The organism is Teichococcus aerofrigidensis (assembly GCF_054073225.1).
This window is the reverse complement of the sequence record NZ_JBSXMU010000009.1, coordinates 1-56541: the sequence shown is the minus strand read 5'-3', so window position 1 is coordinate 56541 and position 56541 is coordinate 1. Positions and strand designations below refer to the sequence as shown.

Here is a 56541-nt window from a genome sequence, read left to right as displayed (position 1 = left end):
GCCCGCGCCGGGCCGCAGGGCACGGCATTGGTCACGTGGTTGCGGAAGGTCACGCCTTCCCGGCAGAGGCGGTCGAGGTTCGGCGTGCGCAGGAACTTCGCGCCCAGGGCCGGCACGAAATCCGCGCGCCACTGGTCGACGACAATCAGCAGGACATTCTTCCGGCGCGCCATTCCCATCCCCATCTGCGACAATGGGCGCGACCGGTTACGCGTGGATGACGACGATGGAATGACGCCCCGATGTCGTTGCCGTGACAAAGGGAGACGACCCCTGCCGGCTTGACGGAAGCACGATTATTCTGGACACATCTCGATATTCCACGATGAGGGGCGGGAGGATAGCTTCATGCCGCATGACGGACACGACCACCACGACCTTCCGCCGGGCATCCCGGAGGATGGCTGGAAGCACAGCGGCGTTCGCGTGATCCCTGGCGACAGCCTGGACCCGAACACCGCCAGCACGCCCGGCATGAACCGCGCCGCGGCCATCAATGCCGCGCGGGTCGGCGCGCAGAAGATCTGGGCTGGCACAGTTCACATCCACGCCAATGCCAAGACAGGCGCGCATCACCACGGGCCGCTGGAAAGCGTGATCTATATCGTGAAGGGCCGCGCCCGCATGCGGTGGGGCGAGCGGCTCGAATTCGTCGCCGAAGGCGGTCCGGGCGACTTCATCTACGTCCCGCCCTATGTGCCGCACCAGGAAATCAACGCCTCCACCGATGAGACGCTGGAATGCGTGCTGGTGCGCAGCGACAACGAGGCGGTGGTGGTGAACCTGGACATCGAGCCGGTGGAGAAGCCGGAGAACGTCCCCTGGGTCGACCCGATCCACAAGGCGCCGGGCTGAACCGGAAGGCACGGGGCAGGGGGCACGGCATCTTCGGGTTGCGCTCCCGCGCCAGGCTCCGAACTATGGGGGGATGTCCATGCGAATCAGCACTCTCACCCTGAACCCCACCATCGACCTGGCCTGCGAGGCGGAGAAGGTCCGCCCCGTGCGCAAGGTCCGCACCTTCGACGAGCGGCAGGACCCGGGCGGCGGCGGCGTCAACGTCGCCCGCGTGGTGCGTGAGCTCGGCGGCGAGACCCTGGCCATGGTTCTGGTCGGCGGTGTCACCGGGCACTTCCTGGAGGAGCTGCTCGAGGAGATCGGCGTGCCGCACCGCAGCATCCCGATCGCCGGCCGCACCCGGATCAGCCAGACGGTGCTGGACCGCAGCCTGGGCGAGGAGTTCCGCTTCGTCCCCGAGGGGCCCGAGGTCGCCGAGGCGGAGTGGCAGGCCGCGCTGGCCGCGCTGGAGGAGCTGCCGGAGGGCGAGTGGCTGGTGGCCAGCGGCAGCCTGCCGCGCGGCGTGCCGGAGGATTTCTATGCCCGGGCCGGCGCCATCGCCCGGCGGCGCGGGCTGCGCATGGTGCTCGACACCTCCGGCGCCGCGCTGCGCGCCGGGGTGGGGCCGGAGATCGAGCTCATCAAGCCGAGCCTCGGCGAATTCGAATCCCTGGTCGGGCGCGAATTGCGGGGCGAGGGAGATCTGGAAGCGGCGGCGCGGGAGATGCTGGGCCGTGGGATCGCGCGGCGCATCGCCGTCACGCTCGGCAAGGATGGCGCACTGCTGGCCTGGGAGGGTGGGCTGCGCCGCCTGGACGCGCTGCCGGTGACGGTACGCGGCGCGGTCGGCGCGGGGGACAGCTTCGTCGCCGCCATGACCCTGGCCCTGGCGCGCGGCGCAGGGGATGAGGATGCCTTCGCCTGGGGCGTCGCAGCGGGTGCCGCCGCCGTATCCAATGCCGGCACCGCGCATCCGACCGAGGCGGATGTGCGGCGCCTGCGGGCGATGGTGCCGGGCCTTCCGCTGCCCGGCTGATCCGGGATCAGGCCCGGAGCTCGGCGCGCAGCCCGTTGCTCCGGCTCAGGACCTGGATGGCCACCTCGCCGGCGGGATGGGCGAAGGTGCCGCCGGCCCGTCCGAAGCCGATGTCGAGATGGCCCTCGCCGAGGCGCAGGTTGCGGAGCGTCAGCCCGTCCAGGAAGCGCGGCAGGGCGGGCTTCTCGAAGCGGATGCAGCCGGCGACGGGATCGAAGCTGAGACCCAGGCAGGTGCCGAGCAGGGCGAGCGGCGTGGTCGCCGCCCAGGCCTGCGGCGAGCAGGCCACCGGATAGAGCGTCGGTCCCTGGCCACGCCGGCGCGGAAAGCCGCAGAACAGTTCCGGCAGCCGGCGCAGGTCCACATAGGTCGCGGCCGCGAAGAGGCCTTCGAAGATGCGGATGGCCGCGGCGGTCTGACCATAGCGGACGAAGCCCTCCGCGATCAGCGCGTTGTCATGCGGCCAGACCGAGCCGTTGTGATAGCTCATCGGATTGTAGCGGGGCTGGCCGGCGGCCAGGGTCCTGATGCCCCAGCCGGAGAAGAAGGCGGGCTCCATCATGGCCTGCGCCACGCGCTCGGCGCGGTGCGGCAGGGCGATGCCGGCGAAGAGCGCGTGCCCGGCATTGGAGGCGCGGACCCGGCAGGGCCGCTTGCGGCCATCGAGCGCCAGCACATAGGTGCCCAGCGCCTCGTCCCAGAAGGCGGTGTCGAAATCACGCTGCAGGCGTGCGGCGCGTTCCTCCAGCGCGGCGGCGCGGGCCGCCGGGCCGCGCGGCCGCGCGATGCCGGCCGCGGCGCGCCAGGCGGCATAGACATAGGCCTGCATCTCGACGAGGGCGATCGGGCCTTCCGCCATCTCGCCACTGGCGTGGAAGATGGAATCGTGGCTGTCCTTCCAGCCCTGGTTCAGCAGCCCGTCCGGCCGCTTGCGCTGGTACTCGACGAAGCCGTCGCCATCGGGGTCGCCGCTCTCCTCGATCCAGCCGAGCGCCGCCTCGATGTTCGGCCAGAGCCGCCGCAGATGCGCGATGTCGCCGGTGCGGTCGAGATAGGCGCCGGCCAGCATGATGAAGAGGGGGGTGGAATCGACGCTGCCATAGTAGCGGCGGAAGGGCACCTCGCCGAGCATGGCCATCTCGCCCTGGCGCGTCTCGTGCAGGATCTTGCCCGGCTCCGCATCGGTCAGCGGATCGGTTTCCGTCGCCTGGTGGGCCGCCAGATAGCCGAGGACGCCGCGCGCCAGGGCGGGATCGTACCAGAGCGTGTGCCAGGCGGCGATCAGCGCGTCGCGGCCGAAGGCGGTGCTGTACCAGGGGATGCCGGCGTAGGGGTACGGACCTTCCGGCTTGTCGGTGGTCAGCATGCTGAGATCGGCCCCGGCGCGGTGCAGCGTCTCGTTGAAGATGTCGTTGCTGGTCTCCACGCGGGTTCGGCGGGCCTGCACCATGCGGAGCGCGCGGCGGGAGTGCCGCAGCGCCTGGCCGAAGGCCGTCTGCGGCGGGCAGGCGGCGGTGGGCCGGTCACAGCCGATCTCGACGAAGAAGGCCCGCCGCTCGCCCGGCAGGAGGTCGAACCGGAAGACCGCGCGATGCGATTCGAGGTGTTCCGGCGTGGGGTCGAAGCGCAGTCGCGTCTCGCGCCGCACGGAATCGAGACCGGTATAGGCCAGCCTGACCTCCGCCGGCCCGGTCTCGGCCGCGTGCCGCGTGCCGTGGCGGAGGCGCTCGGCGCCACGGGCCTCGAAGAGATCGGCGAAGTCGGAATCGAAGTAGAGCTCGATGGTGACGTGGCGCCGGCGGTCGTCGAAGTTCCGCACCGAGATGCGTTCGTGGCAGGTGCTGTCCCAGAGGAAGCGGCTGCGCCGCAGGTGGATGCGGTCATTGGGAAGACCCGCCGCCTCGCCGGATGCCGCCGGCAGGTCGGGGTTGGTGAGATCGCAGGCCAGTGCGGCATTGTCGTCCTGCAGGGCGGCGCTGAGCAGCATCGGCCGCGCCCCGTTCAGCAGGAGGGTGTAGAGGGACAGGTAGCGCGTATCGCCGTGGTAGAAGCCCTGGGCACCGGGTCCGAGATCACCGGCATGGTCGAAGAGCGCGAAGCTGTCGCCATGCTTCAGGGTGATCAGATGGCCTTCCTGCAGCGAGACCGTGGCGCTGACCGGGAAGGCCGAGAGGTCCGGGGGGCCGGCCTCCGTCGCATGCCCGTCCATCAGGACACCGCCGGTGTCAGGAGGGGGGTCGGGCAGCGAAATCGGGAGAGGGTCGCAATCATGGGTGGTGAACCTCCGGCGCGCTGCGCTCTATCCGTCGGAAGAACGGAGCCTTCCGTCAAGGGATAAAGCAGACGCGCCGGCAAAGTCACCGGCCGGCGGTCCGGATCTGCGCCCTGCCGCCGGCCGCCCACCCGAGGGCCGGCTTGGCCTCAGCCGGGCATGAGGCCGGCCTCGCGCGCCATGCCGGCCATGTCGTGGCGGGCCTTCTGCATGTCCTCCAGGGTTCCGAAGGCGTTCATGTAGTGGCCCTGGAACCCCCGGCCCTCCAGCAGGGCGAACATGGCGCCGAAGTCGAAATTGCCCTCTCCTGGCAGCAGGTGCTGCTCATGCCCGTTGCGGAAGCAGTCGGCCAGCCGCACCTCCGCCACGCGCTCCAGCGGAATGGCGGAGACGAAGCCTTCCACACCCTCCGGCATGAGATGCGCGTGATTGGCGGTGAAGGAGAGCGCGAAAGCGGGAGAGTGGATCCGCTCGTAGTAGTAGCGCCATTCCTCGATGCTGTGCGCGAGGTAATGCACCTCGGCATCCTGCGGTTCCTTGTTGAGGTTCTCAAGCAGCAGCAGGGCGCCGCGCTTCTCGGCATGCTCGACCATGCGCTGCAGCCGCTCCAGCCCCGCCTCCATGCGGAGCTTCACGTCCGCGGTGAAGTGATAGCCGGCATGCACGACGATCCAGGCGGCGCCGAGCTTGGGTGCCAGGTCGATATAGGCCCGCATGTAGTCGTCCACCGCCTCCGAGAGGAAGGGGGAGTATTCGGCCACGTTCACGGCCGAAAGGGTGTGCAGGCCAAGCGTGACGCCGCGGGCGGCGGCCTGTTCACGGATGGCGGCGGCACGGGCGTCGTCGAAGCGGTCCACACGATTGGCGCCGGTGTCGAGCTGGATGTCGATGTAGCGGACCTGGTTGCGGGCCGCCCATTCGATGGCGTCCTCCAGCGGCAAGCGGCGGCCGATATCCACGCCGATCCTGTCGAGAAGCGTCACGTCGTTTCCTTCCCATTGTTTCTCGTCGGGGGCATCCCCCGGCGTTGGTGTTTATTGTTTACAGCCTGCATTGCCGGTGACAAGCTTCCCGACGGGAGAGGATGTGCCGGAAAGGCCGACCATGCCGCGACGGGGCCATGTCGCCCGGCGCGCGGCCGGCGGCGCCTGTTCCGAGCATGGAGCAGGGAAGGCGAACGACGCGCATGGACATGCCAATCCAGCAACTGGCCGAAGGCAGGATCCTGAGCCGGAAGGAGGCGGGGATCGGCTGGCTGACCATCAATCAGCCGGAGAAGCGCAACGCCATCTCGCTCGCCATGTGGGACGCGATCGGCGCGGTGGCCGAGGACTTCGCCGCCGACCCGGCCGTGCGGGTGGTGGTCATGCATGGCGCCGGCGGCAAGGCCTTCGCCTCGGGCGCCGATATCAGCGAGTTCGACCGCATCCGCGCCGACGCCGCCGCCCAGGAGGCCTATGGCCGGCGCAGCGGTGACGCGCGGCGGAAGCTGGAGGGGCTGGGCAAGCCCCTCATCGCCATGATCCAGGGCTTCTGCATCGGCGGCGGCTATGCCACGGCGCTGATGGCGGATATCCGCATCGCCTCCGAGGACAGCCGGTTCGGCATTCCCGCCGCCCGGCTCGGCATCGCCTACGGATATGAAAGCCTGGAGCGCCTGGTCGCCCTGGCGGGGCCGGCCGTGGCGAAGGAGATCCTGTTCACCGGCCGCCAGCTCGACGCCGCGGAGGCGCTGGGCTTCGGGCTGGTCAACCGCGTGGTGCCGGTCGCGCAGCTGGAGGCGACGGTCAGCGAGCTGGCCGGCCAGATCGCGCGCAACGCGCCACTGTCCATCCGGGCCTCGCGCGAGGCCATCGAGCAGATCGCCGGCGATCCGGCGCGGCGCGACCCTGGCCGGATCGAGGCGCTGAACCGCGCCTGCTTCGACAGCCAGGACTATGCGGAGGGGCGGCGCGCCTTCCAGGAGAAGCGCGCGCCCCGGTTCAGCGGCCGGTGAGCGTCCCGGCGAGCGTCAAGGCGGGCAGAGACCGGCCGCGGCGGAGAGAGCGGAGGAGAGCAAGATGGTAAGGATCAGCAGGAGGATCCTGTTCGGGCTGGCGGCCGGCGGGGCGATGGCCGGCTTCGGGCGGCGGACGGAAGCCGAGGATCTGCTGCCGCACGAGAAGGAGCTTCACGAGGCGGCGAAGCGCGAGGGTGAGATCACCTGGTACACCGGCCAGATGCAGGCCGAGCCCTCCGAGGCGGTGGGCCGTGCCTTCGCGGCCCGCTATCCCGGCGTGAAGGTCAATGTGGTCCGCAGCAGCTCCCAGGTGACCTTCCAGCGCCTGGCGCAGGACATGCGGGCCGGCGTCTCGCAATGCGATGTCTTCAGCTCCACCGATTACAGCCACGCCTCCTATCTGAAGCGGGAGGGCCGGCTGATGCAGTACCGGCCGCAGAATGCCGCGAAGCTCATCCCCGTGGCGCGCGAGGCCGCCGATCCCGACGGGCTGTTCCAGATCACCTATCTGGGCCTCTACCTCATGGCGCGGAACAACAACGCCGTCACCGAGGCCGACGCGCCGAAGGGCTGGAAGGACCTGCTCGACCCGAAATGGCGGGGCAAGATCGCCGTCGGCCATCCGGGCTACAGCGGCGCCATCACCTCCTGGTGCCTGATGATGCAGAAGATGTACGGCTGGGATTACTTCAAGCAGCTGGAGCGCAACAATCCGCTGATCGGCCGCTCCAGCGGCGACCCGGTGACGGCGCTGAACGCCGGCGAGCGCAGCATCGGCGCGGCCATTCCCTCGGCCACGACGCTGCTGAGCATCTCCCGCGGCAACCCGATCACGCTGATCTACCCGACGGATGGCACGCTGATGGTGCCCTCCCCGACCGGGGCGCTCGCCAAGGCACCGCATCCGAACGCGGCGAAGCTGTTCATGGAATTCGTCACCAGCCCGGCCTACCATCAGGCGACGCGGGAATTCTTCGGGGAGTCGCTCCGCCCCGAGGTGCCGCCGCCGCCGGGCGCGCAACCTCTCGACAAGATCCTGATGATCACGCCGACGCCCGAGGAGGTGGAAAGCGGTGGCCAGGAGGTCAAGGAACTCTGGCGCGACACCTTCGGCGTCTGAGCAGGCTGGACAACCCGGCGCGGAGACGCCGGGGCAAAGCAGGAAACGACAGGAGAGGATCATGACGGAGATCAGCCGCCGCGGCGTGCTGGCCGCTGCCGCCATCCTGGCCGGCAGCCCGGCCCAGGCCGCAACGACGCCGATGTCGCCCGAGGAGAAGGCGCTCTACGAGGCAGCCCGGCGAGAGGGCGAGATCACCTGGTATTCCGGCCAGTTGAGCGCCGAACCCTCGGAAGCGGTCGGGCGCGCCTTCACCGAGCGCTATCCGGGCATCCGCGTGAATGTCGTCCGCAGCGCCTCGCAGGTCGCCTTCCAGCGCCTGTCGCAGGACATGCGGGCCGGCGTCGCGCAATGCGATGTCTTCAGTTCGACCGATTACAGCCACTCGACCTTCCTGAAGCGGGAGGGGCGGCTGCTGGCCTATCGGCCGCGCAACGCGGAAGGGCTGCTGGACTTCGTCCGCAAGGCCGGTGATGCGGAGGACCACTTCCACGTCTTCTACATCGGCGTGCATCTCATCGCCCGCCGGGAAGGGCAGGTGAGCGAGTCCGAGGCGCCGCGCCGGTGGCAGGACCTGCTGGACGCGAAGTGGCGCGACAAGCTGGCCGTCGGGCATCCGGGCTATAGCGGTGCCATCGGCGCCTGGACGGTGATGATGCGCAAGCTCTACGGCTGGGACTACTTCACCAAGCTCGAGCGCAATCGCCCGCAGATCGGCCGCTCCAGCATCGATCCGGTGACCGCGCTGAACGCCGGCGAGCGCAGCATCGGCGTGGCCATCCCCTCCGCCAGCACGCTGCTGAGCATGGCGCGGGGAAATCCGCTGAAGCTGATCTACCCGGAGGACGGGACGGTGGTGGTGCCTTCACCCAGCTCGATCCAGAAGAACGCGCCGCACCCGAACGCCGCCAAGCTCTTCATGGAGTACTGCACAGGGCCGGACTACTTCCGCGTGACTCGGGAATTCTACAACGAATCGCTTCGTGCCGACGTGCCGCCGCCCGACGGCGCCACACCGCTCGACCAGGTGAAGCTGCTGATCCCCGAACCGCAGGAGATCGAGACCGGTGTGCCGGAGGTCAAGGAGCAATGGCGCGATACCTTCGGGATTTGACGCCGTGTCGAACCGGGCGCGCCGAAATGGGAAAGCCTCTGCCGCATGACTGAATTCGCCGCCATCCTGGCCAAGCCGGCCGGGGTCACGGAGCCAAGGCCGGGACTGCTGCGCCGGCTCCGCTACCTTGAGCCCTCGAACCTGATCTGGATCCTGCTGGTCGCCGCCCTGCTCTTCCTCGTGGCGGTGCCGATCGGCAAGCTGCTCGTGGTCAGCTTCGAGGCGCGCACCACGGGCGAGTTCACCTTCGCCAACTACGCCCAGGCCTATGGGCGCGCGCGGTATCTCGAGGCGCTGGTGAACTCGCTCATCCTGGGCGCGTCCTCCGCCTTCCTGTCCGTGATCTTCGCCGTGCCGCTCGCCTGGGCGGTGTCGCGCACCGACATGCCGGGCAAGGGGTTCACCTGGGCCATCGTGATGGGCGCCTTCATCCTGCCGCCCTATCTGGGCGCGGTCGGCTGGATCCTGCTCGCCGGGCCCAATTCCGGCTTCATCAACCAGGCCTGGCAATGGGTGACGGGCTCCAGCTCCACGCTGGTGAACGTCTACAGCTTCCCCGGCCTCGCCGTGGTCATCGCCCTGCATTCCTTCCCGCTGATCTTCATCTTCGTGAAATCGGCGCTGGATCTGATCTCGTCCGAGATGGAGGACGCCGCCAACATCCTCGGCGCGGGCACCTGGGCGGCGACGCGCAAGGTGACGCTGCCGCTGGTCTGGCCCGCGATCCTGGGCGGCATCATCATCGTCTTCCTGGAGACCATCGCGCTCTTCGGCACGCCGGCCATCATCGGCATCCCGGCGCGCATCAACGTCGTCACCACGCAGCTCTGGCAGTTCTTCGAATATCCCGTCCGCGTCGAGGTGGCGGCGGCCTATGCCATGCCGCTGCTGCTCATCACCATCGGCATGATCGTGGTGCAGAAGCTGCTGCTGGCGCGCAAGGGCTTCGTCTCACAGACCGGCAAAGGCGGCGAGCGGCGGCCGATCAAGCTCGGGCGCTGGCGCTGGGCGATGTTCGGCTACTGCGCCTTCATCGGCGCGCTCGCCGTGCTGATGCCGCTCGGCGTGCTGCTGCAGGCCTCCTTCGCCAAGGCCTGGGGTCGCGGCCTCGCCTGGGGCAACTTCACGCTGGACAACTACACCTATCTCCTGTTCCGGCACGAGATGGCGCTGACCTCGATCTGGAACACGCTGCTCTATTCCGCCTCGGCCGCCAGCTTCGCCGTGCTGATCGCGGTGCTGATCGCCTATATCGTCGCCCGGCGGCTGGTGCCCTTCGGCGGCGCGCTCAGCTTCCTGGCCATGGCCCCCTTCGTCATCCCGGGCATCGTCATGGCGATCGGCTTCTACGCCGCCTATGCCGCGCCGCCGGTCGCGCTCTACGGCACGGCGCTGATCATCATCCTGGCCTTCACCTCGCGCTTCCTGCCGATCGCCTTCGCCAATTCCTCGGCCGCGGTGCGCTCGGTGCATCCGGAGATGGAGGAGGCCTCGCGCATCCTGGGTGGCGGCCGGATGCTGACCATCCGCAAGATCACCGCGCCTTTGATCAGCCGCAGCCTGATCGGCGGCTGGCTGATCGTCTTCATCGTCGCCTCGCGCGAGCTGTCCGCCGCTGTCTTCCTGGTCGGGCCGCGCACCCGCACCATGGCCGTGCTGCTGTACGATCTGAGCGAGGCGGGGAATTTCGAGGTGCTCGCGGCCTTCGGCGGCATCCTGCTCGCCATTACCCTGGTGCTGGTCGCCATCGGCATGAAGCTGGTGGGCCGCGACTTCATGCTTCGGAGGAACTGAGATCATGCCCCGCCTCACGCTCAAGGGCCTCGGCAAGGCTTATGGCCAGCTCAAGGTCGTGGACGATGTGAACCTGGCGCTGGAGGAGGGGGAGTTCGTCTCCCTCCTGGGGCCCTCCGGCTGCGGCAAGACCACGACGCTGCGCATGATCGCCGGCTTCGTCGAGCCCACCGCCGGCAGCATCAGCATGAATGGCGAGATCCTCTCGGCGCCCGGCGCGGTGTTGCCGCCGGAGCGGCGCCGCATGTCGATGATCTTCCAGAGCTACGCCATCTGGCCGAACATGACGGTCGCGGAGAATGTCGGCTTCGGCCTGAAGCTGCAGAAGCTGCCGGCGGCCGAGATCAAGGCGCGGATCGGCCGCATCCTGGAAGTGGTGCAGATGTCGCATCTCGCCGACCGCTATCCGGCCGAGCTCTCGGGCGGGCAGCAGCAGCGCGTGGCGCTGGCCCGCGCCATCGTCGTGCAGCCCTCCGTCCTGCTGCTGGACGAGCCGCTCTCCAATCTGGACGCCAATCTGCGCGAGGAGATGCGCTTCGAGATCCGCCGCCTGCATGACGAGTTCCGCATCACCACCGTCTATGTCACGCACGACCAGTCGGAGGCCATGGCGACCGCCGACCGCATCGCGGTGATGAACAGCGGCCGGATCGAACAGGTGGATGCGCCGCATGTCATCTACACCCGGCCGAGCACGCGGTTCGTCGCCGCCTTCATCGGCCGGACCAATCTGCTGGAAGGGCGGATGGCGAATGGCGAGATCGGGCTCGACGGCTTCGCCCTGAAGGCGGCGCAGCTCAACGGCTCGCCCTCTGATGCCGGACGGCCGATCCTGCTCTCGGTCCGGCCGCAGAGCATGGCCCTGCACCGCAGGGAGCCGGTCCCGCAGGACGGCCGGCCCGTCCTGGCGGCCACCGTGGCCCAGCGCACCTATCTCGGCGAGTCGTGGGACTATGTGGTGCGGCCGCGGGAGAGCGGGCTCAGCCTGAGGGTCACGGCGCCGCCGTTGCAGGTGCACGAGATCGGCGAAACGGTCTGGCTCGAGTTCGATCCGCAGCAGATCGCCGTGGTGAACTGAGACGCGCCGGCGGCACCCGGCATCACGCGACGGTGATGCCGGGTGCCGTGGATTTGCCACCCTTTCGGGGCCTTGTCATAAGCGCTGCGATGAGCGCTCTGCCCGGCGACAGGACCCGATAGAATCACGATGGTTTCCCAGCACCCTCCGGTACCGCCGGCGGCCTCCGGCCTGCCTGTGGCCCAGCGGCTGCGCCACTGGCTGCGCCGTAGCCCCCGCCTGGCGCGGCTGCTTCGCCGGATGGCGCGCAACGCCCAACAGACCTTGCCGGGCACCAGCCGGCTCCTCATGCTGGCTGGCCTGCAGCAGCCGGGGCCGGATCTGGCGGAGTATCAGCGCTGGCTGCGGCGGCATGGCACGCTGTCCGCCAGCGAGAGGGCGGCCATGCTCCAGGCCGTCGCCGGCCTGAGCGACCCGCCCTGCATCTCCGTCGTCATGCCGGTCTACAACGCGCCGGAGGCCTTCCTCCGTGCCGCGCTGGAATCGGTCGAGACCCAGCTTTATCCGCATTGGCAGCTCTGCATCGCCGACGATGCCTCGACAGCGCCGCATGTGCAGGCCGTGCTGCAGGCGGCGGCGGCGCGGGATCGCCGCATCCAGGTCGTGCGGCGCCCGCGCAACGGCCATATCAGCGCGGCCACGAACTCGGCCCTGGCCCTGGCCGGGGGCTCGCATGTCGCGCTGATGGATCATGACGATCTCCTGGCGCCCGACGCCCTGTTCCAAGTGGCGCTCGAGATCCGGCGCCATCCTGACGTCACCCTGATTTTCACGGATGAGGACAAGATCGACGGTCAGGGGCGTCGCTACGATCTCTATGCCAAGCCGGGCTGGAGCCCCGAACTCCTGCTGCAACAGAATCTGGTCAGCCATCTGGGCGTCTACCGGCGCGATCTGCTGGAGAGGCTCGGCGGGCTGCGCGAGGGCTTCGAGGGCAGCCAGGACTGGGATCTGGCCCTGCGGAGCGCCGCGCTCGCCGGGCCGGGGCAGATCCGCCATATCCCTCGCCCCCTCTACCACTGGCGCCAGGGGGCGGGCACGGAATCCTTCTCCGAGGGCGCCCTGGAGCGCTGCGCCAGCCGGGGCCGGCAGGCCGTGCAGGCGCATCTCGGCCATCGTGGCGAGGCCGGCGCCCAGGTTGTGCCGCATGCCGATCTGCCCGGCTGGTCGAGGATCCTCCATCCCCTGCCGCAGCCGGTGCCGCGCGTCAGTCTGATCCTGGCGGGGGAGCCCGATCCCGCCCGGTTGGAGGCGTTGCTGGCCGGCACCGACTATCCGGATGTGGAAGTCCTGCCCACCGGCGCGGCTTCCGCGTCCCCGCCGGCCGGCGGGGCCGGGGCCGGGGCGGGGGTCGGTGCGCTGCGGCGCGCGGCCGAGGCGGCATCGGGAGAGGTTCTGCTGCTGCTGGCGCCGGGGCTCATGCCGGCGGAACCGGACTGGCTGCGGGAACTGGTCTCCCTGGCCCTGCGGCCCGGTGTCGGGGCGGCCGGCGCCGCCCTGGCCGGCCCGGATGGCCGGCTGCGCCATGCCGGCTACGTGCTGGGCGCCGGCGGCGCGCTGGTCGGGGAGAATCCGTTGATACGCGGGCTCGGCCTGGGCAATCCCGGCTACGCCGGGCAGTTCCGCCTGGTCCGGGACGTGGTGGCCGTGAGCGGGGAGGCGATGGCGATCCGCCGGGCGCTCTACCTGGAGCGGGGCGAGGCCGACGCCGGCCCGGCGCCCTGGGCCGATCTCGACCTCGGCCTGCGCCTGCGCGAGGCGGGGCTGCGCAACCTCTGGACACCCTATGCCACCCTGATCGGCGCTCCGGACCCGCAGGGCGGGCCGGCCGCCGACCCCGCGCTCCGCGCCGCCGCGGAGGCGATGCTGCGGGCCCGCTGGGGCCGCGCACTGGAGCAGGATCCCTTCTACAGCCCCTTGCTGGACCTGCGGGACGGCCACCGTCTCAGGGCGCCGCCGCCCTGGCGGGAGGAGGGCCCGCATGACTGACGTGGCCGTGCTTCTGGCCACCTACAACGGTGCTGCTCACCTCGAGGCGCAACTGGCCAGCATCGCCGCGCAGCAGCCGGTGGACTGGCGCCTGCTCTGGCGGGACGATGCCTCGCGCGACGCCACGCCGGAGCTGCTGCGATCCTTCGCCGAAGGCGAGGGCGCCGGGCGCGTGACGCGGATCACCGGGCCGCAGGGCAGGGCGGGGGCCGCGGGCAGCTTCATGGCGTTGCTGGCGGCGGCGCCGGAGGCGGGAGCCTATGCCTTCTGCGATCAGGACGATGTCTGGCTGCCCGGCAAGCTCGCGCGCGCCCTGCGGCGGCTGGAGGAGGTTCCGCCCGGCCAGCCGGCCCTCTACTGCGCGCGTCAGCGGCTGGTGGACGCGGCGCTGCGCCCGATCGGCCTCTCCCCGGTTCCGCCCAGGCCGCCGGCATTCCGCAATGCCCTGGTGCAGAACATCGTCACGGGCTGTACCGCCGTGCTGAACCCCGCGGCGCGCCGCCTGATGCGGGCGGCGCCGGCCGTGCCGCCCGGCTCCCTGCATGACTGGTGGAGCTATCTCATGGTCACGGGCGCGGGCGGCACGGTGATCTTCGACCCGGAGCCAGCCCTGCTCTACCGCCAGCATGGCGGCAATGCGGTTGGCAGCCCGGCCTCGGCGGGGCGACGCGCGGTGGCCGCCCTGCAGCGGGGCGCCCGGGCCTTCCTGACGCTGTTCCAGGCGCATCTGGCGGCCCTCGACCGGGCACGGCCCCTGTTGACGCCGGACTCGCGGGCTCTGCTGGATCTGCTGCGCCCCCTGCCGGAGCTGTCCCCACTGGCGCGCTGCCGCCGGCTGCGCCGGGCGGGCCTCTATCGGCAGGGGCGGCTGGAGGATCTGATGCTGCGCCTCTGGTTCCTGCTCGAGGCTCCCGCCGCCCTGGCGCCGGGCCGGGCTTCCGGCTGACGGCGTGGCGGCGGGAGCACCCGCTCAAACCGCCTGCGGCACCGCGGGTTCCGGAGCCTGAAGCAGGACGCGCGGGGCATCCAGGCGGATCGTGCAGATCAGTCCTTCCTCCTGCCAGCGCATCTCCACCCTGCCGCCCAGCTGGTGGGTGATCGCGCCTTCGACCATCTTCAGGCCGAAGCCGCGCCGGGGCGGGGCGGCCGGTGACTTCGGGCCGCTCCGTTCGATCCAGAGCATCTCCAGCTGCGCGTCCTCGATGCGCCAGCCGAGGCTGACACGGCCCTGCGGCGTCGAGAGGGCGCCATGCCGCTGCGCGTTGGTGGCCAGCTCGTGCAGAGCCATGGCCAGCGGCTGGACCGCGATCGGCACGATGGCGTGCGCCTCGCCCTGGATCGTCAACTGGGCGGGATCGAGCTCGGCGAGCAGCGTCTCCCGCGCCACGGACTGAAGATCGCTGCCGAGCCAGCGATCGCGCGCCAGGAGCGTATGCACCCTGGCCAGGACGGACACCCGCCCCCGCACGGTCGCGGCGAAGTCGCCGCTGCTCTCCGCCCGGCTCATGCGCAGCACCGACTGCACGACGGCCAGGACATTGCGCGCGCGGTGGTCCACCTCGCTGCTCAGCATCTTCTCTCGCTCGGCCGCTTCCTGCGTGGCGGTGACGTCCATGACCACGCCGCTCATGCGAAGGGCCGCGCCGTTGGCGGCGCGGTCCACCACCGCGCCCTGGCTGTGCAGCCAGCGGGTCCGGCCGTCCGGCCAGACGACGCGATAGAGCATCTCGTGCATTCCGGGGCCGGCGGGGTCCGCGGCCTCCATCAGCGCCACGCGCTGCTGCGCCACATCCTCGGGATGGACGGTCTCCAGCAGCCGGCTCATCGTGCCCAGGGCGCCGGGCACCCGGCCGAACAGCGCCTCGCGCCCCGGCGAGCCGGTGAGGCTGTCGGAGCCCAGCTCCCATTCCCAGGCCGCGATGCGGGCGGCGGAGAGCGCGCGGCTGAGCCGCCCCTCGCTCTCCGCCAGGGCCTTCTGCCGGCGGTGCAGGTTGATGCTGGCCGCGACCATGGCCGAGGCCACCTCGGCCAGCTCCCGCACATACATCGGCGGCGGCCTCAGGCGGCGCCCCCGCCCCATGTCGCGGGCCATCTGTCTCAGCCCCTCGACCGGCCGGGCGATGCGGCGCGCGAAGAGCCAGGCCATCAGCATCGCCAGGCCGGCGATCCAGGCCACCGCCGGTCCGAGCAGGCGGATGGACGCCAGGAGCGGAGATTCGGTCGGCTGGTACGGCAGGGTGATGTGCACCCGCCAGCCCGTGAGCGGCGAGCGGCGGAAGGCCACCAGGGAATCCTCGCCGGTGAGCGAGGGCACCGGGACGGTGCCGGCGGAACTCCTGAAGAGGGATTGCACCTCCTCGGACAGACGGTAGCCGCGGAACTCGTCATGGTGCTGGCTGCGCGCCATGACGTGGCTGTGCTTATCGAAGATCGTCGCCACCCAGCGGCCTGGAAGCGCCAGCTTGCTCAGGCTGCGGTAGAGCACATCGATGGGGGTGAGAAGGGTCAGGTAGGCTCTGGGCAGGCCGTCCCGGATGACCGGCACGGTGATGGGAAAGGCGTATTCCCCTGCCCGCGTCACCAGCAGATCGCCCACATAGGGGCTGTCCCGGCTTTCCTGGAACTCGGGCAGGGCCTGCGGGGAGGGGGAGCTGTTGAAGATCAGCCCGCCGGCCGGATCGCGCAGGATGATCCGCGCGGGGCCGGTCAGGGTCGCGACCGTCGCCGCCTGCCGGGCGAAGGGGGCGAGGTCGGCCCCCATACCCAGATCATCCAACGAGGGATGCCCGGCCAGGACCTCCAGCAGGCGCAGATGGCCACCCAATGTGGAATCCAGCACCGAGAGGATGTTCTGCACATGGTCCGCGGCCGTGGTCCGCAGGCCGCGCTCCTCGCTGCTGAAATAGGCGTGCAGCAGGACGCCGCAGGCCAGGAGGATAGGGATCAGCAGGCTGCCGCAGAGCAGCAGCAGGTTCACGGTGATGGACAGGCGGCCACGGGGCGGCCAGCGACCCGCGGGCGAGAGAAGCGGCCTCATACGCGTCCTGCGACGACCATCCTCGCCATCACCGCGCGGCAGGGAGGCCGGGATCCATGATCGGTCGCCGGGCGGCCCCTCTCAGGAGCAGGCCGGACCGGGACAATGACGCGCCGGAGCTCCGGCCGGCTGCCACCGGCGCGGGGAGGCCATTGTGGCCATCGGCCAGCACCGGTTCGAAAACTAACGGTTCCATGGATCCATGCAACTACAAGCTGATCTCAGATATTCCCTTAACCAAAGGGTGTATGCAAGCCAGGAACGATTCCATTTCATAATGGAATCAGGCGGCTCGGGCCGCCTGCATCGCGGCCCGCATCCGCGCGATGGCGCCGGGCAGCCCATGGAAGACGGCGGAGCCGATGAGGAAATGGCCGATGCTGACTTCCGAGATCTGCGGCAGGGCCGCGATCCCTCCCACGCTGCACTCGTCCAGGCCATGACCGGCATGGCACAGCAGGCCCTGTGCCGATGCCGCCTCGGCGCCGGCGCGAAGCCGCGCCAGATGCGGCCCTCGCGCCGCCTCCGGCGCATCGGCATAGGTGCCGGTGTGGAGTTCCACGGCCTGCGCGCCCAGGGCGGCGGCGAGGGCGATCTGCTCCGGGTCCGGCTCGACGAAGACCGCGACCTCGATCCCGGCGCCGGCCAGCCTTCCGATGGCCTCCGCCAGCGGCGCCCCGGCGGCGCGCAGGTCGAGCCCGCCCTCGGTGGTCAGCTCGGCGCGCTTCTCCGGCACGATGCAGCAGGCCGCCGGCCGCAATTCGAGCGCGATCCCCACCATCTCGGGCGTCGCCGCCATCTCGAAGTTCAACCGCAGGCCCGGCTCCGCCCGGATGCGCCGCACATCCTCATCGCGGATATGCCGCCGGTCCTCGCGCAGATGCACCGTGATGCCGTCGGCACCGGCGCCGATGCAGCAGCGCGCCGCCTCCACCGGGCAGGGGAAGCGGCCGCCCCGGGCGTTCCTGAGCGTGGCGACATGATCGACATTGACCGACAGGCGCAGGGGATTCACGCGGATCTCTCCTCGGAGGGGCCAAGGGATGAAGTAAGGTGGGCGTGCCGGGCCATCTCCCCGGCCAGGCGCAGGGCGGCGATCAGGCTCGAGGGGCTGGCGCGGCCCTGGCCGGCGATATCCAGCGCCGTGCCATGGTCGGGGCTGGTGCGGATGATGGACAGGCCGAGGGTGACGTTGACCCCGCCCGCCATGTCCAGCGTCTTCACCGGGATCAACGCCTGGTCGTGATACATGCAGAGCGCCACGTCGTAGCCGCGCCGCGCCTGCGGCGTGAACAGGGTATCGGCGGGGAAGGGGCCGCGGGCATCGACCCCCCGCGCGCGCAGCCGCGCGATGGCGGGGGCGACGATCTCGCGGTCCTCATGCCCCATGGTGCCGTCCTCCCCGGCATGCGGGTTGAGGCCGGCGACGGCCAGGCGGGGCGCCGCGATGCCGAAGGACCGCCGCAGCCCGGCGGCGGTCGCGAGGCCGATGCGCTCGATCAGCGCCGGCTCCAGGCTGTCGATGGCGCTGCGTAGTGATTGATGGATGGTGACCGGCACGGTGCGCAGCCCGGCGGCGGCGAGCAGCATCACCGGCGGCCCGTCGCCCGGCGCCAGCTCGGCCAGGAACTCGGTGTGCCCGGGATGGCGGAAGCCGGCGGCGGTCAGGACGGATTTCTGGATCGGATTGGTCACCAGCGCGGCGGCCGCGCCCTGCCGGACCAGCCGCACCGCCGTCTCGATGGCGCCGATGACCATCGGGGCGTTGCGCGGGTCCGGCCGGCCCGGCTCGGGCGGCACGGCGAGCGGCCGGTGCAGCACCGGCAGGGCCTCCGGAAAGCAGGCCGCCGCCTCCGCCGCGGCGCCGATCCGCCGCACGGGCAGGGAAGGTGGCAGGACGGCCGCGTCGCCCACCAGGAAGAAGGCCGGGCCGCCGTCCCGCAGGGCCCGCCAGGCTCCCGCCGCGATCTCGCCGCCGATGCCAGCCGGCTCGCCCATGCTGAGCGCCAAGGGAAGCGGTGTGGGGGGAAGCGGTGCGGTGTCCCCTGGCCGCCGCATTAGCGCAGGCCGGCGAAGGTGTCGCAGGCCGCCAGCTCGCCGCGCTGCAGGCCGGTGCGGAACCAGCGCATCCGCTCCTCGGACGAGCCATGGGTGAAGCTCTCCGGCTGCACCTGGCCCTGGCTGCGGCGCTGGAGGCGGTCGTCACCGACGGCGGCCGCGGCATTCAGCCCTTCCTCGACATCGCCCTGTTCGAGGATGCTGCGCGCGCGCTCCGCGTGATTCGCCCAGAGTCCCGCGAAGCAGTCGGCCTGCAGCTCGACACGGACCTGGATGGCATTGGCCTCGGCGCGGTCGGTCGCCTGCTGCTGCATGCCGCGTGTCAGCTCCAGGATGCCGAGCTGGTTCTGCACGTGATGGCCGACCTCGTGCGCGATGATGTAGGCGGCGGCGAAATCGCCATTCGCCCCGAGCTGCCGCTGCAACTGCGCCATGAAGTCGAGGTCGATATAGACGCGCTGGTCGTTCGGGCAATAGAACGGCCCGACCTGCGACTGGGCCGCGCCACAGGCGGACTGTGTCGCGCCGCTGAACAGCACCAGCACCGGGTCGCGGTAGGCGCGGCCGATCTTCTGGAACTGGTCCTTCCAGACCATCTCCGTATCGCCCAGCACCTGGGCGACGAAGCGGCGGCCGGGATCGTCCGCCGAGGGGGTGGCCTGCCGCTGCTCCGCTTGCTGCTGCTGCGGGTTCAGCGAGCCGTCATCCAGCAGGATCGAGGGATCAACCCCCAGGAACATCAGCAACAGCACCAGGGCGACGCCGCCCAGCCCGCCCCCCACGGCGATCCCGCCCCGGCGGAAGCCGCCGGCCCCGCGCCGGTCCTCGACATTCCGGCTCTCCGGCCCATCAAGCCGCATCTCTGGTCATCCTTCCCGCTGGCGTCCTATCGGCCGCGCCGACCCGCGGCGAACGTGCCACGAGCCGGCCGGTTGCGACATTGCCCCCGGGCCGGCCCCTGCGCCAGAGGGGGAGGTCAGAGGGGGAGGTCGAGGGGAAGGTCAGACCTCGGCATAGGCGCCATTCTTCCAGACGTAGAAGACATAGTCCGGCACGGTGACATCGCCCTTGCGGTCGAAGCTGACGGAGCCGAGCACGCAGGTCCAGGGGCCGCCCGCCTTCAGCGCGTCCGACACCTTGCGGGGATCGGTGCTGTTGGCCTTCTTCGCCGCCTCCGCCCAGATCTGGACGGCGGCGTAGGTGTAGAGGACATAGCCCTCGGGATCGACGTTCCTCGCCCGGAAGCGTCCCACCACCTCGGCGGCGCTCGGGCGCTTCCGCGGATCGGAGGAGAAGGTCATCAGCGTGCCCTCGCCCGCCGCGCCGGTGATCTGCCAGAACTCGTTGGTCACCAGCGCATCGCCGCCGATCAGCGTCACCGGCATGCCCTGTTCCTTGGCCTGGCGCAGGATCAGCCCGGCCTCGGTGTGGTAGCCGCCGACATAGATGACGTCGACGCCGGCGGATTTCAGCCGCGAGACGAGGGCGGAATAGTCGCGCTCGCCGGGGGTATAGGCGGCATAGAGCGCCTCGGTCATGCCGGCGGCGTTCAGCGACTTCTTCGTCTCGTCGGCCAGTCCTTTCCCATAGGCCGAGTTGTCGTGCAGGATGGCGACCTTCTTCCCGCCATATGTCCTGGCGATGTACTGGCCGGCGACGATGCCCTGCTGGTCGTCGCGGCCGCAGGTGCGGAAGGTGTTCCAGCCGCCCTCGTCGGTGAACTTCGGATTGGTCGAGGCCGGGCTGATCTGCAGCACGCCCTCCTCCAGATAGACCTTGCTGGCCGGGATGGAGGAGCCGGAGCAGAAATGCCCGGCGATCAGCTTCACCTGCCGGCTCGCCATCTGGTTGGCCACCGAGACCGCCTGGCGCGGATCGCAGGCATCATCGCCGATCTCGAGCGCGAGCTGCTGGCCGAGCACGCCGCCGGCCGCGTTCAGGTCGGCCACCGCCTGCTCGGCCCCGGCGCGGAGCTGCGCGCCGAAGGCGGCGTATTGCCCGGTCATCGGCCCGACGGAGGCGATGCGGATACCGCCCGACTGCGCCGCGGCCCGGCGCACCGGACCGGTCATGCCCAGGGCGGTAAGAGCCGCCGCACCGCCGAGAATCTGTCTGCGCTGCACCATGATCTGCCTCCGCTTGCCTGCCGCGGGCGCATGCCGCCCCGCGATCCGCCTCGCCCCGGCGAGCCTATGAGGCTTCACCACGCTTCGCCAGCACGTTCCTCGGAAGGAACGATCGTCAACCGCCCGGCTCAACCGCCCGGCTCAACCGCCCAGATAGGCGTCGCGGATCTCCGGCCGCGCCAGCAATGCGCGGCCGGTGCCCGAGAGCGTGACCTTGCCGGTGACCAGCACATAGGCCCGGTGCGCGAGGCGCAGCGCCTGATTGGCATTCTGCTCGACCAGCAGCACGGTCAGCCCGGTCTCGGCGTTCAGCCGGCGGATGGCGGTGAAGATCTGCCGCGAGACGAGCGGCGCCAGGCCCAGCGAGGGCTCATCCAGCAGCAGCAGGCGCGGCCGCGACATCAGGGCGCGGGCGATGGCCAGCATCTGCTGCTCGCCGCCCGAGAGCGTGCCGGCGCGCTGCGCCTCGCGTTCCTTGAGGCGGGGGAAAAGCCCGAAGGCCTGTTCCAGGCCGGGACCGGGGTCGTGACCGGCGCTCTGCGCGCCCATCAGCAGGTTCTCATGGACGCTCATGCGCGGAAAGACGCGCCGCCCCTCGGGCGACTGCGCGATGCCGCTCCGCATGATGCGGTGGGTCGGCTCCTGGGTGATGTCCCGCCCGTCGAAAACGATCCGACCGGAGCGGGCGCGCGGATCGCCGCAGATGGTCATCAGCAGGGTGGACTTGCCGGCGCCGTTGGCGCCGATCAGCGTGACGATCTCGCCGGCGGCCACCTGCAGCGAGACGCCCTTCAGGGCCTCGACCGCGCCATAGAAGGTGGAGACCTCGCGGATCTCGAGCAGGGGCTGCGTCATGCGGCGGGTCCGTCCCCGGCGGCGCCCGCATCCGCCTCGTCCTCCTCGTCCTCACCCTCGCCGAGATAGGCGGCGATGACGCGTGGGTCGGCCCGGATCGCGGCGGGAAGGCCATCGGCGATCTTGCTGCCATGGTCCAGCACGACGATGTGGTCCGAGATTCCCATGACCACGCCCATGTCGTGCTCGATCAGCAGGATGGAGCAGGGCGAGGCGCCCTCCGCGGCGCGGCCGTCACGGATGGCGCGCAGCAGCGCGCCCAGTGCCAGGGACTCACGCGGATTGAGCCCGGCGGCGGGCTCGTCGAGGCAGAGCAGCGCGGGCTCCGTGCACATGGCGCGTGCGATCTCGAGCCGCCGCTGCGCGCCATAGGGCAGGCTGGCGGCGGGATCGTCGGCGCGGTCGAGCAGGCCGCAGGCCTCGAGCCAGGCCGTGGCGCGGCCGATGGCCGCCGCCTCCGCCGCCCTGTAGCCGGAGAGGCCGAGGACCGCGCCGATGCCGAAGCCCGTCGCCGCCATCAGCCGCCGGTGCTGCGCCACCAAAAGGTTCTCCAGCACCGTCATGCCGCCGAAGAGGCGGACATTCTGGAAGGTCCGCGCCACGCCGGCGCGGGCGATGCGGTGCCCGGCCAGCCGGTGCAGGGCGACGGGCCGCTCCGGCCGGTGCAGCGTGATGCTGCCCTCGCTCGGCCGGTAGAAGCCGGTGATGCAGTTGAACATCGTCGTCTTGCCGGCGCCGTTCGGACCGATGACGGCGGTGATGGCCCCCGTGGCGGCGGCGAAGGACACCTCCCGCACCGCCGTCAGGCCACCGAACCGCATCGTGAGGGCCTCGACCGAGAGGATCGGCCGCATCAGCCACGGCCCTCCGCGACCATGCTGGCGCTGATCGTCCGGCGCTGTCCCAGGGCGACGGAGGGCGTGCGGCTGCCGACGAGGCCGCGCGGCTTCCAGATCATGATCAGCACCATGGCGCCGCCGAAGACCAGCATGCGCCACTCCTGCAGGTCGCGGAACACCTCGAAGCCGCCGATCAGCCCGAGTGCTGCGATGGCCACGCCGAGCTGGCTGCCCAGTCCGCCGAGAACGACGATGGCGAGGATGATGGCGCTCTCGATGAAGGTGAAGGATTCCGGGCTGATGAAAGCCTGGCGCGTGGCGAAGAAGGCGCCGGCGAAACCCCCGAACATGGCGCCGAGGGCGAAGGCCGTGAGCTTCGTCGTGGTGATGTTGATGCCGAGGCTGCGGCAGGCGACCTCGTCCTCGCGCATCGCCTCCCAGGCACGGCCGAGCGGCTGGCGGCGCAGGCGCAGCGTCACCCAGTTGGTGAGCAGGGCCAGGGCCAGGATCAGGTAATAGAGGAAGACGACACGGTGCGTCGGGCTCGGCTCCAGGCCGAAGGCGTCGGCGAAGCTGCCCGGACCGCCGCCCGCCGAGAAGGAAAGGCCGAAGAAGCTGGGGCGCGGGATGCCGGAGATGCCGTTGGGGCCGCCGGTCAGCGAGACCCAGTTCAGCAGCACGAGCCGGATGATCTCGCCGAAGGCCAGGGTGACGATGGCCAGGTAGTCGCCGCGCAGCCGCAGCACCGGGAAGCCGAGCAGGATGCCCCAGAAGGCCGCGAGGAGGCCGGCGAGCGGCAGGCAGATCCAGAAGGAAAGGCCGAAGGACTGCGCCAGCAGCGCATAGGAATAGGCGCCGACGGCGTAGAAGGCGACATAGCCGAGGTCGAGCAGGCCGGCGAGGCCGACGACGATGTTGAGCCCCCAGCCCAGCATCACATAGGTCAGCACCAGGATGCCGAGATCGAGCTCGTAGCGGCCGATGCCCGGAATGACCGGCAGCAGCAGGGCGAAGGCGAGCAGGAGGGGCGCGACCAGACGGCCCGAGCGGGACAGCGGGCCCGCCAGCCGCTTCGGCAGCGATGCGCCGCGCCGCGCCGCGCGCCAGTCCTGCCAGAGGCGCGCGGCGAGCCGGCCGAGGAAGACGACGCCGACCAGCAGCGCGACATCCGGCCAGCGGGTCCGCAGGAAGAGGCCGCCGCTCGGGCCGACATCGGTGCGGAGACCGACCAGCGGCAGGAAGAGGCCGAGCGCGATGAGGGCGGCCAGGGCGGCATCCCTGAGCGCCGGCGCGAGGGCCGGCCGCGCCGCCGGTGCCGTCATACCTTCTCCACCTCCGCCCGCCCGAGCAGGCCGGTGGGCATCAGCACCAGCGTCAGGACCAGGATCGAGAAGGCCGCGACATCCTTGTACTGCACGCTGAAATAGGCCGACCAGAAGGTCTCGATCAGGCCGATCAGAAGGCCACCCAGGACGGCGCCCGGCAGGCTGCCGATGCCGCCCAGCACGGCGGCGGTGAAGGCCTTCACGCCGACCAGGAAGCCGATGTAGAAATCGATCACGCCATAGCGCAGCAGGTACATGGTGCCGGCCACCGAGGCGAGCGCGGCGCCGATGACGAAGGTGATGCTGATGGTGCGGTCGGTGTCGATGCCGAGCAGGCTGGCCATCCGGCGGTCCTGCTCGCAGGCGCGCATGGCGCGGCCGAGCGGCGTGCGGGTGACCAGCCAGGTGAAGACCGCCAGCACCGACAGCGTGACCGCGACGATCAGCATCTGCATGGTGGAGAGCTGGACGGCGAAATCGCCGTCCCGCATGACGGTGATGCCGCCGCGCACCAGCGGCTCCATCGGCTTCACCCGGGCGCCCTGGCTGACCTGGACGTAGTTCTGCAGGACGATCGACATGCCGATGGCCGAGATCAGCGGCGCTAGGCGGAAGGAGCCGCGCAGCGGCCGGTAGGCGATCCGCTCGACCGTCCAGCCGTAGAGCGCGGTGAAGGCCATGGAGAGGACCAGGACCAGGAGGATGGCGGCGGCGCCGTCGAGCCCGCCGGCGGTGACGAGGAGCAGGAAGATCAGCGACAGGAAGGCGCCGATCATGAAGATGTCGCCATGAGCGAAGTTGATCATGCCGATGATGCCGTAGACCATGGTGTAGCCGACGGCGATCAGGCCATAGATCATCCCGAGGGAGATGCCGTTGATCAGCTGCTGAAGCGCATAGGCCAAGCGGCTCCTCCTCGTGATTCGCATCACCCGCGCCGAGCCTATCTTCGCTCGGCCCGGGAAGCCAAGACAAAGATCGGGGCCGACTGGAGACTACTGCCTGGGGGCTTGCGCCGGGCGGCGTCGACGGCCCACCCTGCGGTCTTGGGGGAAGCGCAAGGATCACCGACATGCAACCCAAGGCCGTCTATCCGGACCTCGCCGGGCGCAGCGTTTTCATCACCGGCGGCGGCAGCGGCATCGGCGCCGCCCTGACACGCGCCTTCGCCCTGCAGGGCAGTCGCGTGGCCTTCGTGGACATCGCGCTCGACGAGAGCGAGGCCCTCGTCGAATCCTGCCGGGAGGACGAGGTCGAGCACCCTCCGCTCTTCATCCCCTGCGATCTGCGCGACATCGGGGCGCTGCGCGCGGCCGTGGAGCGGGCCGGCGGGCGGCATGGCGACATCACCGTGCTGCTCAACAACGCGGCGCATGACGAGCGCCACGCCGTGGAACGCGTCACGCCCGAGTACTGGGACGACCGCATGGCGGTGAACCAGCGCCCGGTCTTCTTCGCCGCCCAGGCCGTGCTGCCGCAGATGCGGCGTGCCGGCGGCGGCTCCATCGTCAACTTCGGTTCGGTGAGCTGGAAGCTCCGGCAGGGCGGCATGCCGGCCTACACCATGGCCAAGGCCTCGATCCACGGCCTGACGCGCGGCCTGGCGCGGGACTTCGGCAAGCAGGGCATCCGCGTCAACACGCTGGTGCCCGGCTGGGTCATGACGGAGCGGCAGCTTCGCCTCTGGGTGACGCCGGCCGCCGAGAAGGAGATCGAGGCGGGGCAGGCGCTGGCCGGCCGGGTGATGCCGGAGCATATCGCCGAGATGGCGCTGTTCCTGGCCTCCGACGCTTCGGCGATGTGCTCGGCGCAGGAATTCGTGGTGGATGGCGGATGGACGTGAGGCATCACAGCTTCGTGTAGGCGGGGCGCGACGCCTGCCCGCCGGCTCGGCGCCTCTGCTAGCCTCGGCGCAACAGCCCGGCCAACGAGGCTGAGGACTGCGTGCCCTGCACGGAGTCCGGAGGAACCGACAGGAGCGGATATGAAGCGTCGTTCAATTCTGGCGGCGCCGGCGGCGCTGGCCCTGGCCGGCCTGCCGCGCGGCGCGGGCGCGCAGGAGAAGCGCAGCCTCGCCTTCGTCGTCAATGTTTCCGCGGATTTCTGGACCATCTGCCGGCGCGGCATCGAGAAGGCCAATCGCGAGCATCCCGACTTCGCCATGGAGATGATCGTGCCCGGGCAGGCCAGCGCCGCCGAGCAGCGCCGCATCGTCGACGAGCTGCTGGCGCGCCGCGTCGCCGGCATCGCCATCTCGCCGATCAACCCGGCCAATTCGACCGAGATGCTGAACCGCGCCGCGGCGCAGGCCGTGCTCTTCACCAGCGATTCCGACGCGCCGAACAGCAACCGCGCCGTCTATATCGGTACCGACAACGTCGCCGCCGGCCGCGAGGCCGGGGCCCAGATGAAGCGTGCCCTGCCGAAGGGCGGCAAGGCCATGCTCTTCGTCGGCACCATGGATGCCGACAATGCGCGCGAGCGCGTGCAGGGAATCCGCGAGGCTCTGCAGGGCAGCCAGATCCAGGTCGTCGACATCCGCACCGATGAATCCGACATCGCCCGCGCCAAGCGCAATGTCGAGGACACGCTCGCCCGCTACAGCGACATCGATCTGCTGGTCGGCCTCTGGGCCTACAACACGCCGCAGATCTACCAGGCCGTGAAGGCGGCCGGGCGGGAGGGCAAGGTGCAGGTCGTGGGTTTCGACGAGGACGCGCTGACGCTGCGCGGGGTCGCCGATGGCACGATCCTCTCCACCGTCGTGCAGCAGCCCTTCGAGTTCGGCTACCAGAGCATGGTCGGGATGGTGCGGTATCTGAACAACGACCGTGGCTTCATTCCCGCCAGCAAGCAGATCATCATTCCCACCCGGATCATCGACAAGTCCAACGTCGCCGAGTTCCAGGCCCAGATGCGCGAACTGCTGCGCGGGCGCTGAGCGCCCGTGGCGCCGCTGCTGGAACTGAAGGGCATCGGGAAGAGCTATCCCGGTGTCCGCGCGCTGGACGGCGTCGACCTGTGCCTCGAGGCCGGCGAGGTGCTGGGTCTGATCGGCGAGAACGGCGCCGGCAAGTCCACGCTGATGAAGATCCTGGGCGGCGTGGTGCCGCCCAGCGAGGGCCGCATCCGGATCGCCGGCCGGGATCGCGCCTCGCTCAGCGTCGCCGAGGCAAGCGCCGCCGGCATCGCCTTCGTGCATCAGGAGCTCAACCTCTTCGACAATCTCGATGTCGCCGGCAATGTGCTGTTCGGCCGGGAGCCGGTGCGGGGCGGGCCGCTGCGCCTGCTCGACCGCCGTGCCGCCGCGGCGCGGGTGGCGCCGCTGCTGCGGCGGCTCGGCGCCGACTTCGCGCCGGAGACGCCCGTGGCGGAGCTGTCCATCGCGCAGCGGCAGCTGGTGGAGATCGCCCGCGCGCTGGCCGCCGAGGCGCGCATCATCATCCTGGACGAGCCGACCTCCTCCCTGACCCTGTCGGAAACGGCGCGGCTGCTGTCCGTGGTGAAGGAACTGCGGGCGGGTGGCACCGGCCTGATCTACATCACCCACCGGCTGGGCGAGATCATCGACTGCGCCGACCGGGTCGTCTGCCTGCGCGACGGGCGGCTGGCCGGTGCCTTGCCGCGCGAGGAGATCGCCCATGCGGCGATGATCCGCCTGATGATCGGGCGCGAGCTGCGCGCGCTCTACGCGCCGCCGGGCCGGGCGGCCGGGGCGGGCGGGCTGGAGGCGCGCGGCCTGGTCACGCCGGCCTTTCCCGGGCAGGCGGTGGACCTCCATGTCAGGCCCGGCGAGATCCTCGGCCTGGCCGGACTCGTCGGTGCCGGCCGGACCTCCCTGGCGCGCAGCCTCTTCGGCCTGGACCCGCCGCTGGGCGGGGCGGTCCTTCTGGACGGGCGGCCGCTGCGCCTGGCCTCCCCGCGGGAGGCGGTGGAGGCCGGGATCTATCTGGTGCCCGAGGACCGCAAGCGGGATGGCCTGGTGCTCGACATGCCGATCGTCGAGAATGTCACCCTGGCCAGCGCGCCGGCCTATGCGCGCTTCGGCCTGATCCGGCGCGCGGCGGAATGGGCGGCCAGCGAGGCGCAGCGGGCGGCCCTCCGCATCAGGGCGCCCGACTCCGCGGCGCGGGTCGGCGACCTCTCCGGCGGCAATCAGCAGAAGGTGGTGCTGGCCAGGTGGCTCAGCATGGCGCCGCGCGTCATCCTGCTCGACGAGCCGACGCGCGGCATCGATGTCGGCGCCAAGGGAGAGATCTATGCCCTGATGCGCGCCCTGGCCGATCGCGGCGTCGCCATCCTGATGATCTCCAGCGACATGGAGGAGGTGCTGGGCGTCAGCGACCGCATCCTGGTGATGCATGAGGGCCGCATCAGCGGCGGCCTGGAGCGGGAGGGCTTCAGCGAGCAGGCGGTGCTGCGGCTGGCCATCGGGGAGGTGCCGGCGTCGGACGCCGCCGGACAACAGGAGAGCCTGCCGGCATGAGCAAGAAGGAAATCGGCCTCGCCCTGCTGCTGATCGTGATCGGCGGCATCACCGCGGCGCTCAACCCGCTCTTCCTGTCCGGGGTGAACCTGCTGAACATGGCCAATCTGATCGGCCTCTTCGGCATCTTCGCTATCGGCCAGGGGCTGATCATCATCACCGGCGGCATCGACCTCTCGGTCGGCTCGATCTTCGCGCTGCTCGGCGTGGTGCTGGTTGATCTGCTGGTGAACTTCGAGCTGGCCTGGCCGCTGGCGGTGCTGGCGGTGCTGGGGGCGGGGCTGGTGCTGGGTCTGCTGCACGGGCTCCTGGTGACGCGGCTGAAGCTGCAGCCCTTCGTCGTCACGCTCTGCGGCCTGCTGATCTATCGCGGCATCGCCCGCTACTACACGCAGGATTCCACCATCGGCTTCGGCTATGCGGGGGCCGAGCTCGACACCCTCGCCTGGCTGGCCTCGGGCCGCAGCCTCGGTATCCCCAATCCCTTCCTGATCCTCCTGCTCGTCGCCGGCGTCATGGCGGTGGTGCTGCACAGGACGGTCTTCGGGCGGCATCTCTACGCGGTGGGCCGCAACGAGGAGGCGGCGCGCCACTCCGGCATCAACACCGACGGCGTCATCATGGGGGCCTATCTGCTGGGCGGCGGCCTGGCGGGGCTGGCCACCGTGCTGCTGGTCTTCTACACGAGCTCCGTCTCCCCCTCCTCTTTCGGCAGCTTCTACGAGCTTTACGCCATCGCCGCCGCGGTGCTCGGCGGCTGCTCGCTGCGGGGCGGCGAGGGAAGCATCCTCGGCATCGTGCTCGGCACCGTCCTGCTGCAGATCCTGCAGAACCTGGTGAACATCCTGGGCATTCCCTCCTCGCTCAACTTCGCGGTGATGGGGGCGGTGATCCTGATGGGCGTCATCGCCGACCGGCAACTGGGCCTGCGGCGGCAGCGCATCCAGATGACGCGCAGTCAGCCGGCGGCGGCGGAATGATCCATCTCCACAACCATAGGATGCTGAAACAGTATTGATGGAGACCGGAGGTTTATGTCAGCCAAGACCGTCACGGAAAAGTGATTTCAGGATAGTGGCCGGCAAAAGAGCATAGGATTTCTCGCCCCTGCGGTATAGTTGTGCTTACAGGCAAGGCCTGCCCCAGGAGCGCGTACCTTGATAGAGGTCACCTACTCTCGCCACAGTGACCCCCGCATTGCTGCCCGCCTTTGTGCCGACGCCCTCCGGGCCCGGCAACCCGATCTGCTGCTCGTCTTCTGCGGCGGCAAACTGGATCCGGAAACGGTGATGGTCGTGCTCAAGGAGAGCCTCTCCGACGTGCCCGTGGTGGGCGGCGCCTCCGCCGGGGGCATCACGCGGCAGGGGATCGGCTACAGCGGCCTGGAACTCGTGGTGATCGCCTTCTCCGGCTGGGTCACGCCCCGTATTCTCATCGAGGAGATGGCGCCGGACGAGGTGACGGCGGGGGAGCGCCTGGGGCGGCGCGTGGCTGATCTGGCCTCCGAGGACGCCGCCGTGCTGCTGCTGTACGACAGCGTCGCCAGCCGGCCGCCGCTGCGGCTGCACCCGGCCAGCCAGATCGTCAGCGGTTTCCATGCCGGGCTGAGCGATCGCCAGGTCCGCCTCTTCGGCGGTGGCCTGCTGACCGACATGAATCTCTCCGATGGCTGGGTGCTGGATGGCGACCGCGTCCGCCACCATCTGGCGGTGGCCCTGGTCTTCCCGCCCGAGATCGAGGTGGTGTGCGAGATCCTGCACGGCTGCCGGCCGGTGAGCACCTTCATGGAGATCACCCGGATCGACGGAGCGGATGTCTACGAGCTGGACGGGGAGCCCGCCCTGGTGGTGATCGAGCGCATGCTGGGACTGCAGCTTGGAGAGTCCCAGGGCCAGGAGCTGTCCCTGCTGGCCACGCTCGGCCAGAAGCAGGGCGATCCCTTCGCCCCCTATGACGAGAACGCCTATGTGAACCGGCTGATCCTGCGCGCCAGCCCGTCCAATGGGTCCGTGACCCTGTTCGAGCCCGACTTCTTCACCGGCGCGCAGGTGCAGATCATGGCGCGGGACAATTCCCTGATGCTGGAATCCGTCCGGCACGGCGTGGCCTCCCTGCGCGAGGCCGTGAGGGAGGACGACAACCAGTTGGCTCTCTACATCGACTGCGCCGGCCGGGCGAGCGCCCGCAGCGGTGCCTTCCGGGAGGAGGCGGAGATGGTCGTCAAGGGGCTCGACCTGCCGGTGCCTTTCGCCGGCTTCTATTCCGGCGTGGAGATCGCGCCGTTCCAGGGTTATTCCCGCCCGCTGGACTGGACTGGCGTGCTGGCCATCCTGCGCCGCCGCCCTCGATGAACGTCATGCCACAGAGCGGCAAGGCCGGGCAGCTCGAGCGCGAACTCGCCTACTACCGCCGCGAATGCAACATGCTGGGCGCCCGTCTCCTCAGCCTGCAGGAGGAGCAGAGCCAGGCCTTCCGCGAGGCGCGGCGCAGCCGCACCGTGGCCAAGCTGATCCGGGAGGCCTATCGGCTGATCGACCACAGCACCTCGCCCGAGGCGCTGGGCGGGCCGATGCTCGCCATCCTGCTCGACAACACCATGTGCGACCGTGCCGCGCTGCTGCGGGAGGACAGGCCCGGAAGCGGGCATTTCACCGTGACCCATGCGCTCGGCCTTGGCGGCGAGCTGCCGGCGCCGGTCAGCCTGCCCGCCACGCCCGGCTTCTTCTTCACCACCTCGCGCAGCCGGATCGAGCCGCCGGCCTATGAACTCACCGCCATCCTGCGGCTGCCCTACATCCTCTGGGCCTATGACGCGACCTCGGGCCTCGCCCTCATTCTCGGCAACCAGAGCGAGAGCAATGTCAGCCGGCCTTTCGAGGAGGCGGATCAGGAGATCGTCGAGGGGGCGCTCTCGGTCTATATCGACATCCTGCTGCGCAAGCGGGCCGAGGTCGAGATGCGCGAGGCGCGGCGCATGGCGGAGGAGGCCAGCTCCACCCGCTCGCGCTTCCTGGCGACGCTGACGCATGAGCTGCGCACGCCGCTCAACGCCATCATCGGCTTCTCGGAGATGATGGCCACGGGTTCGACCTTCAATCCGACGCCCGAGCAGATCGGCCAGTACAACACCCACATCCTGACCTCGGCCAACCACCTTCTGGCCCTGATCAACGAGATCCTGGACTATTCCAGCCTGGCGCGCGGCCGCACCTCGCTGTCGCTGCGCTGGGCGCGGCTGGAGGACATGGTGCAGGAAAGCCTGGGCGCCGCCACGGCCTTCGCCGCCGAGCGCGGGATCTCACTGGGCAGCCAGCTCGGCGAGAAGCCGCTCTGGCTGAAGGTGGACCGCACGCGGTTCCGCCAGATCCTCGACAACCTGCTGAGCAACGCCATCCGCTTCACCCCGGCCGGAGGCAAGGTCCGGGTCGAGGTCGCGCCGGAGGCGGAGGGCATCCGGCTCTGCGTGCGCGACACCGGCATCGGCATGCTCGCCGAGGACATTCCGCGCGCCCTCGAGCCTTTCCAGCAGCTCGACAACAAGTTCAGCCGCTCCTCGCCCGGCACGGGCCTCGGCCTGCCGATCGCGCGGGGGCTGGTCCGGGCCCATGGCGGGGAGCTGACCATCGAGAGCGCGCGCGATGCCGGCACCTGCGTCTGGATCAGCCTGCCGGAGGAGGCGCTGCACCGCGGCGCGGCGCCCCCCTCCGCCAAGCCCTGAGGGCAGGGGCCGGGCGTCCGGGCCCCCTTCCGGCTCAGGCCACGGCCCCGGGCGGCGTCGCGGCGAGGGTGGCCAGGTTGCGGTCGACGGCATGGATCAGCCCCCAGTTCTCGCTGTAGTTCATGGGGAAGCCCGGGGAGCCGGCATCCTCGTCCTGCTGCCGGGCACGGGCGTAATCCGTCCACTTGCGGGTCGCCGGACGGCGGTGATGGAAGTCGTGGCAGGGCGCGTCGCCCACCAGCACGAAAACACGGCTGAACAGGACGGCGGTCAGCATCCGCGCCCACCAGCCGGTCCAGGCCAGGGCGCCGCGCAGGCTCGTCGCCGGCGCCTCGGGCGGCAGGGCGCCGGGGAAGACGCCGACGGTGGAGGCGCAGACGAAGGCCTTGCCGCGCGCCTCGATCAGCGCGACATCGGGGAAGCGGTGCTCGCAGAGGATGCGGAAGACCGTCGCGATCTGCAGCAGGATGGTCAGCGGCAGGAACCAGGCGACCAGCACGGCACCCCAGGCGCCCGTGGCCGCGGCGACCAGCAACGGCAGCGCCAGGCCGGCGCGGGCCATCCAGTCATGCTGGCGATCGCCGCTGAACATGGCGGCCTTGACGCGGCGCAGCAGGAAGCGGGCGTGGAAGGCGGGGGAGATCAGGTTCATCACCACCCGGCGCCACAACTCGCGCTTCGGCACGCCGGGCTCCAGGCCGCAGACACCGAAGACGAAGCCGGTGAACTCGTCCTCATCCGTCAGCAGCTTGTTGGCGCTGTGATGCATCATGTGGTCCCGCTGATAGTCCTCGAAGCGGGTGAACAGCAGCAGCGCCGAAACCAGGCGCCCGACCTGACGGTTCCGCTCACGCGACCGGAACACCGTGCCGTGCGAGCAGTGATGGAAGATGACGACCTGGTAGAGGCCAAGGCCGGAGCTGGTGGCGGTCAGGCCGGCGGCCAGCATCAGCAGGGCGACGGGCCAGGGCAGCGCGGCGAGCAGCGCCGTGGCGCTCAGGGCGCATCCCGCGGCCATCCAGGCCAGGCCGCCGGCGACGTAGCGCTGGGCCGGAATTTCCCGGGCGGCCTCGCCAGGGGCCGGCTTGGCGGTCAGCCAGGTCAGGAAGGGCTGCAGGGCAGCAGGCAGACGCTGCGCCATGGCCGCGCGCGGATCCTCGCGCAGGCCTGGCACGGACTGCAGCGAGACCCCGGTCGGCACGTTGATTCGATTGAGCTTCATGTCGAATTTCCTCTTCTGAGGCGGATTGGTTCGCTGCGCCCGAGTATTTCGGGGTGCGCTGTCTTTATCGCCCGAACAAGGAATTCTGACTTGATTTTATTACTGTGCAGTCATTTAGACTTACCAAAGCCTTTGAGACGAAAAATGGTGCAATCTGTCGGTTTTCAACCCGGCAGGGTAAGGGCGCAGTGGGCTGCGATCTCCGCCCGCCGGGCCAGCCATACCCTGTCACCCAGGGCCGCGAGCCTGGCAAGGGTGCCCTCGAAGGCGGGAAAGCGCCCCGGCCGGCCGCAGATCCGAAGGTGGAAGCCGATATTCAACAGCCGGGGTTTCCCTTCCTCGCCCTCGCGCAGAAGCACCTCCAGCGCGTCCGAAATATAATCGAGCATCTCAACAGATCGAACAAATCCATTGGGGTGGAAGAATTTCATGTCGTTTGTATCGAGTGCGTAAGGAATAACCATGAGGCCCGGCCGGTTGCTGTCGCGGTAGGGCAAGTCATCGTCAAAGGCATTGGAAATATAGAGATATCCCTGGTCCCGCAGTAGCTCCCGAGTCCAGGGACTCTCGGATCCGCGGCAGAAGAAGCCGACGGGACGCGTCCCGGTAGCGTCTTCGATGGCGCGCGCGGTGCGCGACAGGTCCGCGGCTTCCTCGGCGGCCGAGGTGTAGTCCGCATGCGGTCGCCACAGCCAGCCGTGCGCCGCCGCCTCATGCCCCGCCTCGGTCACGGCGCGGGCCAGGGCCGGTGCCCGGGCCACGGCCCGCCCGCACATCAGGAAGGTGGCCGGCACCTTGTGGCGCCGCAGCGAATCGAGCATCCGCCAGAGGCCGGCGCGGGTGCCGTAGGCGAAGATCTGCTCCTGCCCGATGTCCCGCCGGCCCGCCGGCACGACGCTGATCACCTCGCCCATCCGCTCGCATTGCGCGTCGCCGTCGCCGACCTGCTGCTCGGCGCCCTCCTCGAAGTTCACCACCACCGAGACGGCGAGGCGGGCGCCGTTGGGCCAGCGCAGGTCAGGCCACTGGCCGCCATAGCCGATCATGTCGCGGGTCATGCGGGATCTCCTTCCGTGAGGTGGCCCCGCCGTGGCAAGGCCGGGGCCAATGGCGGCCCGCGAGGCCGCCCGCCCTGGCACGGGCGATGCAAGACGCGGCGCCATGCCCTGCGACATCGCTCCCGAATCCGCCCTCGCCGAAACCCTCCTGGCACGGCTGCGCGCCGCCAGCCTGGATGCGCCGGGCGTGACCCGCGCCTCCTTCGGTCCCGGCGAGCGCGTCGCCCACGCCCTGATGGCCGAGGCCGCCGCCACCCTTGGCCTGGAGGTCGCCGTCGATGCCATCGGCACCTTGCGGATGACCCTGCCGGGTCAGGATCGTGATCTGCCGGCGGTGGTGATCGGCTCGCATCTCGACAGCGTGCCGCATGGCGGCAATTACGATGGCGCCGCCGGGGTGGTCATGGGCCTCGCCGCCGCCGCCCGGCTCCGGCGCAAGGGGGCGCGGACTGCCCGCGATCTCATCATCCTGGGTATCCGTGCCGAGGAAATGTGCTGGTTCGCGGCGCATTATCTCGGCAGCCGCGCGCTGTTCGGCCTGTTGCCGCCCGAGACGCCGGACCAGCTGCGCCGCGCCGACACGGGCCGCACCCTCGCCGAGCACATGATCGAGGAGGGGCTCGACCCGACGCCGATCCGCGAGGGCCGCGCGTTGATGGACCCGGCGCGCATCGCCTGCTTTTTGGAGCCGCATATCGAGCAGGGGCCCGCCCTGGTCGCGGCCGGGCGGCCGGTGGGGATCGTCACCGGCATCCGCGGCAGCCTGCGCTATCCGCGCGCCAGCGTCAGCGGGGAACATACCCATGCCGGCGCCGTGCCGAGGGCCTTCCGGCGCGACGCCGCGCTGGCCGGCGTCGCGCTGATCGCCGCGCTGGAGCGCCGCTGGATCGAGATGGAGCGGGCCGGGGCCGACCTGGTCTGCACCGCGGGCATCCTGGCGACCGATCCGGCCCACCAGGCGCCGACCAAGGTGCCGGGCTTCCTGCGCTTCAGCCTCGATATCCGCAGCGAGGATGCCGCCCTGCTGGCGGAGACCGACCGCTGGCTGCGGGAGGAGACGGCGCGGCTGGAGGCGGAGCGCGGCGTGCGCTTCGACCTCGGCCCCGGCACCCATGCCGCGCCCGCCCGGATGGATGCGCGCATTCAGGACATCCTCTGGCGCGCCGGCGAGCGGACGGGGACAGGCATGATGCGCATGGCCTCGGGCGCCGGGCACGACTGCGCCACCTTCGCCGGGCTGGGCATTCCTTCCGCCATGCTGTTCCTGCGCAACGAGAACGGCAGCCACAATCCGGACGAGACGCTCGACATGGCCGATCTCGCCGCCGGCCTCGCCGTGCTGACAGGCGCGCTGGAGGAGCTTCTCGCCTGATCGCGACACCCTGGCGGAATTCTTGCCCGTGGCGGAACTTCTGTCGCTGGCACAACTCTTGCTGCCGACGAGCGCGATGCTGAAGACCTCTCCGATCGAAACGTCCACCGCCGGCCATCGTCTCGACATGGACGGCATCCGCGTGCGCTATGGCAGCGCGACCGCGGTGGATGGCGTGACCCTCACCGTGGAGCCCGGCGAGATCCTGGCTCTGCTCGGCCCCTCCGGCTGCGGCAAGACGACGCTGCTGCGCACCGTCGCCGGCTTCATCCGCGCCGATGCCGGGCGCGTGCTGGTCGATGGCCGCCCGATCGATCACCTGCCGCCCGGCGGCCGTGGCGTGGGCATCGTCTTCCAGTCCTACGCCCTCTTCCCCCACATGACGGCGGCGCAGAATGTCGCCTACGGGCTGGAGGCCCGGGGCCGGCCGAAGGCGGAGATCGTCCGCCGCGTCGAGGCGGCGCTCTCCGCCGTTCGCATGGAGGCGTTCGGCGAGCGGCGTCCGCGCGCGCTCTCGGGTGGGCAGCAGCAGCGCGTGGCGCTGGCCCGCGCGCTGGCCACCGAACCGCGCATCCTGCTGCTCGACGAGCCCTTCGCCGCGCTCGATCGCGCCCTGCGGCTGGACCTGCAGCTCGAGATCAAGCGCATCCAGCGCCGCTTCGGCGTCACCGCCGTGCTGGTCACGCACGACCAGGACGAGGCGATGAGCATGGCCGACCGCATGGCGGTGATGAACCGCGGCCAGGTGGAGCAGGTGGCGGCGCCCGCGGAGGTCTACGACACTCCCGCCACGCCCTTCGTCGCCGGCTTCGTCGGCACCAGCAACCGGCTGCATGGCAAGGTCGAGGCGCGGCAGGGCGAGGATTACCGCATCCGCCTCGATGTCGGCGCCACGGTCACGGTGCCCAGCCCGCGCGGCTTCGCCCTGGGCGAACGGGTGCTGCTCAGCGCGCGGCCCGAGCATCTCACGCTGCATCCGGACGCGCCGGAGACAGCCGGGAGCTGGCCGGCGCGGTTGCGCCTTTCACTCCCGCTGGGCCCGGCCCTCGTGCACGACGTCGAGGCCGGCAACACCGAACTCAAGCTGCACCAGGCGCGACACGGCGCGCCGCCCTCGCCCGGACCGGTGCGCATCGGCCTCTCGCCCGGCGCCCGTCCGGCCCTTTTCCCCGTTGGAGACGCGACATGATCGAAATGAGCCGCCGCCACGCCCTGAGCGCTACCCTCGGGCTGCTGGGCGCCGCCGCCCTGCCGGCCGGGCCGGCGCGGGCCGCCGGCAGCATGACCGCCGCGGTCTATCCGGGCGGCTGGGACGAGGCATTGCGGGCCGTGCTGGCGCCGGCGCTGAAGCAGAACCACGGCGTCGACGTGGCCTTCGAGCCGCTCTTCGCCGTCGACCAGATCGCCAAGGCGCGCGCGGCGCGCGGGGTCGCGCCCTTCGATGTCTTCGTGCTCGATCCCGGCCCACGCGTCAGCGGCATGGACCTGAAGCTCTTCGAGCCTTTCGATCCGAGCCGCCTGAGCAACCGCGGTAAGCTGCCCGCCGGCTACGCGGACGCGGTGGGCGCCGGGGTCGCGGCGCAGGTCGTCGGCATCGCCTACAATCCGAAGAAGATGGAGAAGCCGAAGGGCTGGGCGGACCTGTTCAGGCCCGAATACGCGAAGCAGCTCGGCCTGACCGGCTTCGGCACCACCTTCGGCACCATCTCGCTGATCGAGATGGCCAAGTCCGTCGGCGGCTCCGAGGAGAACATGGAACCGCTCTTCGAGGCGCTGCGCAAGATCCTGCCCGATGTCGCCGCCGTGGCGCAGCCGGCCGCCATGCCGGGCCTGTTCCAGCAGGGACAGATCGGCCTGATGTACACCAACACCTATACGGTGACGCTGCTGAAGTCGCGTGGCGTGGACATCGAGTTCGCGGTGCCGGAGAGCGGCGCCGCCGCCTTCGGCACCACGATGCACATCGCCAGGGGCAGCAAGAACATCGACGCCGCCTACCAGTACATCGACACGATGATCAGCACGCCGGTGCAGTCGGCGCTGTCGCAGGCGCCGTACTTCTTCGTGCCGGTCAACACCGAGGTGAAGCCGGGCGCCGACGTGCCGATGAAGTCGATCGACGACCTCAGGACCTTCGTCACGCATGACTGGACCAAGATCAACCCGCAGCGGCCGCGCTGGATCGACCGCTTCAACCGCGAGATGGCCAAGTGAGCGAGCGGGGCGCGTGGCGGCTCGCGCTGCCGCTCGCCCTGGCGCAGCTGCTGTTCTTCCTCTCGCCGCTGCTGCTGCTGGCGGCGACCTCCCTCGCGACGGACGAGAATCTCGACACTGCCAGCCTCGCGGCCTGGCGCGACGTGCTGGGCGATTCCTTCCACCGCCAGGCGGTTCTGAACACGCTGCGCCTCGGCGCCCTCACCGTGCTCGCCACCCTGCTCTTCGCGGTGCCCCTGGCGCTGCTGCACATGGTGGCGGGGCCGGCCCTCAAGCGGATCATCCTGCTCGCCGCCGTGCTGCCGCTGCTGACCTCGGTGGTGGTGCGGACCTTCGCGTGGATCGTCATCCTGGGGCGGGAGGGCGTCATCAACAGCACGCTGCTTTCCACGGGTCTGACCAGCGCGCCCATCCCGCTTCTGCAGACCGAACCCGGGCTGATCCTGGCGCTGACGCAGATCGAGATGCCGCTGATGCTGCTGCCGCTGATCGCCTCGCTCGGACGCATCGACCCGGCGCTGCTCGACGCCTCGGCCTCGCTCGGCGCCTCGCTGTTCCGCACGCTGCGCCGTGTCGTGCTGCCGATGGCGCTGCCCGGCCTGCTGGCCGGTGCCACGCTGGTCTTCGCCAGTGCCTCCACCGCCTTCATCTCGCAGTCGGTGATCGGCGGCGGCCGGCTGGCCTATCTCCCGTCGCTGGTCTGGCAGCAGGCCATGGTGGTGTTCAACTGGCCCCTCGCGGCGGCCCTGGCGCTGACGCTGATGGCCTCGGTGCTGGCCGTTGCGGCGGCGCTCTCGGCAGTGGGAAGGAAGGCCGCGCATGTCTAGATTCGCCGCCCGCGACAAGCCGCTGGCCCTGCTGATCCTGGCCCTGGCCGCGATCGGGCTGCTGATCCTCATCGGGCCGGTGCTGATCGTGCTGCTCACCTCCTTCACCACCTCGCAGGCCTTGCGCTTTCCGCCGCCGGGCCTGACCCTGCGCTGGTACGCCGACCTCTTCGACCCCGCGCGCTCGGCGCAGATCCATGTCGCCGCCGGCAATTCCCTGGCCGTCGCCGCCTGCACGGCCGCGCTCTCCACCGCCCTGGCAACCGGCGCGGCGCTGGCCATCTCCCGCTCCCGCGCCGCCTGGGCGCGCATGGCGGAAGGCGGCTTCATGGCGCCGCTGGTGCTGCCCGGCATCGCCTATGGCCTGGCGACGCTGATGTTCTTCTCCTGGCTGCGGCAGCCGCCGTCCTTCGGGCTGCTGGTCGCCGGCCATGCGATGATCGCGACGCCCTTCGCGCTGCGCACCATCGGCGCCAGCGCGGCGGGGCTCGATCCCGCCCTGCTGGAGAGCAGCGCCATCCTCGGCGCCTCGCCCTGGCGCACCTTCCGGCGCGTCGTGCTGCCCCTGATCATGCCGGGCGTGGCCGCGGGGGCCTTCCTCGCCTTCGTCTCCTCGCTCGACAATGTGCCGGTCTCCCTCTTCCTCTCCTCGGCGGAGACGGACATGCTGCCGATCCGCATGTGGGGCATGATGGAGACCTCGCTCGACGTGCGCGTCGCGGCGGCCTCCGGCGTGCTGGTGGCTGTCGCCTTCCTTCTTCTCGTGGTGATGGACCGCGCCGTGGGCCTGGTCCGCAGGATGGCCGGATGACGCTGAAGCCCGAACCCCTGACCGCCGAGGCCTTCGCGCCCTTCGGCGAGGTGCTGACGGTGCCGGAGGCCGCCGGCCGCCTCTACTACGAGGCGGCGCTGGCCAATGGCCGGGCCGGCGCCTGGCCCAGCCTGTCACTGTCCTGCAAGGAGCCCGAGCCCGCGCGGCGGCTGCGCGTCGAGGCGATGGAGCGGCACGAGTTCTCGTCGCAGAGCTTCGTTCCGCTCGGCGCCGCCGCCTGGCTGGTGCTGGTGGCGCCGCATGGCGCGGATGGCGGACCGGACATGGCCAGGGCGCGCGCCTTCCTGCCCGGCCCGGGCCAGGCCGTCACCTATGGCATCAATGTCTGGCATCACGGCATGACGGTGTTCGGCGCGCCGGCCCGCTTCGCCGTCTTCATGTGGCGCGATGGCGGGCCGGGGGATGAGGAATTCGTCCCCGTCGAACCCTTCACCCTGGACCTGGACTGACCTCCGATGACCTATCAGGTGAAGCGCGACTTCCTCGGCTATGGCGCCAACCCGCCGGACCCGCGGTGGCCTGGCGGCGCGCGCGTCGCGGTCAATTTCGTCATGAACTACGAGGAGGGCTCCGAGCCCTCGGTGCAGGATGGCGAGGGCTATTCCGAGCACGGCCTGACCGAGGCCCCCGGCATCGCGCATATCCCGAAGGGTCGCGACCTCGCTGCCGAAGGCATGTTCGAGTATGGCAGCCGGGTCGGCTTCTGGCGGCTGATGCGGCTGTTCCAGGAGCGTGGCCTGCCGATGACGGTCTTCGGCTGCGCCCTGGCCCTGGAGCGCAACCCCGAGGCGGCGGCGGCCATCCGAGAGAGCGGCTTCGATGTCTGCTGCCACGGCTGGCGCTGGGTGAAGCACTACGAGCTCTCCGAGGCCGAGGAGCGCGAGCACATCCGCCGCGCCGTCGCCTCGCTGGAGCGGACGGTGGGGCACCGCCCCGATGGCTGGTACTGCCGCTACGGACCCAGCGAGAACACGCGCCGCCTGGTGGTCGAGGAGGGCGGCTTCCTCTACGACAGCGACAGCTATGCCGACGAACTGCCCTGGTGGGTCACGGTGGAGGGCAAGGGCCATCTGGTCGTGCCCTATTCGCTGACCAACAATGACGGCAAGTACGCCGGCGCCGTCGGGACCTCGGAGCAGTGGTTCAGCTTCGTGCGGGACGCCTTCGACACGCTCTACGCCGAGGGCGCGCGGACGCCGAAGATGATGTCGGTCGGGCTGCACATGCGGCTGATCGGCCATCCGGCCAGGGCGGCCGGCCTGGCGCGGCTGCTGGACCATATCCAGAGGCATCAGGATGTCTGGATCACCCGGCGCATCGACATCGCCCGGCACTGGGTGAGGCAGCATCCCTATCCCGGCCGCGGGCTGAACGAATAGGGTGACGGCCCCGCTTGGCGGCGGGGCGGCTCCCCCCATAGCATCCGCGCGCCGGACACCCCAAGTCAGCGGCAACACAAGCCGGGAGACACCGATGCGCGCCACCTCCGTTCTCGAGACCATCGGCCAGACGCCGCACATCCGCCTGAGCCGCCTCTTCCCCGACGCCGAGGTCTGGGTGAAGTCCGAGCGCGCCAATCCCGGCGGCTCGATCAAGGACCGCATCGCCCTGTCGATGGTCGAGGCGGCGGAGGCGGAGGGCCGGCTGAAGCCGGGTGGCACGATCATCGAGCCGACCTCGGGCAATACCGGCATCGGGCTGGCCATGGTCGCGGCGGTGAAGGGCTACAGGCTGGTCCTGGTCATGCCGGAATCCATGTCCATCGAGCGCCGCCGGCTGATGCAGGCCTATGGCGCCACCTTCGACCTGACGCCGCGCGAGAAGGGCATGAAGGGCGCCATCGAGCGGGCCAAGGAGCTGGTGGCCGAGACGCCCGGCGCCTGGATGCCGCAGCAGTTCGAAAATCCGGCCAATATCGACGTGCATGTCCGGACCACCGCGCGCGAGATCCTGAGTGACTTCCCCGAGGGGCTGGACGCGCTGATCACCGGCGTCGGCACCGGCGGCCACCTCACCGGTTGCGCCCAGGTGCTGAAGCAGGCCTGGCCCGCGCTGAAGGTCTTCGCCGTGGAGCCCGAGGCCTCGCCCGTGATCTCCGGCGGATCGCCCGCGCCGCACCCGATCCAGGGCATCGGTGCCGGCTTCGTGCCGGCCAACCTGCACACCGACCTGCTGGATGGCGTCATCAAGGTCGCGGCCGATGCGGCCAAGGACTATGCCCGCCGCTCGGCGCTGCAGGAGGGCCTGCTGGTCGGCATCTCCTCCGGAGCGACGCTGGCCGCCATCGCCGCCAAGCTGCCGGAGCTGGGGCAGGGCGCGAAGGTGCTGGGCTTCAACTATGACACCGGGGAGCGCTATCTCTCGGTTCCGGACTTCCTGCCGGGCTGAGGCCCGCCGGGGCGGGACGGCGGGGCTTCTCAGATCGTGTAGTCGAAGGCCGTATAGGCCATCTCGGCCAGGATCTCGTCGGCGCTGCGCGGCGAGGCGGCGCCCTGGTCCATCCGGACCGGCCGGGCCGGCACGCCCGCCACGGTGGTGCGCGGCGGCACGGGCGCCAGCACCACCGAGCCGGCGGCGATGCGGGCATCCTCGCCGACCTCGATATTGCCCAGGATCTTCGCCCCCGCGCCGATGATGACGCCGCGCCGGATCTTGGGATGCCGGTCCCCCGCCTCCTTGCCGGTGCCGCCCAGCGTCACGCCCTGCAGCAGCGAGACATCGTCGCCGATCTCCGCCGTCTCGCCGATCACGAGCCCGGTCGCGTGGTCGAGCAGGATGCCCCGGCCGATCCGGGCGGCCGGGTGGATATCGGCCTGGAACACCTCCGAGGCGCGGCTTTGCAGGTAGAGGGCAAGATCCCGCTCCCCCTGCTTCCAGAGCCAGTGGTTCAGCCGGTGCAGCTGGATGGCGTGAAATCCCTTGAAGTACAGGAAGGGCTCGATCAGCCGCTCGCAGGCCGGGTCGCGCTCGAAGACGGCGGCGATATCCGCCTTCAGCCCCAGCACCAGCGCGGCATCGGCCCGGCTGGCCTGCTGGAAGGCCTGGAAGATGATGGAATGCGAGATGGTGTCGTTGCGCAACCGGGCGGCGATGCGGTGGAACGCCGCGGTGGGGAAGTCGGGCTGGTTCAGGATCGATTCCAGGAAGAGCGGCGCCAGGGTCGGCGAGGCGGTCTGGGCGGCCTCCGCCTCGCGGCGCAGCTGGTGCCACAGCGCGTCGGTCAGCTCCGCCTGCGTCGAGACCAGGGACAGGTGATGCGGCGCGGATCGCGACAAGGGATCTCTCCATCGGAGCCTTCGGCCACCGGATATGCGGTGGGTCGGCGGGCGGCGGGAGGGGCGACACGAAATCTTCAGCCCCGCGATCCCCCGCCCGTCCCCTGCGGGCCCGTCGCGGGGCGGGGGGCTTGGCCGCCACGGCCCCGCTCCGATAGGTTGGCGGGACAAGGCCCGCCCCGCGCCGAGCTGGGTCAAACCACCAGGCCAAACACTGAGGAGATGACGAGAATGCCATTGCCCCCCGCCCTCGAGGGCCGCCTCGCGCTCCCCATCGTCGCCGCGCCGATGTTCCTGGTCTCCGGGCCGGATCTGGTGGTCGAGACCTGCCGCGCCGGGGTGCTGGGCACCTTTCCCTCGCTGAACCAGCGCAGCAGCGAGGCCTATGGCGACTGGCTGGACGAGATCGCCGGGCGGCTGGAGGGCCAGCCCGGCGCCGCGCCCTTCGGCGTGAACCTGATTGTCAACCGTTCCAACACCCGGCTGGATGCCGATCTGGCGCGGACGGTGGAGCACCGCGTGCCCCTGGTCATCACCTCGCTCGGTGCGGTGAAGGAGCTGGTGGATGCGGTCCATGCCTATGGCGGGCTGGTCTTCCACGATGTCGTCAACCTGCGCCACGCCGCCAAGGCGGCGGAGGCCGGGGTGGATGGGCTGATCGCCGTCAGCGCCGGGGCCGGCGGCCATGCCGGCCAGCTCAGCCCCTTCGCCTTCCTGGCCGAGCTGCGGCAGATCTTCCAGGGAACCCTGTTGCTCTCGGGCGCCATGAGCACGGGCGCGCATGTCGCCGCCGCGCGGCTGATGGGGGCGGACCTGGCCTATCTCGGCACCCGCTTCATCGCCACGCAGGAGAGCATGGGCCCGCCGGACTACAAGGCCATGCTGCTGGAGGCCAAGGCCCGGGACGTCATCTACACCCCGGCGATCAGCGGCGTGAACGCCAATTTCCTGCGCCAGAGCCTGGTCGCCGCCGGGCTCGATCCGGAGAACCTGCCGCCGCGGCCGGAGAAGCACACCGATGCCGAGCATCGACCCTGGAAGAACATCTGGTCGGCCGGGCACGGCGTCGGCAGCATCGAGGACGTGCCGACCGTGGCCGAGCTCTGCGGCCGGCTGGGGCAGGAATATCGCGAGGCCCTGCGCGCGCTCTCCCGCGAGGCCGAGGGCTGATCCGGGCCGGCGGGGCAGGGCAATTCCTGCACCGCCGGCCGCCCTGCCATGCGGCGGGGTCGCCTTGCGGGCGGGCCTCACAGGCAGGAGAGTGTTCCCGCCGCCGGCGCCCGCCTTCCTGCCCTGGCCCTCGCGCCTGGCGGCCCCTGCCGGCCACCGAGGAAACCTGTCCATGACGCATTCCGCCTTCCGATCCGCGCAGCCCGGCCAGGGGGGCTGCTGCCGGTGATGCTGCCGCTTCGCGCCGCTCGCCTGGAGGAGATGCTGCGGGAGGAGGCTCCCTACGGTGACATCACCACCCTGGGCCTCGGCATCGGGGACGCGGTGGGGCAGGTGCAGCTCTGCGCCGGCCGGACCATGACGCTGTGCTGCTCGGAGGAGGCGGAACGGCTCTTCCTGCTGGCGGGCTGCAGCGCCGTGCACCGTGTCGCCGCCTCCGGCGCCCTGCTGGATCAGGGCGGCCCGATCCTGACCGCGACCGGACCGGCCGCCGCGCTGCATCAGGCCACCAGGGTGGCGCAGGCGCTGATGGCGACCACCTCCGGCATCGCCACGCAGGCCGCCCGCATTCGCGCCGTCGCGCGCCGGGAGAAGCCGGGCATCGCGGTCGCCTGCCCGCGGGAGCATCTGCCCGGCGCCAGGGACGTGATGCTCCGCGCCATCGCCGCCGGCGGCTGCGTGCCGCACCGCCTCGGCCTGTCGGACAGCATCCTGGTCGGCGCCCCGCACCGCGCCTTCCTGGGCCGCGAGCCCGCCTATCGCTGGGTGGCGCGCCTGCGCGCGGCGCAGCCGGAGCGCAGCATCGCCGTGGAGGCCGGGACGGTGGACGAGGCGGTGCTGCTGGCCCATGCCGGCGTCGACATCGTGCAATGTGGCGGGCTGAGCCCGGCCCAGCTGGCGGAGGTGACACGCGCCCTCGCCGATCACCCCCGGCGCCCGGTCATCGCCGCGGCGGGGGGCGTGACCGAGGGGAATGCCGCCGACTATGCGCGCGCCGACGCCGACCTGCTGATCACCGCCTCGCCCTACAGCGCCCCGCCGCTGGAGATCACGGCGAGGATGGAGCGCCTCTGACGCCTCCGCGACGGCGCACCATAAGCCTTGCGTTGTCCTCCGCCTTTCTCATGTAATCCGGAATGAACCTTCCGGGGTCGCTGCGACAGGGGGCACGGGCATGAAGCGGGTGACGCTGGACGCCGTGCTGGATGTGGCCGGGTTATGGCAGGAAGCGGCCTGCGACGAGAGCAGGCTGGGCGCCGCGCTTCATGAACTGCGCCAGCTCTTCGGCGGCACCACCGCGTGCCTGGGCCGCCTCGGCCACCCTCCGGAGGCGCAGGACGTCTTCGGCGTCGGTCACACCGAGGGCTATCTGCGCAGCTATGCCGAGCACTACTGGCGCGGCAATCTCGTCTGGCAGGCGGCGAGGCCATTGGCCCCCGGCTCCATCTACTGCGACCAGAAGCTGCTCGGACCCGCGGGTCTGCACGGCAGCGCGTTCTGGAACGAGTGGATGCGGCCACAGGACATGTATGCCTCGATCGGCTGCCGCATCGACGGGCCGGGCGATGGCTGGGCGATCCATGTCGAGCGGGGCCGCACCCGCCCGGCCTTCGATGCCGAGGATTACCGGCTGATGCGGAAGCTGATGCCGTTCATCCGCGCCGGCCTGGGGCAGCGCGACCGGTTCGGCGGGCTTCGCCTCCCGCGGGAAGGCATCGTGGACGGGCTCGATCTGCTGGACATCGCCATCTACGAGGTTGGCGCCGATGGCCAGGTGCTGCGCGCCAACCGGGCGGGGGAGATGCTGCTGGCCCGCATCGGCGCGGCGCGGCACCACGGCATCTCCGCCCTCGGGCTTGGCAACGGGGCGGTGGTGGCGCGGCTGCGCCAGTATGTGCAGCAGGCCTGCCTCGGCACCGAGCTGGAGCGGCGGGGCGGCTTCCTGGCCACCGTCGCGGGCCGGTCGGCCGTGCCGCTCAGCCTCCAGGTCAGCCCGCTCTCGGCCGAGGGGCGGCAGGCGCCCCGCGCGCTGGTCGTCGCCAAGGAGGTGATGACGCGGCAGGAGCTGGGGGCGCAACTGCCGGCCCTGTTCGGCCTGACGCCGGCCGAGGTCCGGGTGGCGTCGGGCATGCTCGCCGGCCTGACGGCGGCCGAGATCGCCGCCATGCAGGGTCTTCGCATCACCACCGTGCGGACGCATCAGGCGCGGATCTTCCAGAAAACGGAGACCCGCCATCAGGCCGCCTGCGTGGCGCGGATGCAGGCCGCGCTGCTGCCCGTGCTGAGCTGAGCCCTATTCCTGATACCAGGTGCGGCCATCGCGCTCGATCAGGGCGATGGCGGCGGTCGGACCCCAGCTGCCGGCCGGATAGGGGCGGGGCGGCTGTGGTGTCGAGGCCCAGGCGCGCAGCAGCGGCTCGACCCAGGTCCAGGCCGTCTCCACCTCGTCGCGGCGCATGAACAGCGTGGCATTGCCGCGCACCACATCCATCAGCAGCCGCTCATAGGCGTCCGGGAAACTCTGGCCGAAGGTCTTCTCGAAGGAGATGTCGAGCCCGGTGGGGCGGAGATGCAGCCCGCCCGGCCCCGGCTCCTTGGTCATCATCTCGAGCCGCATCCCCTCCGCCGGCTGCAGGCGGATCAGCAGGCGGTTGGGCTCGGTGATGCTGGCCTCCGCTGGGAACAGCGTGAAGGGCGGCGTGCGGAACTGCACGACGATCTCGGAGACCTTGCACGGCAGGCGCTTGCCGGTGCGCAGGTAGAAGGGCACGCCGGCCCAGCGCCAGTTGTTGATCTGCAGCTTCATGGCGACGAAGCTTTCCGTCGTGCTGGTCGGCTCGCCCAGATCCTGCAGATAGCCCGGCACCGGTTGCCCGCCGACGGCGCCGGCCGTGTACTGGCCGCGGACCGCGAAGCCCGGCGCCTCCAGCGGCGTGATCGGGCGCAGCGCGCGCAGCACCTTCAGCTTCTCGTCGCGCACCGCGTCGGCGTCGAGCGAGACCGGGCTCTCCATGGCCAGCAGGCACAGCAGCTGCAGCATGTGGTTCTGCAGCATGTCGCGCAGCGCGCCCGAGCGGTCGTAATAGCCGCCGCGCCCCTCGACACCGACCGTCTCTGCCACGGTGATCTGCACATGGTCGATGACGTCGGCATTCCACAGCCGTTCGAAGATCGTGTTGGCGAAGCGCAGCGCCAGCAGGTTCTGCACCGTCTCCTTGCCGAGGTAGTGGTCGATGCGGAAGAGCTGCGCCTCCGGCACCACGGCGCCGACCGCGTCGTTGATGGCGCGGGCGGAGGCGAGGTCATGCCCGATCGGCTTCTCGAGCACGACCCGGGCCTGGGGCGAGATCAGCCCATGCTCGGCCAGGTTGCGGCAGATCGGACCATAGAGCTCGGGCGAGGTGGCCAGGTAGAAGGGCCGCACATGCTCCGGCCGCTCGGCCAGCAGGGCGGCGAGGCGGTCCCAGCCCGCCTCGCCGGCGCCGTCGATGCGCAGATAGCGCAGCAGGGCGAGGAAACGGCGTAGCTCCTCCTCCTGCTCCACCGTCTCCACCGCGACATGACGCCGCAGCGCCGCCTCGGCCTGCCGGCGGTAGGCGTCCTCCTCCAGCTCGGTCCGCGCCGCGGCGAGGATGCGGCAGGCCTCGTCGAACTGCCGGTCGCGGAAGCGATGGAACAGCGCCGGCAGCAGCTTGCGCATGGTCAGGTCTCCGGTGGCACCGAAGATCACGCAGTCGAAGGTCGGAACGGGTAGAATCTGGGCCATGCATCCCTGCTCGCGGAGGAAGTGTCGTGGCGGACCGGTCTCGCGCTCTCCGGCCGCGGCGCGCCGGGGCCCAGTCTAGGCCGGGCCTTCGCGCCTGCACAAAGGGCATATGCCGGGCCGGAGTCCCCGCAGAGGAGCCTTCAGCGCGGAGGCGGTCCGGCCTCGTCGCCGATGCGGTCGCGCAGCGTCACCTCCGGCAGGCCGAGCACCAGCAGGAAGGCGGCCGTCATGACGGCGCCGCTGAGCAGGAAGCAACCGGTCAGCGCGGCGCGATAGGCATCGGCCATGGCGGCCTGCTGGGCCGGCGTGAAGCGCGCCAGTGCCTCCACGCCATGCGCCGTGACCTGGGCCACCTCGGCCGGATCGAGCCCGGCGAAGGCGTTCTGCAGCCGCGAGGTCATGATGGTCCCGGAGGCGGCGACACCGAGCGCGCCGCCAAGCGAGCGCAGGAAGGTCATGGCGCCGGTCGCGGCACCCAGCTCCCGGTGCGCCACGGCGTTCTGCACGGCGGTCGTCAGGTTGGGCATGCCCATGCCCATGCCGAGGCCGAGCAGCCCCATCGAGACCAGGAAGACCATGGGCGGGGCGGCGAACCAGGCGAAGAGCGCCAGGCTGGCCAGTGCCAGGGCCTCCAGCCCCAGCCCGGCGAGCAGGAACAGCTTGTTGCGCCCGAGCTTCGAGACGATGCGGCCGCCGACGACCGAGCTGAGCACCATGCCGACCACCTGCGGCAGCATCATCGCGCCGGCATGGGCGGGGTCCATGCCGAGCACCAGCTGGAAGTAGAGCGGCAGGAAGACGGTGGAGCCGAGCATGGCGAAGGTCATCATGCCGCCGACCACCACGCCGCGGGCGAAGACCGGGTTGCGGAACAGCGGCAGGCGGATCAGCGGCTCCGGCGCCCGCAGCTCGCGCCAGGCGAAGAGGGCATAGAGGGTCACGGACAGCGCCGCCATGCCGAGGGCGGGCCAGGACGCCCAGGGGAACTCGCTGCCGCCCCAGGCCAGCAGCAGCAGCAGGGCGGTGGTGGCGCCCGCCAGCAGGGCCGCCCCGGGGATGTCCACCGGCCGCCGGTTCGGCGGCGTCGTGGAGCGCGGCAGGCCGAGGCCGATCATCACCAGGGCCAGCAGGCCGATCGGCAGGTTGACGTAGAACACCCACCGCCAGGACAGGGCCGATGTGATGATGCCGCCGAGCAGCGGCCCGGCGACGCTGGCCAGGGCGAAGGTGCCGGTGAAGAGACCCTGGTAGCGCGGCCGCTCGCGCGGCGAGACGACATCGCCGATGGCGGCCTGGGAGAGGGTCAGCAGCCCGCCCGCGCCGATGCCCTGGATGGCGCGGAAGGCGATGAGCTGGCCCATGGACTGCGCCACGCCGCAGAGCAGCGAGCCGCCCAGGAAGATCAGGATGGCCAGGAAGAAGAGGGTGCGGCGGCCGAAGGTGTCGGAGAGCTTGCCGTAGAGCGGCGTGGTGGTGGTCGAGGTCAGCATGAAGGCGGTGACCACCCAGGAGAGATGCGCCATGCCGCCCAGCTCCCCCACCATGCGCGGCAGGGCGGTGTTGACGATGTTCTGGTCGAGCGCCGCCAGGATCATCGTCAGCAGCGCCCCGGCCAGGACGATGCGGAGCTGCCGCTTCGGCGCGGTGCCGGCGGGGGGCGCCGGCGGATTCGCCGCCGGGGTGGGTTGGTCGTTCATGCGGCTCCGGCCTGTGCTGGCATCTCGCGCCGGGCCGAGGGCAGGCCGGCGGGCCGGCCTTTCTGGGCCGGCCGCCCCCCCGGTGTCAAAGCGCCCCCCGGCCGCTCAACCGCCGCGGGCGGCGCCCTGCGGGTTCTCCAGCAGGAAATCGAAGTCGCAGCCCTGATCGGCCAGCAGCACCTCGCGCCGGTAGAGGCTGGCGTAGCCGCGCTTGGCCTGGGCGGTGACGGGCGGCGTCTCGGCCCGGCGCCGCTCCAGCTCGGCCGCCTCGACCATCAGATCGAGGCGCCGCTCCCGCACCGAGACACGGATGCGGTCCCCGTCCCGCACCAGGCCGAGCGGCCCGCCGGACGCGGCGTCCGGCGTCACGTGGAGCACGATGGTGCCATAGGCGGTGCCGCTCATCCGCGCGTCGGAAATGCGCAGCATGTCCTTCACCCCGGCGCGCGCCAGCTTCTGCGGGATCGGCAGGTAGCCGGCCTCGGGCATGCCGGAGGGGCTGAGCGGGCCGGCGTTCTGCAGGACCAGCGCATCGTCCGGGCGCACGTCGAGGTCGGGATCGTCGATCCGCGCCGCCAGGTCCTCCAGCGAACTGAAGACCACCGCCCGCGCCTCGGTCTCGAACAGCTTCGGGTCGGCGGCGGCGCGCTTCAGGATGGCGCCGCGCGGCGCCAGCGAGCCGAACAGGGCCACCAGCCCGCCCTGCGGCTGCAGCGGCTCGGCCAGGGGGCGCACCACGGCATGGTCCACATGGCCCGGGCCGCCCTCCAGCCGCTGGCCCAGCGTCTCGCCGCTGACGGTCAGGCAGTCGAGGTGCAGCAGCGGCTTCAGCTCGCGCAGCACGGCGCCGATGCCGCCCGCCGCGTGCAGGTCCTCCATGTAGAAGGGGCCGGTCGGCTTCAGGTCCACCAGGACGGGGGTGGTGTCGGACAGCTCGTTGAGCCGGTGCAGGTCCACGGGGATGCCGGCGCGGCCGGCGATGGCGGTCAGGTGGATGATGGCATTGGTCGAGCCGCCGATGGCCAGCAGCACGCGCAGCGCGTTCTCCACCGATTTCGGGGTGATGATGTCGCGGATGGTGGTGCCGGCGCGGGCCAGCGCCAGGGCGGCGGCGCCCGAGGCCTCGGCGGCGCGGATGCGGTCGGCATGCACGGCCGGGATGGCGGCGGTGCCGGGCAGGATGATGCCCAGCGCCTCGGCCAGCGAGGCCATGGTGCTGGCCGTGCCCATCACCGCGCAGGTGCCGGCGGTGGTGGCGAGATTGCCCTCCACCTCCTCGATGGTGGCGTCGTCGATCTCGCCGGCGCGGTACTTGGCCCAGAAGCGGCGGCAATCGGTGCAGGCCCCGAGTCGCTCGCCCCGCCAGCGGCTGGTCATCATCGGGCCGGTCACCACCTGCACCGTCGGCAGGCCGGCGGAGAGCGCGCCCATGAGCTGGGCGGGCACCGTCTTGTCGCAGCCGCCGACCAGCACGACGGCATCCATCGGCTGGCCGCGGATCATCTCCTCGGTGTCCATCGCCATCAGGTTGCGGAAGAACAGGCTGGTCGGGTTGAGGAAGACCTCGCCGAGCGAGATGGTGGGGAATTCCAGCGGCAGGCCGCCCGCCGCCAGCACGCCGCGCTTCACCGCCGTCACAAGCTCGGGCACGCCGCGGTGGCAGTTGTTGAACTCGCTGTAGGTGCTGGCGATGCCGACCACGGGCTTCCTCAGCAGATCGGTCGAATAGCCCATGGCGCGGGCCATCGAGAGGCGGAGGTAGCGGGCGAAATCGCGGTCGCCATAGTTGGTGAGGCCACGGGACAGGCCGTGCGGGGTGTCGTCGCTCATGATGCTGGACTTCGCGGGGTTGGGCGCCGGGGAGCGCCGGGTGAAGGGGAAGGGCGCCGGCTCAGGGACCGCCGCCATAGGCGCGGAGATAGGCGACCTGCGAGGGCTGGAGATGCGCGCGGGTGAGGGCGATGAGGGTCTCGCCATCGCCGGCGCGCAGCGCCGCGATCATGGCGTGGTGCTCCCGCCGCGCGGCCTCCCGCGCCTCGGGCGAGATCGAGGCGAGGAAGCGGATGCCATGGGCGCGCTGCGCGGCCGCCTCGATCGCCGTCGCCAGGAAGGCATTGCCGCAACAGTCGTTGATGCGGCGGTGGAAGGCCTGGTTGGCCCGGAACAGGGCGGCCAGATCGGCCGCGCCGGCGGCGCGGTCGTGCTCCCGCTGCAGGGTCTCGATGGCGGCGAGGTCGGCGGCGGGCAGGGGGCGGGGGATCAGCCGCGCCGCCTCGCATTCCAGCAGCTCCCGCAGGTCGTAGAGCTGCCGCACATCCTGCGGCGCGTAGCTCCGCACCAGGGCGCCGCGATGCGGGATGCGCTCGACCAGCCCGATGCGCTCCAGCTCCGTCAGGGCCAGCCGGATGACGTGGCGGGTGGCGCCGAAGCGCTGGATCAGCTCCTCCTCCACCAGCCTTTCGCGCGGGTGCAGGCGGCCGAGGACGATGTCCTCCTCCAGGGTCCTGGCGAGCAGGCGGGGGGTCGGGGCGGCCTCGGCCCTGGCGCTGACGGTGTCCGGCATAGAGGGTTTCCACGTCCCCCCCGGCGGGGGCCGGGAGCTTGATCGACAAGATTATCGACAATTTTAGCCCTGGCTAGCCCAGCCGACTCCGCAACCGGTCCGCACCGCGCAATTTACAGTCAGATGAGAGCGCCTATTAATAATCCGTGACACCCGAGGCGCCGCCGGCGATGGCTTCCGCCGGACCCGGCCCGAGGGCAAGGGCAAGAACCCCGGCGGCCAGCCGGGCGGCCGCAGCGCCGTCCGGCACGATCAGAGGATGACATCAGTGCAGCACTCCCCGACCCAGACCGCCCGGCCCGGCGAGCCCGCCCAGACCTTCGGCACCGCGGGCATGGCGCCCATGGAGCGGCCCAGCGCCCTCACGCGGATGTTCATGGGCATCGTCGCCTGGGCGGAGCGGCTGAACCTGCGCCATTCCAAGGTCGGCAACCCGCCCGTCTACGACAACGCGACCTTCCCTTGGGCGGCCGAGATCGAGCGCGAATGGCCGCTGATCCGGAAGGAGCTGGAGAAGGTGCTGGAGCGGCGGGAGGATCTGCCGAATTTCCACGACATCGCGACGGACGTGAAGACGATCAGCACCGACAACCGCTGGAAGACCTTCTTCCTGACCGGTTACGGCGTCACCTCCGAGCGCAACACCAGGACCTGTCCCGAGACCTGGCGGATCGTGCGGAAGATCCCCGGCCTGCAGACGGCGATGTTCTCCATCTTCGAGCCGGGCAAGCACCTGCCGGCGCATCGCGGCCCCTACAACGGCGTGCTGCGGCTGCATCTCGGCCTGATCGTGCCGCAGGCGGAGGAGGGTCAGCTCGCCATCCGTGTCGACAAGCAGGTCTGCCACTGGCAGGAAGGCAAGGCGCTGATCTTCGACGACGCCTATGAGCACGAGGCCTGGAACCACACCGACAAGGTCCGCGTCGTGCTGTTCGTCGATTTCGTCAAGCCGCTCGGCTTCCCGGCGCGGCTGGTCAACTGGGCCCTGCTCAACCTCGCCATCTTCACGCCCTTCATCCGCGAGGGTGCCGACAACCACAAGGATTGGGAGAAGAAGTTCTACGCCCAGGCCGAGGCCCTGCGGAACCGTCCCCAGGCCTGAGGCGGGCGGATCATTGCGCGGTCAGGGGGCCTCCTCTATGCCCTCGGGCCCCGCGGCCCGCCACCTCCGAGGAGAGTCCCATGCGCGCCTGTTTCGTCGATGCCGGTGAGGCGCTGGGCGCGGTCTTCCGCCGCCTGCGCCGGGACGCCGATCCGGAGGTGACGATCAACCTGCAGCCGGACATCACGCCGGACGCGCTTCCGGGCGTGCTGGCCGGCCACGAGATCGCCATCATCGACCACACCGCCCTGCCGACCGACATCGCGCGGCAGGTGCCGGGCCTGCGGCATGTCGTCTTCCTCGGCACGGGCGCGCGCTCCTACATGAACCCCGAGGCGCTGAAGGCCGAGTGCGGCATCGCGGTGCACATCATCAAGGGCTATGGCGACACCGCCGTGGCCGAGATGGCCTTCACGCTGATGTGGACCGCCGCCAAGGGCATCGCCGGCATGGACCGGGGCATGCGCGCCGGGCGCTGGCTGCGCACCGACGGCCTGGAGCTGACCGGCAAGACCGTCGGCCTGCTCGGCTTCGGCGGCATCGCCGCCGAGATGGCGCGGCTCTGTCGTGGCGCCGGCATGACGGTGCTCGCCTGGAACCGGACGCCCAAAAGCGCCGAGGGCGTCGAGTTCGTCGGGCTCGACCGGCTGCTGGCCGAGAGCCATGTGCTTTCCGTGCATCTGCTGCTGAATGACGAGACGCGCGGCTTCCTCTCCGCCGAGCGCCTGGCCCGGCTGCGGCGCGGCGCGGTGCTGGTCAACACGGCGCGCGGCGCGGTGGTGGACGAGGCGGCGATGGTCGCGGCGCTGCGCTCCGGCGCCCTGGCCCATGCCGCGCTCGACGTCTTCGACATCGAGCCGTTGCCCGCCGGCCATGTGCTGACCACGCTGGAGAACGTCACCCTCTCCGCCCATTCCGCCTTCCGTACGCCAGAGGCCGGCGACAAGCTCGTGCAGGCGGCGCTGGAGCATTGCCGGCGCATCGCCGCCGGGTCCTGAGCCCGCCCGCGGCGGTCATCCGGCGGGCTGTGCCCCCTCCGCCGGCCGCCAAGCGGCCGCCGGGGCGCCGGCGGGAAGGCTCGTCCCCGCCGTCTCCTCCAGCAGGCGGCGCAGCGCCGGCTCGTCGGTCTCCGCATAGGGGGACAGCATGGCCGCCAGGGCGGCGAGATCGGGGATCTCCCGTTCGGCCTGGCCGGCCCGGAAGACCAGCCGATCCTCCGCATGCTCGGGCGGCGGCACCCGCGTCACCTCCAGCCAGTAGCTCCGCAGCCCGGCATCCCAGCCGGCCAGGACGGTGAGGCCGTGATAGCGGGGCCGCAGCTCGGCCGCCCGCCTTGCCGGCTCGGGTCCGGGCGGGCCGGAAGCGCCAATCGTGCCGAGCCTGGTCCCCATCCCCGCCTTCCCCTGGGCCGGCCTCCCGGGGCTGGGCGGCCGCGCCGCAGCGGAGCAGAAGGCGGCCGGCCAGGCTGTGCGTCCGATCACAGTCCGGCGGCCGGGAAGGGGAGGCGCCCTGCCGCCGGCGTCACGGAGGGATCATGCCGCCCCGGCTTACCGGCCCGGCGCGGCCATTCTATATCGCCTGCATGGCCCTCAGCACACACCAGCCCTGCGACAGTCCCGAGGCCGCCGTCGCCCGGCTGACCAGCCTCTACGATGCGGCGGTGGAAGCGGAGCGCACCGCGCTGGACCGCTTCATCAGCGGCGGCGCCCCGCCCGGCCGCGCCGAGCGCGAGGCCTTCCGCTATCCCGCGCTGCGCCTCGCCTGGACCTCCGACCGCCCGCCGCCGCGCACCCGGCGCGCCTGGGGGAAGCTGCAGCAACCCGGCGTCTATGCCACCACCGTCACCCAGCCGGCGGGCTTCCACGACTACCTGCTGCAGCAGCTTGGACCCCTGATGGCGGAGTACGGCGCCACGGTGGAGGTCGGGCCGAGCAGCCAGGAAATCCCCTACCCTTACGTCCTGGAAGGCGGCGACGAGCTGGCGCGCGGCCGGGTGGGGGCCGCCGAGCTGGCGCGGCACTTCCCGGTGCCCCGCCTCTCCGCCGTGGGCGACGAGGTGGCGGACGGGCTCTGGCGCCATCGGCCCGGCGCGCCGCGGCCGCTGGCGCTGTTCGACGCCGCGCGGGTCGACTACTCGCTGCGCCGGCTGGTGCACTACACCGGCACCGACTGGCGCGCCGTGCAGCCCTGGATCCTGCTGACCAACTACCAGCGCTACGTCGAGCAGTTCGTCGCCTGGGGCCTGGCCGAGCTGGCCGATCCGGCGAGCCCGCACGACCGGCTCGTGCTGCCCGGCGGCGGCACGGTGCGGCGCGGCATGGCGCCCGGCGAGACGGCCGCGCTGGTCGCCGCCAGCCCCTGGCAGCGCTTCCAGATGCCGGCCTACCACCTGCTGCGCGCCGAGGGAGAGGGGATCAGCATCGTCAATATCGGCGTCGGCCCCTCCAACGCGAAGACCGTGACCGACCATCTCGCGGTGCTGCGGCCGCATTGCTGGCTGATGATCGGCCATTGCGGCGGCCTGCGGCCCAGCCAGGAGATCGGCGACTACGTGCTGGCCCACGGCTACCTGCGGCGCGACAAGATCCTCGACGAGCTGCTGCCGCCGGAGATTCCGGTGCCCGCCCTGGCCGAGGTGCAGCTCGCCCTGCAGGATGCCGCCGCGCGCGTCACCGGCGCGGCGGGCGAGGCGCTGAAGCGCCGGCTGCGCACCGGCACGGTGGTCAGCTACGACGACCGCAACTGGGAACTGCGCTGGTCGCAGGAGCGGCTGCGCATCAACCTCTCCCGCGCCATCGCCGTGGACATGGAGAGCGGCACGCTGGCGGCGCAGGGCTACCGGCTGCGCGTGCCCTATGGCACGCTGCTCTGCGTCTCGGACAAGCCGCTGCACGGCGAGATCAAGCTGCCCGGCGCGGCCACCGCCTTCTACCAGCGCGCCGTGAGCGAGCATCTGCGCATCGGCATCGAGACGCTGGGCATCCTGCGCGAGCAGCTCACGGCGCTGCATTCCCGCAAGCTGCGCGCCTTCGACGAGCCGCCCTTCCGCTGAGCCGGGTCGTGGAGCCGGCGCCCCGTCCACCGGCCGTTGGACGCCCCTATCCCGGCACCGCCTCGGGCAGCAGGCGCAGCAGGTTCAGCGCGCCCTCCGGCAGCGCCCCGGCCGCCACCTCGGCCAGATGCTCGTGGTGGCTCAGCAGGATCACCTGGGCGTGGCGGCTGAGCGCCAGCAACGCGCGGAAGGCGGCGCCGGCGCGGCGGTCGTCGAAGCTCTGCAGGATGTCGTCCCCGAGGAAGGGCAGCGGCGGCGCGGCGGCGGCATGGTCCTCGATCGCCACCAGCCGGAGCGCCAGGAAGAGCTGGTCCCGCGTGCCTTCCGAAAGGCCCTCGATCGACACTTCCTCCTCCGGATGGTCCCGGTGCCGGAGCACCAGATGCGCCACGCCGCGCGCATCCTCGCGGGAGGCCAGGACGGGGTAGGCGCCTTCGGTCAGCAGGGCGAAGGCGGCGCCGATCCGCCGCAGCAGCCGGTCGTCCCCGCTCTCGCGCAGGCGGCCCATGGCGGCGTCCAGCAGGCCCGAGGCCGCCTGCATCAGCAGCGCGTCCTCCAGGATGCGGCCGAGCTGGGCGAGGGCCGCCTGCTGCTCCTGCAGCGCCCGGGCCGGCGTGTCGTCGCCGACCAGCGCGGCCTGCTCCGCCTCGAGCTGCGCGGCGCGGTGGGCGGCCGCGGCGATGGCGCCGGCCTGCGCCTCCTGCGCCG

The 56541-nt window shown here is 71.0% G+C and carries 50 protein-coding genes (1 of these 50 only partly in view); 29 read left to right on the top strand and 21 right to left on the bottom strand.

Annotated features, from left to right (window positions below):
• Positions 1-173, bottom strand: the 5' end (the start) of a protein-coding gene (gene pehA / locus ACVMLK_RS04155; protein WP_457485712.1) for a phosphoric/sulfuric ester hydrolase PehA. The gene continues 1363 nt to the left of window position 1, outside the view; only the first 173 of its 1536 coding nucleotides appear in the window; it begins with the start codon at positions 171-173; the stop codon falls past the left edge of the window.
• A 175-nt stretch (positions 174-348) separates the two neighbouring features.
• Here pehA and ACVMLK_RS04150 point away from each other — a divergent pair, with 175 nt between their 5' ends.
• Both ACVMLK_RS04150 and ACVMLK_RS04145 read left to right on the top strand, forming a co-directional pair.
• Entirely contained in the window at positions 349-855 is a 507-nt protein-coding gene (locus ACVMLK_RS04150; RefSeq protein ID WP_422925023.1) for a cupin domain-containing protein, read from the top strand.
• Positions 856-934: 79 nt separating this feature from the next.
• Positions 935-1873 (top strand): 1-phosphofructokinase family hexose kinase, encoded by a 939-nt coding sequence (locus ACVMLK_RS04145; protein ID WP_422925025.1) that lies wholly within the window; start codon positions 935-937, stop codon positions 1871-1873.
• Between the two features lie 7 nt (positions 1874-1880).
• On the opposite strand, the gene ACVMLK_RS04140 is transcribed toward ACVMLK_RS04145, so the two are convergent.
• Positions 1881-4082, bottom strand: coding sequence for an amylo-alpha-1,6-glucosidase (locus tag ACVMLK_RS04140; protein ID WP_457485711.1), 2202 nt, complete (start codon positions 4080-4082; stop codon positions 1881-1883).
• Positions 4083-4294: 212 nt separating this feature from the next.
• Positions 4295-5128 (bottom strand): sugar phosphate isomerase/epimerase family protein, encoded by an 834-nt coding sequence (locus ACVMLK_RS04135; RefSeq protein ID WP_198366819.1) that lies wholly within the window; start codon positions 5126-5128, stop codon positions 4295-4297.
• Positions 5129-5331: 203 nt separating this feature from the next.
• Between ACVMLK_RS04135 and ACVMLK_RS04130 the strand changes: the two genes are divergently transcribed.
• From ACVMLK_RS04130 to ACVMLK_RS04100, 7 genes are all read left to right on the top strand, one after another.
• On the top strand, positions 5332-6141 hold the full coding sequence (locus tag ACVMLK_RS04130; RefSeq protein WP_422925030.1) for an enoyl-CoA hydratase: 810 nt from the start codon (positions 5332-5334) through the stop codon (positions 6139-6141).
• Positions 6142-6205: 64 nt separating this feature from the next.
• On the top strand, positions 6206-7264 hold the full coding sequence (locus tag ACVMLK_RS04125) for an ABC transporter substrate-binding protein (RefSeq protein ID WP_198366821.1): 1059 nt from the start codon (positions 6206-6208) through the stop codon (positions 7262-7264).
• Between the two features lie 61 nt (positions 7265-7325).
• Positions 7326-8378 (top strand): ABC transporter substrate-binding protein, encoded by a 1053-nt coding sequence (locus ACVMLK_RS04120; RefSeq protein WP_457485710.1) that lies wholly within the window; start codon positions 7326-7328, stop codon positions 8376-8378.
• 45 nt (positions 8379-8423) lie between these two features.
• A complete protein-coding gene (locus ACVMLK_RS04115) occupies positions 8424-10172 on the top strand; it encodes an ABC transporter permease (RefSeq protein WP_457485709.1) in 1749 nt (582 codons plus the stop codon).
• Positions 10173-10176: 4 nt separating this feature from the next.
• Positions 10177-11250, top strand: a complete 1074-nt coding sequence (locus tag ACVMLK_RS04110) for an ABC transporter ATP-binding protein (RefSeq protein WP_457485708.1) — start codon at positions 10177-10179, stop codon at positions 11248-11250.
• 129 nt (positions 11251-11379) lie between these two features.
• Complete coding sequence (locus tag ACVMLK_RS04105; RefSeq protein WP_457485707.1) at positions 11380-13239, top strand: glycosyltransferase; 1860 nt, start codon at positions 11380-11382, stop codon at positions 13237-13239.
• Complete coding sequence (locus tag ACVMLK_RS04100) at positions 13232-14185, top strand: glycosyltransferase (protein WP_457485706.1); 954 nt, start codon at positions 13232-13234, stop codon at positions 14183-14185. Before ACVMLK_RS04105 ends, ACVMLK_RS04100 begins: the two co-directional genes overlap by 8 nt.
• Before the next feature lie 24 nt (positions 14186-14209).
• Here ACVMLK_RS04100 and ACVMLK_RS04095 read toward each other — a convergent pair whose 3' ends face one another.
• The 9 genes from ACVMLK_RS04095 to ACVMLK_RS04055 all read right to left on the bottom strand — a co-directional run bounded on the left by ACVMLK_RS04095 (position 14210) and on the right by ACVMLK_RS04055 (position 24384).
• Positions 14210-16276 (bottom strand): sensor histidine kinase, encoded by a 2067-nt coding sequence (locus tag ACVMLK_RS04095; RefSeq protein ID WP_457485705.1) that lies wholly within the window; start codon positions 16274-16276, stop codon positions 14210-14212.
• A 283-nt stretch (positions 16277-16559) separates the two neighbouring features.
• Complete coding sequence (locus ACVMLK_RS04090; protein ID WP_422925043.1) at positions 16560-17291, bottom strand: pyridoxine 5'-phosphate synthase; 732 nt, start codon at positions 17289-17291, stop codon at positions 16560-16562.
• Positions 17288-18334 (bottom strand): 4-hydroxythreonine-4-phosphate dehydrogenase PdxA, encoded by a 1047-nt coding sequence (gene pdxA, locus ACVMLK_RS04085; protein WP_198366828.1) that lies wholly within the window; start codon positions 18332-18334, stop codon positions 17288-17290. The genes ACVMLK_RS04090 and pdxA overlap by 4 nt, the downstream gene beginning before the upstream one ends.
• Positions 18334-19194 carry a KPN_02809 family neutral zinc metallopeptidase gene (gene ypfJ, locus ACVMLK_RS04080; protein ID WP_198366829.1) on the bottom strand — a complete coding sequence of 287 codons (861 nt, stop codon included), beginning with the start codon at positions 19192-19194 and terminating at the stop codon, positions 18334-18336. The genes pdxA and ypfJ overlap by 1 nt, the downstream gene beginning before the upstream one ends.
• A 141-nt stretch (positions 19195-19335) precedes the next feature.
• Positions 19336-20460, bottom strand: coding sequence for a branched-chain amino acid ABC transporter substrate-binding protein (locus tag ACVMLK_RS04075; RefSeq protein ID WP_198366830.1), 1125 nt, complete (start codon positions 20458-20460; stop codon positions 19336-19338).
• A gap of 141 nt (positions 20461-20601) precedes the next feature.
• On the bottom strand, positions 20602-21315 hold the full coding sequence (locus tag ACVMLK_RS04070) for an ABC transporter ATP-binding protein (protein ID WP_457485704.1): 714 nt from the start codon (positions 21313-21315) through the stop codon (positions 20602-20604).
• The gene (locus ACVMLK_RS04065; protein WP_457485703.1) at positions 21312-22169 is read right to left on the bottom strand and encodes an ABC transporter ATP-binding protein; all 858 of its coding nucleotides are present in this window, start codon (positions 22167-22169) and stop codon (positions 21312-21314) included. The genes ACVMLK_RS04070 and ACVMLK_RS04065 overlap by 4 nt, the downstream gene beginning before the upstream one ends.
• Positions 22169-23476 carry a high-affinity branched-chain amino acid ABC transporter permease LivM gene (livM, locus tag ACVMLK_RS04060; protein WP_457485702.1) on the bottom strand — a complete coding sequence of 436 codons (1308 nt, stop codon included), beginning with the start codon at positions 23474-23476 and terminating at the stop codon, positions 22169-22171. Before livM ends, ACVMLK_RS04065 begins: the two co-directional genes overlap by 1 nt.
• Positions 23473-24384 carry an ABC transporter permease subunit gene (locus ACVMLK_RS04055; RefSeq protein WP_198366833.1) on the bottom strand — a complete coding sequence of 304 codons (912 nt, stop codon included), beginning with the start codon at positions 24382-24384 and terminating at the stop codon, positions 23473-23475. Before ACVMLK_RS04055 ends, livM begins: the two co-directional genes overlap by 4 nt.
• A 167-nt stretch (positions 24385-24551) precedes the next feature.
• Between ACVMLK_RS04055 and ACVMLK_RS04050 the strand changes: the two genes are divergently transcribed.
• The 6 genes from ACVMLK_RS04050 (at position 24552) to ACVMLK_RS04025 (ending at position 31683) form a co-directional block, all read left to right on the top strand.
• A complete protein-coding gene (locus tag ACVMLK_RS04050; RefSeq protein ID WP_457485701.1) occupies positions 24552-25322 on the top strand; it encodes an SDR family NAD(P)-dependent oxidoreductase in 771 nt (256 codons plus the stop codon).
• A 141-nt stretch (positions 25323-25463) separates the two neighbouring features.
• On the top strand, positions 25464-26420 hold the full coding sequence (locus ACVMLK_RS04045) for a sugar-binding protein (RefSeq protein ID WP_198366835.1): 957 nt from the start codon (positions 25464-25466) through the stop codon (positions 26418-26420).
• A 6-nt stretch (positions 26421-26426) separates the two neighbouring features.
• The gene (locus tag ACVMLK_RS04040; protein ID WP_457485700.1) at positions 26427-27965 is read left to right on the top strand and encodes a sugar ABC transporter ATP-binding protein; all 1539 of its coding nucleotides are present in this window, start codon (positions 26427-26429) and stop codon (positions 27963-27965) included.
• Positions 27962-28945 (top strand): ABC transporter permease, encoded by a 984-nt coding sequence (locus ACVMLK_RS04035; protein WP_198366837.1) that lies wholly within the window; start codon positions 27962-27964, stop codon positions 28943-28945. Before ACVMLK_RS04040 ends, ACVMLK_RS04035 begins: the two co-directional genes overlap by 4 nt.
• Before the next feature lie 138 nt (positions 28946-29083).
• The gene (locus ACVMLK_RS04030) at positions 29084-30316 is read left to right on the top strand and encodes an FIST signal transduction protein (protein ID WP_457485699.1); all 1233 of its coding nucleotides are present in this window, start codon (positions 29084-29086) and stop codon (positions 30314-30316) included.
• Positions 30313-31683, top strand: a complete 1371-nt coding sequence (locus ACVMLK_RS04025) for a sensor histidine kinase (protein ID WP_457485698.1) — start codon at positions 30313-30315, stop codon at positions 31681-31683. The genes ACVMLK_RS04030 and ACVMLK_RS04025 overlap by 4 nt, the downstream gene beginning before the upstream one ends.
• Before the next feature lie 34 nt (positions 31684-31717).
• Here the strand turns inward: ACVMLK_RS04025 and ACVMLK_RS04020 are convergent, their stop codons facing one another.
• Together ACVMLK_RS04020 and ACVMLK_RS04015 are read right to left on the bottom strand one after the other, a co-directional pair.
• Positions 31718-32905: a fatty acid desaturase gene (locus tag ACVMLK_RS04020; protein WP_457485697.1), complete on the bottom strand. Its 1188-nt coding sequence runs from the start codon at positions 32903-32905 to the stop codon at positions 31718-31720.
• Between the two features lie 164 nt (positions 32906-33069).
• Positions 33070-33963 carry a polysaccharide deacetylase family protein gene (locus ACVMLK_RS04015; protein WP_457485696.1) on the bottom strand — a complete coding sequence of 298 codons (894 nt, stop codon included), beginning with the start codon at positions 33961-33963 and terminating at the stop codon, positions 33070-33072.
• Between the two features lie 103 nt (positions 33964-34066).
• Here ACVMLK_RS04015 and ACVMLK_RS04010 point away from each other — a divergent pair, with 103 nt between their 5' ends.
• The 8 genes from ACVMLK_RS04010 (at position 34067) to cysK (ending at position 41596) form a co-directional block, all read left to right on the top strand.
• On the top strand, positions 34067-35335 hold the full coding sequence (locus ACVMLK_RS04010) for a hydantoinase/carbamoylase family amidase (protein ID WP_457485695.1): 1269 nt from the start codon (positions 34067-34069) through the stop codon (positions 35333-35335).
• Positions 35336-35411: 76 nt separating this feature from the next.
• Positions 35412-36524 (top strand): ABC transporter ATP-binding protein, encoded by a 1113-nt coding sequence (locus ACVMLK_RS04005; protein ID WP_457485694.1) that lies wholly within the window; start codon positions 35412-35414, stop codon positions 36522-36524.
• Positions 36521-37549: an extracellular solute-binding protein gene (locus ACVMLK_RS04000; protein ID WP_198366843.1), complete on the top strand. Its 1029-nt coding sequence runs from the start codon at positions 36521-36523 to the stop codon at positions 37547-37549. The genes ACVMLK_RS04005 and ACVMLK_RS04000 overlap by 4 nt, the downstream gene beginning before the upstream one ends.
• A complete protein-coding gene (locus ACVMLK_RS03995) occupies positions 37546-38376 on the top strand; it encodes an ABC transporter permease (RefSeq protein WP_198366844.1) in 831 nt (276 codons plus the stop codon). The genes ACVMLK_RS04000 and ACVMLK_RS03995 overlap by 4 nt, the downstream gene beginning before the upstream one ends.
• Complete coding sequence (locus ACVMLK_RS03990; RefSeq protein ID WP_422925067.1) at positions 38369-39187, top strand: ABC transporter permease; 819 nt, start codon at positions 38369-38371, stop codon at positions 39185-39187. The genes ACVMLK_RS03995 and ACVMLK_RS03990 overlap by 8 nt, the downstream gene beginning before the upstream one ends.
• The gene (locus ACVMLK_RS03985) at positions 39184-39657 is read left to right on the top strand and encodes an ureidoglycolate lyase (protein WP_198366846.1); all 474 of its coding nucleotides are present in this window, start codon (positions 39184-39186) and stop codon (positions 39655-39657) included. Before ACVMLK_RS03990 ends, ACVMLK_RS03985 begins: the two co-directional genes overlap by 4 nt.
• 6 nt (positions 39658-39663) lie before the next feature.
• Positions 39664-40587 (top strand): allantoinase PuuE, encoded by a 924-nt coding sequence (locus ACVMLK_RS03980; protein WP_457485693.1) that lies wholly within the window; start codon positions 39664-39666, stop codon positions 40585-40587.
• Between the two features lie 94 nt (positions 40588-40681).
• Entirely contained in the window at positions 40682-41596 is a 915-nt protein-coding gene (gene cysK, locus ACVMLK_RS03975; protein ID WP_457485692.1) for a cysteine synthase A, read from the top strand.
• Between the two features lie 29 nt (positions 41597-41625).
• Here the strand turns inward: cysK and cysE are convergent, their stop codons facing one another.
• Positions 41626-42483: a serine O-acetyltransferase gene (gene cysE / locus ACVMLK_RS03970; RefSeq protein ID WP_198366849.1), complete on the bottom strand. Its 858-nt coding sequence runs from the start codon at positions 42481-42483 to the stop codon at positions 41626-41628.
• 231 nt (positions 42484-42714) lie between these two features.
• On the opposite strand from cysE, the gene ACVMLK_RS03965 reads away from it, so the two are divergent.
• The 3 genes from ACVMLK_RS03965 to ACVMLK_RS03955 all read left to right on the top strand — a co-directional run bounded on the left by ACVMLK_RS03965 (position 42715) and on the right by ACVMLK_RS03955 (position 45943).
• Positions 42715-43653 carry an NAD(P)H-dependent flavin oxidoreductase gene (locus ACVMLK_RS03965; RefSeq protein WP_198366850.1) on the top strand — a complete coding sequence of 313 codons (939 nt, stop codon included), beginning with the start codon at positions 42715-42717 and terminating at the stop codon, positions 43651-43653.
• A 228-nt stretch (positions 43654-43881) separates the two neighbouring features.
• The gene (locus ACVMLK_RS03960; RefSeq protein WP_198366851.1) at positions 43882-44727 is read left to right on the top strand and encodes a beta/alpha barrel domain-containing protein; all 846 of its coding nucleotides are present in this window, start codon (positions 43882-43884) and stop codon (positions 44725-44727) included.
• 100 nt (positions 44728-44827) lie between these two features.
• Positions 44828-45943, top strand: coding sequence for a helix-turn-helix transcriptional regulator (locus ACVMLK_RS03955; RefSeq protein ID WP_457485691.1), 1116 nt, complete (start codon positions 44828-44830; stop codon positions 45941-45943).
• A gap of 3 nt (positions 45944-45946) precedes the next feature.
• Here ACVMLK_RS03955 and zwf read toward each other — a convergent pair whose 3' ends face one another.
• The 4 genes from zwf to ACVMLK_RS03935 form a co-directional block, all read right to left on the bottom strand.
• Entirely contained in the window at positions 45947-47419 is a 1473-nt protein-coding gene (gene zwf, locus ACVMLK_RS03950) for a glucose-6-phosphate dehydrogenase (RefSeq protein ID WP_198366853.1), read from the bottom strand.
• A gap of 140 nt (positions 47420-47559) precedes the next feature.
• Positions 47560-49116 carry an MDR family MFS transporter gene (locus ACVMLK_RS03945; RefSeq protein WP_198366854.1) on the bottom strand — a complete coding sequence of 519 codons (1557 nt, stop codon included), beginning with the start codon at positions 49114-49116 and terminating at the stop codon, positions 47560-47562.
• A gap of 105 nt (positions 49117-49221) precedes the next feature.
• Positions 49222-50946: a dihydroxy-acid dehydratase gene (locus ACVMLK_RS03940; RefSeq protein ID WP_198366855.1), complete on the bottom strand. Its 1725-nt coding sequence runs from the start codon at positions 50944-50946 to the stop codon at positions 49222-49224.
• A 61-nt stretch (positions 50947-51007) separates the two neighbouring features.
• On the bottom strand, positions 51008-51679 hold the full coding sequence (locus ACVMLK_RS03935; RefSeq protein WP_457485690.1) for a GntR family transcriptional regulator: 672 nt from the start codon (positions 51677-51679) through the stop codon (positions 51008-51010).
• Between the two features lie 268 nt (positions 51680-51947).
• On the opposite strand from ACVMLK_RS03935, the gene ACVMLK_RS03930 reads away from it, so the two are divergent.
• Together ACVMLK_RS03930 and ACVMLK_RS03925 are read left to right on the top strand one after the other, a co-directional pair.
• Positions 51948-52781 (top strand): ornithine lipid ester-linked acyl 2-hydroxylase OlsC, encoded by an 834-nt coding sequence (locus ACVMLK_RS03930; protein ID WP_370592011.1) that lies wholly within the window; start codon positions 51948-51950, stop codon positions 52779-52781.
• Positions 52782-52861: 80 nt separating this feature from the next.
• Positions 52862-53779 carry an NAD(P)-dependent oxidoreductase gene (locus ACVMLK_RS03925; protein ID WP_457485689.1) on the top strand — a complete coding sequence of 306 codons (918 nt, stop codon included), beginning with the start codon at positions 52862-52864 and terminating at the stop codon, positions 53777-53779.
• Positions 53780-53794: 15 nt separating this feature from the next.
• Here ACVMLK_RS03925 and ACVMLK_RS03920 read toward each other — a convergent pair whose 3' ends face one another.
• Complete coding sequence (locus tag ACVMLK_RS03920; protein WP_457485688.1) at positions 53795-54172, bottom strand: hypothetical protein; 378 nt, start codon at positions 54170-54172, stop codon at positions 53795-53797.
• Positions 54173-54363: 191 nt separating this feature from the next.
• Between ACVMLK_RS03920 and ACVMLK_RS03915 the strand changes: the two genes are divergently transcribed.
• Positions 54364-55833: an AMP nucleosidase gene (locus ACVMLK_RS03915; RefSeq protein WP_457485687.1), complete on the top strand. Its 1470-nt coding sequence runs from the start codon at positions 54364-54366 to the stop codon at positions 55831-55833.
• Positions 55834-55879: 46 nt separating this feature from the next.
• Here ACVMLK_RS03915 and ACVMLK_RS03910 read toward each other — a convergent pair.
• Positions 55880-56541, bottom strand: a 662-nt coding sequence (locus ACVMLK_RS03910) for an ATP-binding protein (RefSeq protein WP_457485686.1), incomplete at its 5' end; no start/stop codon positions are given.

Excerpts from the sequence above, each read along its gene's own strand:
- ACVMLK_RS04150 (WP_422925023.1), top strand. The coding sequence starts at position 349 with ATGCCGCATGACGGACACGACCACCACGACCTTCCGCCGGGCATCCCG.
- ACVMLK_RS04145 (WP_422925025.1), top strand. The coding sequence starts at position 935 with ATGCGAATCAGCACTCTCACCCTGAACCCCACCATCGACCTGGCCTGC.
- ACVMLK_RS04140 (WP_457485711.1), bottom strand. The coding sequence starts at position 4,082 with ATGGACGGGCATGCGACGGAGGCCGGCCCCCCGGACCTCTCGGCCTTC.
- ACVMLK_RS04130 (WP_422925030.1), top strand. The coding sequence starts at position 5,332 with ATGGACATGCCAATCCAGCAACTGGCCGAAGGCAGGATCCTGAGCCGG.
- ACVMLK_RS04125 (WP_198366821.1), top strand. The coding sequence starts at position 6,206 with ATGGTAAGGATCAGCAGGAGGATCCTGTTCGGGCTGGCGGCCGGCGGG.
- ACVMLK_RS04120 (WP_457485710.1), top strand. The coding sequence starts at position 7,326 with ATGACGGAGATCAGCCGCCGCGGCGTGCTGGCCGCTGCCGCCATCCTG.
- ACVMLK_RS04115 (WP_457485709.1), top strand. The coding sequence starts at position 8,424 with ATGACTGAATTCGCCGCCATCCTGGCCAAGCCGGCCGGGGTCACGGAG.
- ACVMLK_RS04110 (WP_457485708.1), top strand. The coding sequence starts at position 10,177 with ATGCCCCGCCTCACGCTCAAGGGCCTCGGCAAGGCTTATGGCCAGCTC.
- ACVMLK_RS04105 (WP_457485707.1), top strand. The coding sequence starts at position 11,380 with ATGGTTTCCCAGCACCCTCCGGTACCGCCGGCGGCCTCCGGCCTGCCT.
- ACVMLK_RS04100 (WP_457485706.1), top strand. The coding sequence starts at position 13,232 with ATGACTGACGTGGCCGTGCTTCTGGCCACCTACAACGGTGCTGCTCAC.
- ACVMLK_RS04095 (WP_457485705.1), bottom strand. The coding sequence starts at position 16,276 with ATGAGGCCGCTTCTCTCGCCCGCGGGTCGCTGGCCGCCCCGTGGCCGC.
- pdxA (WP_198366828.1), bottom strand. The coding sequence starts at position 18,334 with ATGCGGCGGCCAGGGGACACCGCACCGCTTCCCCCCACACCGCTTCCC.
- ypfJ (WP_198366829.1), bottom strand. The coding sequence starts at position 19,194 with ATGCGGCTTGATGGGCCGGAGAGCCGGAATGTCGAGGACCGGCGCGGG.
- ACVMLK_RS04075 (WP_198366830.1), bottom strand. The coding sequence starts at position 20,460 with ATGGTGCAGCGCAGACAGATTCTCGGCGGTGCGGCGGCTCTTACCGCC.
- ACVMLK_RS04070 (WP_457485704.1), bottom strand. The coding sequence starts at position 21,315 with ATGACGCAGCCCCTGCTCGAGATCCGCGAGGTCTCCACCTTCTATGGC.
- ACVMLK_RS04065 (WP_457485703.1), bottom strand. The coding sequence starts at position 22,169 with ATGCGGCCGATCCTCTCGGTCGAGGCCCTCACGATGCGGTTCGGTGGC.
- livM (WP_457485702.1), bottom strand. The coding sequence starts at position 23,476 with ATGACGGCACCGGCGGCGCGGCCGGCCCTCGCGCCGGCGCTCAGGGAT.
- ACVMLK_RS04050 (WP_457485701.1), top strand. The coding sequence starts at position 24,552 with ATGCAACCCAAGGCCGTCTATCCGGACCTCGCCGGGCGCAGCGTTTTC.
- ACVMLK_RS04045 (WP_198366835.1), top strand. The coding sequence starts at position 25,464 with ATGAAGCGTCGTTCAATTCTGGCGGCGCCGGCGGCGCTGGCCCTGGCC.
- ACVMLK_RS04035 (WP_198366837.1), top strand. The coding sequence starts at position 27,962 with ATGAGCAAGAAGGAAATCGGCCTCGCCCTGCTGCTGATCGTGATCGGC.
- ACVMLK_RS04025 (WP_457485698.1), top strand. The coding sequence starts at position 30,313 with ATGAACGTCATGCCACAGAGCGGCAAGGCCGGGCAGCTCGAGCGCGAA.
- ACVMLK_RS04020 (WP_457485697.1), bottom strand. The coding sequence starts at position 32,905 with ATGAAGCTCAATCGAATCAACGTGCCGACCGGGGTCTCGCTGCAGTCC.
- ACVMLK_RS04015 (WP_457485696.1), bottom strand. The coding sequence starts at position 33,963 with ATGACCCGCGACATGATCGGCTATGGCGGCCAGTGGCCTGACCTGCGC.
- ACVMLK_RS04010 (WP_457485695.1), top strand. The coding sequence starts at position 34,067 with ATGCCCTGCGACATCGCTCCCGAATCCGCCCTCGCCGAAACCCTCCTG.
- ACVMLK_RS04005 (WP_457485694.1), top strand. The coding sequence starts at position 35,412 with ATGCTGAAGACCTCTCCGATCGAAACGTCCACCGCCGGCCATCGTCTC.
- ACVMLK_RS04000 (WP_198366843.1), top strand. The coding sequence starts at position 36,521 with ATGATCGAAATGAGCCGCCGCCACGCCCTGAGCGCTACCCTCGGGCTG.
- ACVMLK_RS03990 (WP_422925067.1), top strand. The coding sequence starts at position 38,369 with ATGTCTAGATTCGCCGCCCGCGACAAGCCGCTGGCCCTGCTGATCCTG.
- ACVMLK_RS03985 (WP_198366846.1), top strand. The coding sequence starts at position 39,184 with ATGACGCTGAAGCCCGAACCCCTGACCGCCGAGGCCTTCGCGCCCTTC.
- ACVMLK_RS03980 (WP_457485693.1), top strand. The coding sequence starts at position 39,664 with ATGACCTATCAGGTGAAGCGCGACTTCCTCGGCTATGGCGCCAACCCG.
- cysK (WP_457485692.1), top strand. The coding sequence starts at position 40,682 with ATGCGCGCCACCTCCGTTCTCGAGACCATCGGCCAGACGCCGCACATC.
- ACVMLK_RS03965 (WP_198366850.1), top strand. The coding sequence starts at position 42,715 with ATGCCATTGCCCCCCGCCCTCGAGGGCCGCCTCGCGCTCCCCATCGTC.
- ACVMLK_RS03960 (WP_198366851.1), top strand. The coding sequence starts at position 43,882 with ATGCTGCCGCTTCGCGCCGCTCGCCTGGAGGAGATGCTGCGGGAGGAG.
- ACVMLK_RS03955 (WP_457485691.1), top strand. The coding sequence starts at position 44,828 with ATGAAGCGGGTGACGCTGGACGCCGTGCTGGATGTGGCCGGGTTATGG.
- zwf (WP_198366853.1), bottom strand. The coding sequence starts at position 47,419 with ATGGCCCAGATTCTACCCGTTCCGACCTTCGACTGCGTGATCTTCGGT.
- ACVMLK_RS03945 (WP_198366854.1), bottom strand. The coding sequence starts at position 49,116 with ATGAACGACCAACCCACCCCGGCGGCGAATCCGCCGGCGCCCCCCGCC.
- ACVMLK_RS03940 (WP_198366855.1), bottom strand. The coding sequence starts at position 50,946 with ATGAGCGACGACACCCCGCACGGCCTGTCCCGTGGCCTCACCAACTAT.
- ACVMLK_RS03935 (WP_457485690.1), bottom strand. The coding sequence starts at position 51,679 with ATGCCGGACACCGTCAGCGCCAGGGCCGAGGCCGCCCCGACCCCCCGC.
- ACVMLK_RS03925 (WP_457485689.1), top strand. The coding sequence starts at position 52,862 with ATGCGCGCCTGTTTCGTCGATGCCGGTGAGGCGCTGGGCGCGGTCTTC.
- ACVMLK_RS03920 (WP_457485688.1), bottom strand. The coding sequence starts at position 54,172 with ATGGGGACCAGGCTCGGCACGATTGGCGCTTCCGGCCCGCCCGGACCC.
- ACVMLK_RS03915 (WP_457485687.1), top strand. The coding sequence starts at position 54,364 with ATGGCCCTCAGCACACACCAGCCCTGCGACAGTCCCGAGGCCGCCGTC.